At 69.0% G+C, this 57,101-nt stretch carries 49 protein-coding genes and 2 tRNA genes (1 of these 51 running past the window's edge); 14 read left to right on the top strand and 37 right to left on the bottom strand.

What is annotated here, in order from left to right; genetic code table 11:
- On the bottom strand, positions 1-584 hold the start of the coding sequence (locus DFR41_RS06605; protein ID WP_114802096.1) for a response regulator. Its footprint begins 1,111 nt before the window's first position; 584 of the gene's 1,695 nt are visible here — the first part of the coding sequence; it begins with the start codon at positions 582-584; its stop codon lies beyond the left edge, outside the window.
- 203 nt (positions 585-787) lie between these two features.
- On the opposite strand from DFR41_RS06605, the gene DFR41_RS06600 reads away from it, so the two are divergent.
- Positions 788-1,408 (top strand): YbhB/YbcL family Raf kinase inhibitor-like protein, encoded by a 621-nt coding sequence (locus DFR41_RS06600; protein ID WP_114802095.1) that lies wholly within the window; start codon positions 788-790, stop codon positions 1,406-1,408.
- An 81-nt stretch (positions 1,409-1,489) separates the two neighbouring features.
- Here the strand turns inward: DFR41_RS06600 and DFR41_RS06595 are convergent, their stop codons facing one another.
- Together DFR41_RS06595 and DFR41_RS06590 are read right to left on the bottom strand one after the other, a co-directional pair.
- Positions 1,490-2,326 (bottom strand): creatininase family protein, encoded by an 837-nt coding sequence (locus DFR41_RS06595; RefSeq protein WP_114802094.1) that lies wholly within the window; start codon positions 2,324-2,326, stop codon positions 1,490-1,492.
- Positions 2,323-3,309 (bottom strand): LysR family transcriptional regulator, encoded by a 987-nt coding sequence (locus DFR41_RS06590; protein WP_114802093.1) that lies wholly within the window; start codon positions 3,307-3,309, stop codon positions 2,323-2,325. Before DFR41_RS06590 ends, DFR41_RS06595 begins: the two co-directional genes overlap by 4 nt.
- Before the next feature lie 92 nt (positions 3,310-3,401).
- On the opposite strand from DFR41_RS06590, the gene DFR41_RS06585 reads away from it, so the two are divergent.
- Positions 3,402-4,412, top strand: coding sequence for a zinc-binding alcohol dehydrogenase family protein (locus tag DFR41_RS06585; RefSeq protein WP_017761242.1), 1,011 nt, complete (start codon positions 3,402-3,404; stop codon positions 4,410-4,412).
- 57 nt (positions 4,413-4,469) lie between these two features.
- On the opposite strand, the gene DFR41_RS06580 is transcribed toward DFR41_RS06585, so the two are convergent.
- The 8 genes from DFR41_RS06580 to DFR41_RS06545 form a co-directional block, all read right to left on the bottom strand.
- Positions 4,470-5,345, bottom strand: coding sequence for an isocitrate lyase/PEP mutase family protein (locus DFR41_RS06580; protein ID WP_114802092.1), 876 nt, complete (start codon positions 5,343-5,345; stop codon positions 4,470-4,472).
- A 210-nt stretch (positions 5,346-5,555) separates the two neighbouring features.
- A complete protein-coding gene (locus tag DFR41_RS06575) occupies positions 5,556-6,764 on the bottom strand; it encodes an ABC transporter substrate-binding protein (protein WP_114802091.1) in 1,209 nt (402 codons plus the stop codon).
- A gap of 58 nt (positions 6,765-6,822) precedes the next feature.
- Positions 6,823-7,566, bottom strand: a complete 744-nt coding sequence (locus tag DFR41_RS06570; RefSeq protein ID WP_114802090.1) for an ABC transporter ATP-binding protein — start codon at positions 7,564-7,566, stop codon at positions 6,823-6,825.
- Positions 7,550-8,407 (bottom strand): ABC transporter ATP-binding protein, encoded by an 858-nt coding sequence (locus DFR41_RS06565; RefSeq protein ID WP_017759435.1) that lies wholly within the window; start codon positions 8,405-8,407, stop codon positions 7,550-7,552. Before DFR41_RS06565 ends, DFR41_RS06570 begins: the two co-directional genes overlap by 17 nt.
- Positions 8,404-9,372 carry a branched-chain amino acid ABC transporter permease gene (locus DFR41_RS06560; RefSeq protein WP_114802089.1) on the bottom strand — a complete coding sequence of 323 codons (969 nt, stop codon included), beginning with the start codon at positions 9,370-9,372 and terminating at the stop codon, positions 8,404-8,406. The genes DFR41_RS06565 and DFR41_RS06560 overlap by 4 nt, the downstream gene beginning before the upstream one ends.
- A gap of 16 nt (positions 9,373-9,388) precedes the next feature.
- On the bottom strand, positions 9,389-10,252 hold the full coding sequence (locus tag DFR41_RS06555) for a branched-chain amino acid ABC transporter permease (protein WP_017762000.1): 864 nt from the start codon (positions 10,250-10,252) through the stop codon (positions 9,389-9,391).
- Between the two features lie 11 nt (positions 10,253-10,263).
- The gene (locus tag DFR41_RS06550) at positions 10,264-10,836 is read right to left on the bottom strand and encodes a 3-isopropylmalate dehydratase small subunit (RefSeq protein ID WP_114802088.1); all 573 of its coding nucleotides are present in this window, start codon (positions 10,834-10,836) and stop codon (positions 10,264-10,266) included.
- Positions 10,833-12,119 (bottom strand): 3-isopropylmalate dehydratase large subunit, encoded by a 1,287-nt coding sequence (locus tag DFR41_RS06545; protein WP_114802087.1) that lies wholly within the window; start codon positions 12,117-12,119, stop codon positions 10,833-10,835. The genes DFR41_RS06550 and DFR41_RS06545 overlap by 4 nt, the downstream gene beginning before the upstream one ends.
- Positions 12,120-12,254: 135 nt before the next feature.
- Here DFR41_RS06545 and DFR41_RS06540 point away from each other — a divergent pair, with 135 nt between their 5' ends.
- The gene (locus DFR41_RS06540; RefSeq protein WP_043115066.1) at positions 12,255-13,100 is read left to right on the top strand and encodes an IclR family transcriptional regulator; all 846 of its coding nucleotides are present in this window, start codon (positions 12,255-12,257) and stop codon (positions 13,098-13,100) included.
- 28 nt (positions 13,101-13,128) lie between these two features.
- Here DFR41_RS06540 and DFR41_RS06535 read toward each other — a convergent pair whose 3' ends face one another.
- Positions 13,129-14,457 carry a PQQ-dependent sugar dehydrogenase gene (locus tag DFR41_RS06535; RefSeq protein ID WP_114802086.1) on the bottom strand — a complete coding sequence of 443 codons (1,329 nt, stop codon included), beginning with the start codon at positions 14,455-14,457 and terminating at the stop codon, positions 13,129-13,131.
- A 119-nt stretch (positions 14,458-14,576) separates the two neighbouring features.
- Between DFR41_RS06535 and DFR41_RS06530 the strand changes: the two genes are divergently transcribed.
- From DFR41_RS06530 to priA, 5 genes are all read left to right on the top strand, one after another.
- Positions 14,577-15,395 carry an alanyl-tRNA editing protein gene (locus DFR41_RS06530; protein WP_114802085.1) on the top strand — a complete coding sequence of 273 codons (819 nt, stop codon included), beginning with the start codon at positions 14,577-14,579 and terminating at the stop codon, positions 15,393-15,395.
- 122 nt (positions 15,396-15,517) lie between these two features.
- Positions 15,518-17,782 carry a protein-disulfide reductase DsbD family protein gene (locus DFR41_RS06525; protein ID WP_114802084.1) on the top strand — a complete coding sequence of 755 codons (2,265 nt, stop codon included), beginning with the start codon at positions 15,518-15,520 and terminating at the stop codon, positions 17,780-17,782.
- 250 nt (positions 17,783-18,032) lie between these two features.
- A complete protein-coding gene (locus tag DFR41_RS06520) occupies positions 18,033-18,743 on the top strand; it encodes a thioredoxin family protein (protein ID WP_114802083.1) in 711 nt (236 codons plus the stop codon).
- A gap of 82 nt (positions 18,744-18,825) precedes the next feature.
- On the top strand, positions 18,826-19,935 hold the full coding sequence (gene hemE, locus DFR41_RS06515) for a uroporphyrinogen decarboxylase (RefSeq protein ID WP_114802082.1): 1,110 nt from the start codon (positions 18,826-18,828) through the stop codon (positions 19,933-19,935).
- Between the two features lie 360 nt (positions 19,936-20,295).
- The gene (priA, locus tag DFR41_RS06510; protein ID WP_211322553.1) at positions 20,296-22,422 is read left to right on the top strand and encodes a replication restart helicase PriA; all 2,127 of its coding nucleotides are present in this window, start codon (positions 20,296-20,298) and stop codon (positions 22,420-22,422) included.
- Positions 22,423-22,495: 73 nt separating this feature from the next.
- On the opposite strand, the gene DFR41_RS06505 is transcribed toward priA, so the two are convergent.
- Positions 22,496-22,723 (bottom strand): hypothetical protein, encoded by a 228-nt coding sequence (locus DFR41_RS06505; RefSeq protein WP_017760245.1) that lies wholly within the window; start codon positions 22,721-22,723, stop codon positions 22,496-22,498.
- Positions 22,724-22,839: 116 nt separating this feature from the next.
- Positions 22,840-23,814, bottom strand: a complete 975-nt coding sequence (locus tag DFR41_RS06500) for an AEC family transporter (RefSeq protein WP_114802080.1) — start codon at positions 23,812-23,814, stop codon at positions 22,840-22,842.
- A 101-nt stretch (positions 23,815-23,915) separates the two neighbouring features.
- Between DFR41_RS06500 and DFR41_RS06495 the strand changes: the two genes are divergently transcribed.
- The 4 genes from DFR41_RS06495 (at position 23,916) to DFR41_RS06480 (ending at position 28,705) form a co-directional block, all read left to right on the top strand.
- Positions 23,916-25,985 (top strand): ATP-dependent helicase, encoded by a 2,070-nt coding sequence (locus DFR41_RS06495; protein ID WP_114802079.1) that lies wholly within the window; start codon positions 23,916-23,918, stop codon positions 25,983-25,985.
- Between the two features lie 20 nt (positions 25,986-26,005).
- Entirely contained in the window at positions 26,006-26,431 is a 426-nt protein-coding gene (locus DFR41_RS06490) for a hypothetical protein (RefSeq protein WP_114802078.1), read from the top strand.
- Entirely contained in the window at positions 26,368-27,615 is a 1,248-nt protein-coding gene (locus DFR41_RS06485) for a phospholipase A (RefSeq protein WP_170159320.1), read from the top strand. The genes DFR41_RS06490 and DFR41_RS06485 overlap by 64 nt, the downstream gene beginning before the upstream one ends.
- 145 nt (positions 27,616-27,760) lie before the next feature.
- On the top strand, positions 27,761-28,705 hold the full coding sequence (locus DFR41_RS06480; RefSeq protein ID WP_114802077.1) for a patatin-like phospholipase family protein: 945 nt from the start codon (positions 27,761-27,763) through the stop codon (positions 28,703-28,705).
- Between the two features lie 108 nt (positions 28,706-28,813).
- Here DFR41_RS06480 and DFR41_RS06475 read toward each other — a convergent pair whose 3' ends face one another.
- Genes DFR41_RS06475 through DFR41_RS06465 form a run of 3 tightly spaced genes read right to left on the bottom strand, consistent with a single transcriptional unit; the run spans position 28,814 to position 33,531 of the window.
- On the bottom strand, positions 28,814-30,841 hold the full coding sequence (locus DFR41_RS06475) for a hybrid sensor histidine kinase/response regulator (RefSeq protein WP_114802076.1): 2,028 nt from the start codon (positions 30,839-30,841) through the stop codon (positions 28,814-28,816).
- Positions 30,834-31,292, bottom strand: a complete 459-nt coding sequence (locus tag DFR41_RS06470; RefSeq protein ID WP_017758603.1) for a response regulator — start codon at positions 31,290-31,292, stop codon at positions 30,834-30,836. Before DFR41_RS06470 ends, DFR41_RS06475 begins: the two co-directional genes overlap by 8 nt.
- On the bottom strand, positions 31,285-33,531 hold the full coding sequence (locus tag DFR41_RS06465) for an ATP-binding protein (protein ID WP_114802075.1): 2,247 nt from the start codon (positions 33,529-33,531) through the stop codon (positions 31,285-31,287). The genes DFR41_RS06470 and DFR41_RS06465 overlap by 8 nt, the downstream gene beginning before the upstream one ends.
- Positions 33,532-33,839: 308 nt before the next feature.
- Between DFR41_RS06465 and DFR41_RS06460 the strand changes: the two genes are divergently transcribed.
- Positions 33,840-34,969 (top strand): IS3 family transposase gene (locus tag DFR41_RS06460; RefSeq protein WP_114802074.1). Its coding sequence is split into 2 segments (ribosomal slippage): positions 33,840-34,101 and positions 34,101-34,969, totalling 1,131 coding nucleotides; the frame shifts between segments, so codons are not numbered across the junction.
- A gap of 57 nt (positions 34,970-35,026) precedes the next feature.
- A complete protein-coding gene (locus tag DFR41_RS06455) occupies positions 35,027-35,482 on the top strand; it encodes a HipA domain-containing protein (RefSeq protein WP_017759301.1) in 456 nt (151 codons plus the stop codon).
- Here the strand turns inward: DFR41_RS06455 and DFR41_RS06450 are convergent.
- From DFR41_RS06450 to DFR41_RS06355, 20 genes are all read right to left on the bottom strand, one after another.
- Positions 35,464-35,601, bottom strand: coding sequence for an XRE family transcriptional regulator (locus DFR41_RS06450; protein WP_081682469.1), 138 nt, complete (start codon positions 35,599-35,601; stop codon positions 35,464-35,466). The genes DFR41_RS06455 and DFR41_RS06450 overlap by 19 nt on opposite strands.
- The gene (locus DFR41_RS06445; protein WP_017759300.1) at positions 35,592-36,494 is read right to left on the bottom strand and encodes a nucleotidyl transferase AbiEii/AbiGii toxin family protein; all 903 of its coding nucleotides are present in this window, start codon (positions 36,492-36,494) and stop codon (positions 35,592-35,594) included. Before DFR41_RS06445 ends, DFR41_RS06450 begins: the two co-directional genes overlap by 10 nt.
- Positions 36,491-37,090 carry a type IV toxin-antitoxin system AbiEi family antitoxin domain-containing protein gene (locus DFR41_RS06440; RefSeq protein WP_017759299.1) on the bottom strand — a complete coding sequence of 200 codons (600 nt, stop codon included), beginning with the start codon at positions 37,088-37,090 and terminating at the stop codon, positions 36,491-36,493. The genes DFR41_RS06445 and DFR41_RS06440 overlap by 4 nt, the downstream gene beginning before the upstream one ends.
- A gap of 126 nt (positions 37,091-37,216) precedes the next feature.
- On the bottom strand, positions 37,217-38,524 hold the full coding sequence (locus DFR41_RS06435; RefSeq protein WP_114802073.1) for a tyrosine-type recombinase/integrase: 1,308 nt from the start codon (positions 38,522-38,524) through the stop codon (positions 37,217-37,219).
- A 178-nt stretch (positions 38,525-38,702) separates the two neighbouring features.
- Positions 38,703-38,778, bottom strand: a tRNA-Phe gene (locus DFR41_RS06430).
- Between the two features lie 41 nt (positions 38,779-38,819).
- Positions 38,820-39,518, bottom strand: a complete 699-nt coding sequence (locus DFR41_RS06425; RefSeq protein WP_017759297.1) for a response regulator — start codon at positions 39,516-39,518, stop codon at positions 38,820-38,822.
- Positions 39,519-39,558: 40 nt separating this feature from the next.
- A complete protein-coding gene (locus DFR41_RS06420) occupies positions 39,559-41,871 on the bottom strand; it encodes a sensor histidine kinase (protein ID WP_114802072.1) in 2,313 nt (770 codons plus the stop codon).
- Positions 41,868-42,413, bottom strand: a complete 546-nt coding sequence (locus DFR41_RS06415; RefSeq protein ID WP_231394429.1) for a DUF4390 domain-containing protein — start codon at positions 42,411-42,413, stop codon at positions 41,868-41,870. Before DFR41_RS06415 ends, DFR41_RS06420 begins: the two co-directional genes overlap by 4 nt.
- Before the next feature lie 55 nt (positions 42,414-42,468).
- Entirely contained in the window at positions 42,469-43,827 is a 1,359-nt protein-coding gene (gene rsmB / locus DFR41_RS06410) for a 16S rRNA (cytosine(967)-C(5))-methyltransferase RsmB (RefSeq protein WP_114802070.1), read from the bottom strand.
- 97 nt (positions 43,828-43,924) lie between these two features.
- Positions 43,925-44,479 (bottom strand): LemA family protein, encoded by a 555-nt coding sequence (locus DFR41_RS06405; RefSeq protein ID WP_114802069.1) that lies wholly within the window; start codon positions 44,477-44,479, stop codon positions 43,925-43,927.
- 140 nt (positions 44,480-44,619) lie between these two features.
- Complete coding sequence (gene rpoC / locus DFR41_RS06400; protein WP_017761621.1) at positions 44,620-48,855, bottom strand: DNA-directed RNA polymerase subunit beta'; 4,236 nt, start codon at positions 48,853-48,855, stop codon at positions 44,620-44,622.
- A gap of 19 nt (positions 48,856-48,874) precedes the next feature.
- Entirely contained in the window at positions 48,875-52,999 is a 4,125-nt protein-coding gene (gene rpoB, locus DFR41_RS06395; RefSeq protein WP_114802068.1) for a DNA-directed RNA polymerase subunit beta, read from the bottom strand.
- Between the two features lie 252 nt (positions 53,000-53,251).
- Positions 53,252-53,626, bottom strand: a complete 375-nt coding sequence (gene rplL / locus DFR41_RS06390) for a 50S ribosomal protein L7/L12 (RefSeq protein ID WP_017762045.1) — start codon at positions 53,624-53,626, stop codon at positions 53,252-53,254.
- 47 nt (positions 53,627-53,673) lie between these two features.
- The gene (gene rplJ, locus DFR41_RS06385; protein ID WP_043118149.1) at positions 53,674-54,201 is read right to left on the bottom strand and encodes a 50S ribosomal protein L10; all 528 of its coding nucleotides are present in this window, start codon (positions 54,199-54,201) and stop codon (positions 53,674-53,676) included.
- Positions 54,202-54,459: 258 nt separating this feature from the next.
- Positions 54,460-55,158, bottom strand: coding sequence for a 50S ribosomal protein L1 (gene rplA, locus DFR41_RS06380; RefSeq protein WP_017762043.1), 699 nt, complete (start codon positions 55,156-55,158; stop codon positions 54,460-54,462).
- 1 nt (position 55,159) lies between these two features.
- Positions 55,160-55,591 carry a 50S ribosomal protein L11 gene (gene rplK / locus DFR41_RS06375; RefSeq protein WP_017762042.1) on the bottom strand — a complete coding sequence of 144 codons (432 nt, stop codon included), beginning with the start codon at positions 55,589-55,591 and terminating at the stop codon, positions 55,160-55,162.
- A 146-nt stretch (positions 55,592-55,737) separates the two neighbouring features.
- Positions 55,738-56,322, bottom strand: coding sequence for a transcription termination/antitermination protein NusG (nusG, locus tag DFR41_RS06370; protein ID WP_017762041.1), 585 nt, complete (start codon positions 56,320-56,322; stop codon positions 55,738-55,740).
- Entirely contained in the window at positions 56,322-56,705 is a 384-nt protein-coding gene (gene secE, locus DFR41_RS06365) for a preprotein translocase subunit SecE (protein WP_017762040.1), read from the bottom strand. The genes nusG and secE overlap by 1 nt, the downstream gene beginning before the upstream one ends.
- Positions 56,706-56,864: 159 nt before the next feature.
- Positions 56,865-56,940 (bottom strand) — tRNA-Trp (locus DFR41_RS06360).
- Between the two features lie 63 nt (positions 56,941-57,003).
- Positions 57,004-57,101 (bottom strand): EF-Tu C-terminal domain-related protein (locus tag DFR41_RS06355; protein ID WP_078453405.1); only part of this gene is annotated, 98 nt, incomplete at its 5' end.

Genomic DNA, 57,101 nt, shown 5'->3' with positions numbered 1-57,101 from the left:
CGGCCGACGGCTTCCATCTTCTGCGCCTGCAGCAGCGCGGCCTGCGCGCGCTCCCGCTCGCCGATCTCGGCCGTCAGCCGGTCATTGGCGCCGGCCAGTTCGCGCGTGCGTTCGGCAATGCGCGCCTCCAGCCCCGTGTTCAGGCGCTGCACCTCGGCACGCGCCGCCTCCAGCTGTTCGATCTGCTGGCGCATCGTGTACTGGCGGTGGCGCTGGCGCACGGCGGCATGGATGGCACGGGTGAGCGTTTCTTCGCAGGCGGGATGATCGACCACCACCACATTGCCCAGCTCGCGCAGGCGCACCGTGGCCTGCGGCGCATGACTGGCCGGGTCCATCAGCACGACGAATGGGAAGTCCGACCAGGCCGGTTGTGCTGACAGCCAGGATCGAAGGTCCGCATCGGGCAGCAAGGCGAGCGATGGACCGGTAAGCAGTGCAGCGGCGGCGCCTTCCTGCATGTGCGCCAGGAGCACGGACATCGAAGAACAGGCCACGGCATTGAGGCCCAGTCCGCGCGCCGCACGGGACAGCGAATTGGCTTCCACAGGCTCCGGCGCATGGATGAGGACACGGCGCTCCATGGTTCAGCGCGTGGCCACCGCCACGGAATCGACAAAGCACACGGCGGGGCAGCAGGACATGAAGGCGGACGACGAAAAGAAACGATGCGGACGTCGGATCGCAGGGACAAGCGCAGACCCAGTCAATGTAGGGAGGGCGTCCGGCGCGGCGTGTCGCCGGAAGTCCTACATGCGTGTGGGTCAGTTGCGCCTACGTTCACACCATGCTCGAAAAACTTCCTGGGGCCATCGGCCAGGCGCTGGCCGGCGTACGCGCCGGCCTGGATGACATCGTCTTCAACACGGTGGGCCTGCGCGCGGGCCACGGCACGCTGCAGCTGACCAGCCTGGCCTTCGGCGACCATGCGCCGATTCCGCAGCGCTATACCGCCGATGGCGAGGGGCTCTCCCCGCCGCTGGCCTGGACCGGCGTGCCGGCCGGCGTCGCAGAGCTGGTGTTGATCGTGGAAGACGCCGATTCGCCCACGCCGCATCCGCTGGTGCATGCCATCGCGGTGGATCTGCCGCCCGAGGACGGCCACCTGGCCGAAGGCGCCTGGCCCAGCCCGGACCACGAGGGCGCGGGCCTGCATGCCGGCCGCAACTCCTACCTGCAGGCCGCCTGGTTGCCCCCCGATCCGCCGCCGGGCCATGGGCCGCACCGCTATGCCTTCCAGCTCTATGCCCTGGCCGAAGGCGAGGCGCTGGGCGAGACGCCGGGCCGCGACGCGCTGGTGGAGGCCATCCAGGCGCGCGCCGTCGCCAGCGGCCTGCTGATCGGCACCTACGCGCGGGGCGACGGCAGCATTCCGGTGGGGGACGCGCCGGCCGTGGCGGCGGGCTGAGAGTCCACCGGCCCGCCTCGGCGGCGCCCGCGCGCCACCGGCCACCGATCCTGGCGGCGCGACGCTGCCGCTGCGCCGGACTCAGCCGCGCGGATCGGCGCCCAGTGTCGACAGCGGCAGGCGCGACACCTCGGCCAGCGCCTGCGCGAGCCCCCGCGCCGCGGCGTCGAGCAGCGCGCGGCCCTGCGCCTCGGTGGCGGCCGCGGCATTTCCGGCCGCGCCTTCGGGGTGGTAGTCCTGCATGGCCCAACCCAGCTTGGCGCTGCGGCCATTGCCGAGGATGGCGTAGTCCCTCGCCCGCTCGCGCGAGGTGGACGGGAAGTCCTTCACCGCCTCGCGCCGCACCTGCTGCGGCGCCAGCGCCAGCATCAGCGCCGTCTCGAACTCGCCCGCATGCACATCGAAGCGGTCCGGCACCAGCGCCTGACCGGTGGCGGCGTCCGTCAGCGGCAGGTTGAACCAGCTGAGGCTGTAGACGATCAGGTCGTGCGCCTCGCGCAGCTCGCGCGCGGCAATGTCCATCGCGCCGGTGTGGCCGCCATGGGCATTGAAGAGCACCAGCTTGCGCACGCCGGCGCGGGCGACACCGGCACCGATCTCCTTCCACAGGCGCAGCACCGTCTCCGACGACAGGGTGAGCGTGCCGGCGAATCGGGCATGTTCGGGGCTCAGGCCCACGGGCAGCGTGGGCAGGAACAGCGCAGGCAGGTCGGCCGGCAACAGCGGCAGCGCGGCCTGCACGATGCCGTCGGCGATGACGGTGTCCACGCCCAGCGGCAGATGCGGGCCATGCTGCTCGGTGGCACCCAGCGGCAGCACCGCGACGGTGGCGGCCGGGTCCAGCGTGGCGAAGTCGCGGGTGCCGAGTTCGGCCCAGAAGCGGGGGAGCGTCGGCGGCATGGCGGGCTTGGCGGTCATCCGGCGATGTTAGGCCGGCCTGCCGCCCTGACGGCCCCCGCATCCGCACTGCCCCCGGCGGTGGCGATGCCGGCAGGATCGTCGGCCAGCCACTGCGCCAGCCAGTCGGCCAGAAAGTCCACCAGCGCCCGCACCCGCGCGGGCACGAAGCGGTTGCTGGGCAGCAGGGCATGCAGCGGATAGGCCTCCGTGTCCCAGTCGGGCAGCAGGCGCACCAGGGCGCCGCTGTCCAGATCAGCCCGCACGTCCAGGTAGGACTTGAAGGTGATGCCCACGCCGGCCAGCGTCCATTCGCGCGCCAGCGAGGCATCGTCGGCATGGCGGTCGCCGTCGATGCGCACCGCCACCCATTGGCCGCCCTGACCGAAGCGCCACTCGCGCTGGCGTCGGCCGGCGCGGTGGAAGCTCAGGCAGTTGTGTTGCACCAGGTCCTGCGGCAGGCGCGGTGTGCCGCGCCGGTGCAGGTAGGCGGGCGCGGCGCAGAGCACGGGCCGGGTCTGCGCCAGCGGGCGCGCCACCAGTCGCGAATCGGCCAGCGGACCGTAGCGCAGGGCCAGGTCCACCTCGTCGCGCATCACGTCCAGCGGCCGGTCACCCACCGACAGCGCCAGTTGCACGCCGGGATGCCGGGCCAGGAATTCGTCGAAGGCGGGCAGCAGCACGCGGCGCGTGAGGTCCGAAGGCGCCGCCACCCGCAGCGTGCCGACCAGCTCGCCGCGGCCTGCGGCCACCTGCGCCTCGGCCTCGGCCAGCAGCTCGAAGGCGCGACCGGCGTAGTCCAGCAGCGTCTGGCCCTCGGCGGTGAGCCGCAGGGCTCGCGTCGAGCGCTCGAAGAGCCGCGCGCCCAGCTGCGACTCGACCCGTTTGAGCGCCGCGCTGGCCGCGGCGGGCGTGAGATCCAGCGTACGGCCGGCGGCGCTCAGCGAGCCGCTGCGTGCCGCTTCCTGCACCAGCCGCAGGTCGGCGAGATTTTCAATTCCCATTTGAAGATGATGCCAGTGACAGGCGGCTTATCAATCCCGAACGCAGAACCTAGAGTCACGCCATCGCAATATCCCCTCTTCCGAGAGCGCCCATGAAAGCCATCGGCTACCGCCAGAACCTGCCCATCGAACAACCGGAATCGCTGATCGACCTCGACCTTCCCGAACCGCAGCCCGGCCCGCGCGACCTGCGCGTGCGGGTGGCCGCCATCTCGGTGAACCCCGTCGACACCAAGGTGCGCCGCCTTGCCGCGCCCGAGGCCGGCCAGGCCCGCGTGCTCGGCTGGGACGCAGTGGGCACCGTCGATGCGGTCGGCAGCGCCGTCACCGGCTTTGCCCCGGGCGACCGCGTGTACTACGCCGGTTCCATCGTGCGGCCGGGTGCCAACAGCGAACTGCACTTGGTGGACGAGCGCATCGCCGCCCGGGCCCCCGCCACGCTGGGCGATGCCGAGGCCGCGGCCCTGCCGCTCACGGCCATCACTGCCTGGGAACTGCTCTTCGACCGCCTGCAGGTGCCACGCGGCGGCGGCGCGGGCCAGACGCTGCTGGTCACCGGAGGTGCCGGTGGCGTGGGCTCGATCCTGATCCAGCTCGCGCGACAGCTGACGCAGCTGCGGGTGGTGGCCACCGCCTCGCGGCCGCAGACCCGCCAGTGGTGCCTGGACCTGGGCGCCCACGTCGTGGTCGACCACAGCCGCCCGCTCGCCGCCGAGCTGAAGGCCGCCGGCATCGAGGCCGTGGACCTGGCCGCCAGCCTCACGCAGACCGCGCAGCACTACATGCAACTGATCGAAGCGCTCAAGCCCCAGGGCCGCCTGGGCGTGATCGACGACATGCCGCAGCTCGACGCCATGCCGCTGAAGACCAAGGCCATCTCGCTGCACTGGGAGATGATGTTCACCCGCTCGCGCTTCGAGACGCCCGACATGGCCGAGCAGGGCGCATTGCTGGCCGAGGTGGCCCAGCTGGTCGACACAGGCCGCCTGCGCACCACGTTGGGCGAACACTACGGCCGCATCGACGCGACCAACCTGCGCCGGGCGCATGCCTTCGTCGAAAGCGGCCAGGCGCGGGGCAAGGTCGTGCTGGAAGGCTTCTGAGCCGCCGGCCCGTGCGCGGCGGCATGCGCGCCACGCCGGCCGGGCGCTTTGCCCGGCTCAGTCCTGCTGCTCGTAGTGCGCCTGCCGCGCCTCCATCGCCTCCCAGCCGATCACGCGCTTGAATTCGGCCATGGGCACCTGGCCGGCCGGCAGGCCATCCACCTCGCCGCTGCGGCGGGCGGCCAGCGTGGCCAGGTTGGCCTGCAGCGCATGCACCGTGCTCATCAGCGTGACGATCGGATAGGTGGCGAAGGCCGCCACCGACTCCACCTGCTCGCGCGAGAGCTTCTCCATCCACAGGCCCTGCATCAGCTGCAGCGACAGGCGGCGGCCCGACACCTCGCGCAGCTTCACCAGGTCCTCGTAGCTCTTGAAGGTGCGCGAGATCGGCTGGATGAGGTCGGCGCCCGCCTCGGCGTAGCGTGCGGCGCGGTCCATGGCCTCGGCCGGGTCGAGCACATCGGTGCGCGCGACGATCAGGAAGTCCGGGTCCTGCCGCGCGTCGACCGCGGCGCGGATGCGCGCCACCGCATCCTTGACCGGCACCACCGGCATCACCGAGGCGGCGGCCGGGCAGCGCTTGGGGCTGATCTGGTCCTCGATGGAGATGGCCGCCACGCCTGCCTTCTCGAACTCGCGCACGGTGCGGGCCACGTTGATCACGTTGCCGTAGCCGGTGTCGGCGTCCGCGAAGATGGGCTTCTTCACGACGTTGGCGATGCGGTTGACCACCGCCACGTTCTCGGTGAGGGTGTAGACCTCCATGTCCGGCTGGCCCAGCAGCGAGGCCGAGATGCCGAAGCCGGTGGTGAAGATGCCGTCGAAGTCCGACTGGTCCACGAGTAGGGCCGACAGGGCGTCCTGCACGCCGGCCATCCAGAAGGTGGGGCCGTCGGTGATGCGTTGGCGAAGGGTCTGGCGCAGTGTGGGCATGAAGCAGGTTCCTTGTCGAGCGGGATGTCAGATGTCCATGGCATCGCACCACGGAACGAAAGTGCAGCGAATCGCGTGCTGCTCAAGTGGCCGCGGAGCAGGCCATGCCAGGGCACCCGAGGAACTGGCTTTGCCAGGCCTCCAGGTGCGCCCCCCTCCAAGCCGAAGGCGCCAGAGAGGGGGGGAGCCGCGAAGCGGCATGGGGGGTGCTTATCTCTTCACCGGATCGATGTAGCCGCCGAGCGGCGCGAACTTGTCACCTTTCAACTCCATCAGCGCCACACCGGTCTGGCCGCGGCGCGAATAGGGGCCGGCGTTGAGCGGCTGGAAGGTGATCTTGGGGCCGATCTTCTGGTCGAAGTCCTTCAGGCCGTCCAGCGCCGCCACCACCTTGGCGCGCGAGGGCTCGTTGCCCGCGCGCTGCAGCGCCTCCACGGCGACGGCCGCGGCCGAGTAGCCCATCAGCGCATTCGACGACGGCGCCGACTTGGGATAGGTTTTGGTGTAGCGCGCGAAGAAGGACTGGATCGCCGGGTTGTCGCCCTCGATGGCGTCGTAGTAGGAGGCCACGTAGAGCTTGGACTGCGTCTTGCCCAGCAGCTCCACGAACTTGGGATCGTTCAGGCCGCCGGCACCGAAGACGGTCGGCTTCCAGCCCAGCTTTTCGGCGCTGCGGAAGAACTGCACCGCCTCCTGGCCCAGTGCATAGACCACGACCACGTCCGGCTCGGCCTGCTTGAGCTTGAAGACCTGCGAGGTGAGGTCGGTGGCGAAGCGCTCGAAGCTCTGCGCCTCGACCAGCTTCATGCCGTGCTTCTCCAGCTGCTTGACGGCGATGTCGTAGGCCGGCTTTCCCCAGCCGTCGTTCTGGTAGAGCATGGCCACCTTCTTGGCCTTGAGCGTGCCCACGGCATAGTCGATGTAGGCGGCCGTCTCGGTGGACTGCGGCGAGGGCAGCACATAGAGCAGCTCGCGCGGCGGCGTGCTGGTCAGGTCCGAGATGGACAGCGCGCCGATGGTCGGCACCTTCTTGGTCGAGCTGTATTCGTAGGCGCTCACGTTGGTGGCATGGCCGATGTTGCCCACCATGGCCAGCACGTTGTCGCGCTCGATCAGCAGCTTGGCATTGGCCACCGACTTGGCGGGCTTGAGCTCGTCGTCGTAGGTGATCAGCTTGATCTTGCGGCCGTTCACGCCGCCCTTCTCGTTGACCATGTCGAAGTAGGTGCGCATGCCCTCGTCCACCGCCTTGCCCATGTAGGCCAGCGTGCCGGACAGCGGCTGCGAGGAGCCCAGCACGATCTCCTTCTCCAGCACGCCTTCGTCCTTGTTCTCGAAGGCGGCGGCCGGCAGCGCGCCGGCGGCCAGCGCACAGGCGGCCGCAGCGATCAGGGTGCGGCGGGAATGCAGCGTCATCATGGTTGTGTCTCCTTGGGGTGGGTTTGTCGCGGAAGAAAGAAGCGCAAGGGAAGCGGCATCAGCCGCCGAGGTAGGCGCGGCGGACGTCCTCGTTGCCGGCCAGTTCGGCCGCGCTGGCCTGCATGACAACGCGGCCGGTCTCGATCACATAGCCCTCGTCCGAGATGTCCAGGGCGATGTCGGCGTCCTGCTCCACCACCAGCAGCGTCAGGCGCTCGCGGTCGCGGATGTCGCGCAGGGTGGAGAAGATGGCGTCTTTGAGGATGGGCGCCACGCCCATCGAGGGCTCGTCCAGCATCAGCAGCCGCGGCCGCGCCAGCAGGCCGCGGGCGATGGCCAGCATCTGCTGCTCGCCGCCCGAGAGGGTGCCGGCGCGCGAGCCGATGCGCTCCTTGAGCCGCGGAAAGTAGTCCAGCACATGCGTGATGTGGTCGCGCACCTCGCCGGCGGGGCGGGTGTAGCCGCCGAGCATCAGGTTCTCGCGCACGCTCAGCTGCGCGAACACCATGCGGCCCTGCGGCACATGCACGATGCCGCGGCGCACCAGCGTCTCGGCCGGCACGTTGGCGATGGCCTGGCCGTCGAACTGCACCGTGCCGTCCATGACCGGCAGCAGGCCCGACAGCACCCGCATCAGCGTGGTCTTGCCGGCGCCGTTGGCACCCAGGACGCAGACGATGCGGGCCTCGTGCACCGTGAGGCCGATGCCGTGCAGCGCGCGGATCTTGCCGTAGCCGGCCGCGAGCCGCTCCACCTGCAGCAGCGGGCGCCCGGCGCCCGTGGGTTCAGCGACGTTGGCCACTCTTGCCTCCTCCCAGGTAGGCCTCGATCACGGCCGGATGCGATTCGATCTCCCGCGGCGTGCCCTGCGCCAGGAAGGCGCCGTTGTGCATCACGGTGATGGTGTCGGAGATGGACATGACCAGCGGCATGCTGTGCTCGATGAGCAGCAGCGTGGCGCCGGTGCGTGCCTGCAGCGTGCGCAGCGTGTCGCCCAGGGCGTCGATCTCGCGGTTGTTCATGCCGGCCGCGGGCTCGTCCAGCAGCATCAGCACGGGTTCCAACGCCATGGCGCGGGCCAGCTCGACCAGCTTCTGCGTGCCGTAGGGCAGGTCGCGCACCAGCGTGTGGGCATGGGGCGCGAGGCGCAGCTCTTCCAGCAGGGCCTGCACGCGCTCGCGCTCGGCGCGCTCCTCGCGCCGCTGGCGCGGCAGGTTGAACAGGGCCTCGGCCAGCGTGGCGCGCATGGCCTGCGAGCGGGCGATGAGCACGTTGTCGAACACCGTCAGCTCGGCGAAGAGCTCCAGGTTCTGGAAGGTGCGGGCGATGCCCAGGCGCGAGATCTGGTGCGCCTTCAGGCGCAGCAGGTCGTGCTCGCCCTGCGCCGTGCGCAGCACCATGCGGCCCTGCTGCGGCGTGTAGAAGCGGCTGATGCAGTTGAGCATCGTGGTCTTGCCCGCACCGTTGGGGCCGATGAGCGCATGCACGGTGCCGGGCATGACGTCGAAGCCCACGTCCTGCACGGCCACGATGCCGCCGAAGCTCATGCGCACACCGGCCAGCGACAGCAGCGGCGCAGGCGCACCGGCCGGCCGCGCCGCACCCCGGGCGGGCGTGGCCTGGGCGTCGATCGCGCGCATCATGCGCCCTCCTTGCCGGGTGCGTCGGCGCCGGGCAGGCGGCGCGTCTTGACCAGGCTGGCCAGCCCGTCGGGCAGGAACATCAGCGCCAGGATCATGGCCACGCCATACAGCGCACGCTGGAACTGGTCGAAGCCGAAGTAGGTGAGCAGCTGCGGTGCGCCGATGACGAAGATGGCGCCCAGCACCGAGCCCAGGATGGAGCCGAGACCACCCACGATCACCATCGACACGAAGCTGATCGAGACCATGATGTTGAACAGCGACGGGTCGATGAAGCGCACCAGCGGCGCATAGAGCGCTCCCGACAGGCCCGTGTAGAAGGCGCAGACGCCGAAGGCCACCAGCTTGAGGCCCGTGGTGTTGAGGCCCAGCGCGCGGGCCGCCGTCTCGCTGCCCTTGATGGCCAGGAAGCCGCGGCCGAAGCGGCTGCGCGCCAGATTGCGCGCCAGCCAGAGGGCGGCGCCCAGCACGCAGGCGGCCAGCAGGTGGTAGGCGCGCTCGTCCAGCGCCAGGCCGAAGAGCGTGGGGCCGGGCGCGCCCATGCCGTTCTCGCCGCCGGTCAGGTCGCCGCCGGACTTGGCGATCTCCACCGAGATCATCACGAAGCCCAGCGTGGCGATGGCGAGGAACACCTCCTCCAGCCGCAGCACCGGCAGCGCCAGCACCAGGCCGACCACGGTGGCAATGGCCGCGGCGATGAGCATGGCCAGCAGCATCGGCACGCCGAACTGCTGCGTCAGGATGGCGGTGCCATAGGCGCCGATGCCGAAGAACACCGCGCCCGCCATCGAGATGAGGTTGGTGTAGCCGGTGAGGATGTTGGTGCCGAAGGAAGCCAGCGTGTAGATCAGCACCAGCGTGGCGATGTAGAGCACGTAGCCGCCCGGCACCAGCGGCGCCAGCACCAGCAGGGCCACGAACAGGGCGGGGGCCAGCCAGGGGCGGCCGTCGAGCAGATGGGTCATGCGCGTCGTCGCCTCCTCAGACCTTCTTGACCTGCCGGCGCGCCAGCAGCCCGTGCGGGCGCAGCACCAGGATGGCCAGCATCACGATGAAGGGGACGGCGTCCTTCCAGGCCGAGGACACATAGGCGCCGGTGAGGTTGCTGCTCACGCCGATGATCACGCCACCCAGCAGCGCGCCCGGCATGCTGCCAATGCCGCCCAGCACCGCCGCCGCGAAGGCGAAGTGCAGGGCGTGCTGCATCATCGAGAAGTGCACGAATGTCAGCGGCGCGATCAGCAGCCCCGCCGCCGCCGCGATGACGTGCGACAGCGCCCAGGCCAGCGCATAGATGCGCTTGATGGGAATGCCCATCAGCCGGGCCGCCACCGGGTTCTCCATGGTGGCCTGCATGGCGATGCCCAGCCGCGTGAAGCGGAAGAAGGCGAACAGCGCCGCGGCCAGCGTGGCGCACACGGCCACGATGCCCAGGTCGATGCCCGACACCACGGCATCGCCCACCTGCAGCGGCGTGCTCGGGAAGATGCTCGGCAGCTCCTGCGTGTCCTTGCCCCAGATCCAGATGGCCATGTCGCCGAACAGCAGGAACAGCCCCAGCGTGCAGATGGCCGAGGACAGCAGGGCCTTGCCGATGAAGCGCCGGATGATGAAGCGCTCGATCAGCATGCCCAGCGCCGCGCCGAACAGCAGCGTGAGCGGCACCACCGCCCACATCGGCAGGCCCAGGCGCACCAGCGTGCAGGCGGTGAAAGCCGACAGCATGGCGGCCTCGCCATGCGCGAAGTTGAGGATGCCCGTGGCCTTGAACACCATCACGATGCCCAGGGCGATGAGCCCGTAGATGGCGCCCAGGGCGACGCCGCTGACGATCATCTGCAGCATGCGCGGCGCCCTCAGCCTGCGGCGGCGCCGGTGGTGGCGGCGTCTGCGGCGGCGGCCTTCTGCGCCGCCTCGCGCGCCAGCCGCGCCTTCAGGTAGGGCACGAAGCCGCCGGCCGCCAGCGTGCCGCGCTCCACCGACGACAACGGCTCGAAGGGCAGTTCGGCACCGGTGTCGATGTTGATCACGCGGCCAAGCGCCCAGTCCACGCGCAGCCGCTGCCAGCGCTCGGTGGCGGCGCGGATGCCCGGGCAGGTGACGAGCGGAAAGCCCATGCTGATCTCGCCGCGGAAGAAGCCGGGCGAGAAGGATTCGGCGATCACGCCCGCCACGCCCAGGTGGCGCATGGCACGCATGGCCGGATAGTGCGGGTGGCCGTAGCCGAAGTTGTGGCCGCCCACCAGCAGGTCGCCCTTTTGCACGCTGGCGGCGAACTGCGGGTCGTAGCTGGTCATGGTGACCGCGGCCAGCTCGTGGATGTCGGTGATCTTGATGTTCTTGATGCCGACGATGAGGTCGATGTCGTAGTCGTCCTCGGTGAAGATCCAGGCCGCGCGGCCTTCGAGGTTGGGCAGTTGGACGCTCATGCCGCGCTCCCTTCGGCGGCGGCGGCCGCCAGGTAGGGCCGCGGGTCGGCGATGCGCCCTTCCAGCGCCGAGGCGGCGACCACCGCCGCGTTGCACAGGAAGATCTCCGTGTCCGAGCTGCCCATGCGGCCGGGGGTGTTGAGCGTGCCCGTGGACACCGCGCGCTGGCCGTCGGCCATGGTGGCGATCCGACCGTAGCAGTAGTCGCAGCTCGACGAGCTGATGAAGGCGCCGGCATCGACCAACGTGGCGATCAGGCCTTCGCGCGCGGCCTGCGACATGATGGCCTGCGAGGTCGGCACCACATGCAGCTGGAAGCCCGGCTTGATGCGCTTGCCGCGCAGCACGTCGGCGGCGGCGCGCAGGTCCTCCAGCCGGCCGCTGGCGCAGGAGCCCAGGTAGCCGGTATGCACCTCCAGGCCGGCATAGTCGGCCAGGTCGCGCGTGTTGGCGGGGCTGGGCGGCGCCACGACGATGGGCTCCAGCGCCGAGACGTCGATCTGCACCACACGCTCGTACACGGCGTCGGCATCGGGATACACCGGGTCGAGCGCGATCTTGGCCCGCTCGCGGGTGTACGCCAGCGTCTTGGCGTCGGGCGCGATCAGCATAGTGGTGGCGCCCAGGAACATGGCCTGGCCGCAGATGGTCTGACGGCCTTCGATGCTCATGGCGTCGATCACCGGGCCGCTGAGCTCCACCACCTTGAAGCGGCAGGAGGACGGGCCCATCACCCGCACCATGTGGTGGAACACGTCGCGCGCCATCACGCCCGGCTGCAGCGTGCCCGTGAGCTCGACCTTGACGGTGGCGGGCACCGTGAGCGCCATCTTCTCGCTCACGAAGGTCTCGAGCACGCTCTTGCGGGCGCCGAAGGCCAGGGTGCCGAAGGCGCCCAGCTGACTCACATGGCCGTCGAAATGCACCGCGAAGGCGCCTGGCGTGGCATAGCCCAGTTCGGCCGACACCTGGTGGCCGATGCCCTCGCGCTCATGCACCGGCACGCCCTGCTCCGCGCCCCAGGCGCGGGTGACGCGGTGCAGCTCTTCTTCCTTGGGCGCGGCGGCCGGGACCATGTGGTCGATGAAGAGCACGAAGCGCTCGGGGCTCGTGACCTTCTCGACGCCGAACTCCTCGCGGGCCTCCTTGAAGAACACGTCGGTGTAGCCGGGGAAGTCGTAGGCGATCACGAAATCCGGCCGGGCCAGGATCTCGTCACCGGCCTTCACGGCAGGCAGCCCGGCCACGCGGGCCAGGATCTTCTCGGTCATCGTCTGGGGCATGGCGCCTCGTCTCCTTATCCACAATGTGGCGCCTTGTTCGGCGCCCATGGATGAATTACAGAGCGTGCACCCGGTTCACCCTGATGCGGTTAACCCTAGATTGCCCACAATGTGGATGCAAACTACAAAGCCTACATGAGTGAAGAGAACGAGGAAGCAGCCGAAGGCGCAGACGGACCGCCACAAGGTGGACAGTCGCGCACCGGGACGCAGAGCATCGAGCGGGTGGTCAACATGCTCCGCGTTGTGGCGTCCCGCGGTCGCAACGGCATGCGCATCGGTGAGGTGGCGGCCACCAGCGGGCTGCCGCAGAGCACCTGCTTCCGCATGCTCGCGCGGCTGGAGCTGGAAGGCCTGGTCGACCGCGATGCGCGCACCCGCAAGTACTACCTGGGGCCTTTGCTGCACGAGCTGGGTCTGCTGGCACGTCCGCGTTACCGGCTCAGCGAGATGTGCGACGCGGCCCTGCACCGGCTGGCCGAGACCACGCAGGACACGCTCTACCTGAGCGAGCGCAGCGGCCTGGAGGCGGTGTGCACCAACCGTGCGCTGGGCGACTACCCGATCAAGGCCTTGCCGCTGGACATCGGCATCCGCCGGCCGCTGGGCGTGGGCGCGGGCGGCCTGGCCATGCTGTGCGCCATGCCGGCCTCAGAGGCGGAGTCGATCATCCAGGCCAACGGCCACCGCTACGAGAAGTACGCCTCCTTCTCGGCCGACTTCCTGCGCGAGGTCGTCGCCCAGGGGCGGCAGCAGGGCTACTCGTTTCTGGACAGCGTGGTGACGCCGGGCACGGCGGCCATCGGCGTGGCCTTTCCGCCGGACAACCCGGTGGCGGCCATCAGCGTGGCCGCGATCTCGGGGCGGCTGACGGCCGAGCGGCGCGAGGAGATCGCCCGCGAGGTGCAGCGGCAGGTGCGGCTGATCTGCGCCGACATGACGGCGCACGCGCTGCTGCCGCCCGAGGCGGGCGGCAGCTAGCCGGGCACGACAGGCGAGCCGGCCGGGATCAACGGGCCCGCGACACGCGCCACACCGCGCCGCCCACGTCGTCGGCCACCAGCAGGGCGCCCGACTTGTCCAGGGCCACGCCCACCGGCCGGCCCAGCGCCTTGCCGTCCGCCGAGAGGAAGCCGGTGAGGAACTCGCGCGGCGCGCCGCTGGGCTTGCCGCCGATGAAGGGCACGAAGCTCACGCGGTAGCCCGAGGGCGGATTGCGGTTCCACGAGCCGTGCTCGCCGATGAAGGCGCCGTTGGCGAATTCCTCCGGCATGCCCCGCGCGCTGGAGAAGGCCAGGCCCAGCGGCGCGACATGGTTGCCCAGCGCATAGTCCGGACGGATGGCGGTCGCCACCTTCTCGGGCTGCTGCGGCTGCACGCGGGTGTCGACCACGCCGCCCCAGTAGCTCCAGGGCCAGCCGTAGAAGCCGCCGTCGCGCACCGAGGTCAGGTAGTCGGGCACCAGGTCGCTGCCGATCTCGTCGCGCTCGTTGACCACCGTCCACAGCACATTCGTGTCGGGCTCCCAGGCCATGCCGTTGGGGTTCCGCAGGCCGCTGGCCATGAGGCGCTTGGCGCCGGTGGCGCGGTCCACCTCCCAGATGGCGGCGCGGCCTTCTTCGTGCTGCATGCCGTAGTCGGCGATGTTGCTGTTGCTGCCCACGGTGACGTAGAGCTTGGCGCCGTCGCGGCTGGCGAGAACGTTCTTGGTCCAGTGGTGGTTGAAGCTGGCGGGCAGGTCCGTCACCTTCACGGCCGGGCCGCCGGCCTGCGTCTGGCCTTCGGTGTAGGGCAGCTTGACCAGTGCATCGGCATTGGCCACGAACAGCTCGTTGCCCACCAGCGCCATGCCGAAGGGCGAGGTCAGGCCGCTCGCGAAGACCGTGCGCGTCTCGGCCACGCCGTCGCCATCGGCGTCGCGCAGCAGGGTGATGCGGTCGGCGCTAGGCGTGCCGGAGCCTGCGCGCTTCATCACCAGGCCGGTGACCTTCTCCTTGATCTTGTCGAAGAAGCCGCCCGGTTTGGGCTCTGCATTGCGAGGCCGGTCGCTTTCGGCCACCAGCACATCGCCGTTGGACAACGTGTAGACCCAGCGCGGATGGTCCAGGCCGCGTGCCAGGGCCGTCACCTTGAAGCCGGGCAGCGGCGTGGGCGCGGCGGTGTCCTGCCAGCCGGTGGCGGGCGCCACCTTCATGGTGGGCAACAGCGTCTTGTTGGGTGCGGGCAGCTGCGGGTTGGGGCCGGTGCCGGCCTCGAAGGGCAGCTTGGCGGTGTCGCCGCAGCCGGCCAGGGCCAGCACCGCGGCAGCGGCAAGGGTGAGGGTGGCGGTGCGCATCATGGGCGCGAATGATCGTGGCGACCTCAGGCGGCGCATGTAGTCGCAGGCCGCGCCTCACCGGAAGCCGGACACTGCCCGCGTCCGCCTGCCTGCCCGGGCCCCAGGGCTACCATCGACGAATGACCGCCGACGCCATCGCGGCCGCGCCCTCGCCGGCCGCGCCTGCCACCCCGCCCACCCCCACCGACGACCTGTTCCGCGCCGACGCCTACCTGCGCGAATGCCCCGCCCGCGTGCGGCGGGTGGACGCCGCGGCCGGCACCGTGGTGCTGGACCGCACCGTGTTCTATCCGCTGGGCGGTGGCCAGGCCGGCGACAGCGGCGTGCTGCGGCTGGCTGATGGCACCGAGCTGGCCATCGCCGACACGCGCAAGGGCAAGGACGCGGAAGGCCGGCCCACGGCCGAGATCTGGCACCTGGCCGCGCCGGGGCAGGACGCCCTTCTTGCGCGGATCGCGCCCGGCGACACCGTCACGGCCGCCATCGATTGGGAGCGTCGCCACCGCATGATGCGGCTGCATACCGCCAGCCATCTGCTCTGCCACCTGGTGGCTCAGCCGGTCAACGGCTGTTCCATCACGCCCGAGGCGGTGCGCGTGGACTTCCACATGAGCGAGGCGCTGGACGCCGCCGCGCTGGCCGAGGGCCTGGCCGCGCTGGTGGCCCAGGCCCTGCCGGTGACCGTGGGCCGCGTCGCCGATGCCGAGCTGGACGCCAACCCCGGCCTGGTCAAGAGTATGAGCGTGCAGCCGCCGCGCGGCAGCGGCACGGTGCGCACCATCCGCGTCGGCAGCGCCGAGGCGCCCATCGACCTGCAGCCCTGCGGCGGCACGCATGTGGCCAACATCGGCGAGATCGGCGCGCTGCGCGTGGCCAAGGTCGAGAAGAAGGGCGCGCAGGCCCGGCGCGTGGTGTTGGCCTTCGCCGAGGGGGCGTGATGGCGGTCTGGCGGCACGCGGCGGCCTACGCCGTGGACGAATGCACCGCGGCTGGCGGCAAGAACAGATCGACAACCCTGGCGGCCGGAACTTCAGGCCCGGGCCCCGCTCCGACCCCGCGCATGCGCACCGCCCACTCCCTTCTCCCTGCCCGCTGGCTGCTGCCGTTCTTCGCGGCCTTCCTGCTGGCCGCGGGCCTGCTGCCCCGCGCCTCCGCCCAGCTCACGCCCGGCAGCAACGGCGGCGGCAGCGCCGTCGTCACCACGCCGCATGTGCGCGCCGAGCTGGTGGCCCAGGCGCCACAGGGCGTAGGCCCCGGCGCCACCGTCTGGCTGGGCCTGAAGATCAGCCACCAGCCCGAGTGGCACACCTACTGGAAGAACGCCGGCGACTCCGGCCTGCCCACCGAGCTGCGCTGGCAACTGCCCCCGGGCCTGGATGCCGGCGAGGTCGACTGGCCGGTGCCGCACAAGCTCTTCATCGGCAGCCTGGCCAACTACGGCTACGAGAACGAGGTGCTGCTGCCGGTGCCCGTGGCGGTGGCACCGGACTTCCGCCCACCCACCACGCTCACCGGCACCGCCACGCTGCCGATCCGGCTGTCGGCCACCTGGCTGGTGTGCCGCAAGGAATGCATTCCCGAGGACGGCGAATTCCGGCTGGATCTGCCGGTGCGCAGTTCCACCGCCGGCCATGGGGCCGAGTTCGATGCCGCCTGGGCCGCACGGCCGGTGGCCGTCGAATCGCCCGCCACGGCCAAGCTCGCCGCCGACGCCCGCAGCCTGGCGCTGCGCGTCGAGGGCCTGCCCGCCGCCGCCCGGGGCCGCACGCTGGATCTGATGCCCGAGACCGCCGAGGTGTTGCGCAACGGCGCCGTCACCGGCACCGACTGGCAGCAACGCTGGGAGGGCGGCGTGTGGACGGCGCAGTTCCCGGTGGCCGACCAGCGCTCGGCCAGCCCGGCACGCATGCCGCTGGTGCTGGCCCTCACCGGCGAGGACCGCAAAAAGGCCGAGGCCGCTGGCCAGCCGGTGGGCTGGCGGGTGGACGCCGCGGTCGATGGCCGCTGGCCCGCCGTGGGCGCACCCGCCACCGTATCGCCCGCGCTGCAGGCGGCGCTCGACGCCAATGCCCGCCCGGCCGCGACCGTGGCGCCGACGCCGGTCGCACCGGCCGGCCTGCTGCTGGCCCTGCTGGGCGCCTTCGCCGGCGGCCTGCTGCTGAACCTGATGCCCTGCGTCTTCCCGGTCTTGGCAATCAAGGTGCTGGGCTTCACCCGCCATGCCGACGACCGGCGCGGCCATCGGCGTGCCGCCCTGGCCTACAGCGCCGGCGTGGTGCTCAGCCTGCTGGCCCTGGGCGGGCTGCTGATCGCGCTGCGCGCGGCGGGCGCCCAACTGGGCTGGGGCTTCCAGCTGCAGTCGCCCGGCATGGTGGCGGCGCTGGCCGGGCTGTTCACGCTGCTGGGGCTCAACCTGGCGGGCGTCTTCGAGGTGGGCATGCTCGCGCCAGCGCGGCTGGCGGGTGCGCAGGTCCGCCATCCGGTGCTGAACGACTTCCTCTCCGGCGTGCTGGCGGTGCTGGTCGCCTCGCCCTGCACGGCGCCGTTCATGGGGGCCTCGCTGGGCCTGGCCATCGGCCTGCCGGCGCCGCAGGCGCTGCTGCTCTTCGCCGCACTGGGGCTGGGCCTGGCCCTGCCCTACCTGCTGGCCGGCTTCGTGCCGGCGGTGGCAAGGCTGCTGCCGAAGCCCGGCCCATGGATGGACACGCTGCGCCGGCTGCTGGCCTTCCCGATGTTCGCCACCGTCGCCTGGCTGGTGTGGGTGCTGGGCCAGCAGGCCGGCATCGATGGCGCCGGCGCGCTGCTGGCCCTGCTGGTGGCCGGCAGCGCGGTGGTCTGGGCACTGGGCACCCTGGCCGGCCGCACCCGGCTGCTGCTGGGCGGGGCGCTGGCGCTGGGCTTCGCGGCGCTGGCCGCCAGCTTCGGGCCGCTGCTGCTGCAGATGGCACCCGCGCCACAAGCCACGGCGGGCGGCGCGTCGTCCGAGGCGCGTTGGCAGCCCTGGTCGGCCGAGCGCGTGGCGCAGCTGCAGGCCGAGGGCAAGCCGGTGTTCATCGACTTCACCGCCGCCTGGTGCGTCACCTGCCAGGTCAACAAGAAGACCACGCTGGGCAATGCCGAGTTGCTGGCCGACTTCGACGCGCGCGGCGTGCAGCTGCTGCGCGCCGACTGGACCCGGCGCGATCCGGCCATCGCGGCCGCGCTGAATGCGCTGGGGCGCAATGGCGTGCCGGTGTACGTGCTGCAGGCGCCGGGGCAGGCGCCGGTGGTGCTGAGCGAGCTGCTCTCACCCGCCGAGGTGCGCGAGGCGCTGCGCACGCTGTAGTCCCGCGCCGCCGGGTGTTTTGCGTCAACAGGCCATGGACGGCGGGGGTCGGTCCCGAACAATGCAGCGACCGAACGGCGTGCAAGGTTCGACGCAAGCGGCAAGACGATTTCCCCCGCCCCGTACAGGTTGTCGCGCCGGCTTCAAGAAAGCGGTCTAAGCTCCCGTTGCGCTTCATCATTCAACCCGGCCGCCACGGCGCCCGACGCCCGTGCAACGGCCCCTTCCGTCGTGAGGAGCTGATCCACCCATGTCGACCTCGCCGTCGCCATCCAACCTATCGCGCACCGAGCGCGCCGCGCGCAATGTCCGTGCGGCCCGTGCCGCCCTCTCCCGTGCCTCGCGCCGCGCCGTGATGACGGCCGCCATGGCCCTGGGCGCCAGCCTGCTGATCAATGCCCAGGCGCATGCCGCCCCGACCGTGGGCCAGAAGGCGCCCGACTTTGTTGCCGTGGACACCAACGGCCAGCGCCACCAGCTGTCCGACTTTGCCGGCAAGTACGTGGTGCTCGAATGGACCAACCCCGGCTGCCCGTTCGTGCGCAAGCACTACGGCAGCGGGAACATGCCCGCCACGCAGAAGGCCGCCACCGCGCGGGGCGCGGTATGGCTGGCCATCAACTCCACCGAGCGCGCCGCCAGCGACTACCTGCCGCCGGCCGAACTGGCCGCCTGGATGAAGGCCCAGTCGGGCGCCCCCACCGCCGTGCTCATGGACGAGGACGGCATCGTGGGCCAGGCCTACGGCGCGCGCACCACGCCGCACATCTTCATCATCGACCCCCAGGGCGTGCTGGTGTACGCCGGCGGCATCGACAGCATCGCCTCGGCGCGACCCGACGACATCAGGACCGCGACCAACTACGTGAACCAGGCGTTGGCCGATGCCTTCGGCGGCCGCCCGATCTCGGTGGCGAGCACCAAGCCCTACGGCTGCTCGATCAAGTACCGCACGGGTTGAGCGAGGCCGGCGGCGGCGGGGCGCCAGCCACGGCCGCCGCCAAGTCCGTCACGCTCCGGGGCACCGCTGCGACAATCCGACGATGCCCTTCGCCCCCCTCCAGAACGACAGCTTCCTGCGCGCCTGCTGGCGTCAGGCCACCGACCACACGCCCATCTGGCTGATGCGCCAGGCCGGCCGCTACCTGCCGGAGTACGTCGCCACCCGCGCCCGGGCCGGCAGCTTCATGGGTCTGGCCACCAACGTCGACTACGCGACCGAGGTCACGCTGCAACCGCTGGACCGCTTCCCGCTGGACGCGGCGATCCTGTTTTCCGACATCCTCACCGTGCCCGACGCCATGGGGCTGGGGCTGTCCTTCGAGGCCGGCGAAGGCCCGCGCTTCGCGCGCACCGTGCGCGACGAGGCGGCGGTCGACGCCCTGCAGGTGCCCGACCTGGAGCGGCTGCGCTATGTGTTCGATGCCGTGGCCTCCATCCGCCGCGCGCTGGCCGGCCGCGTGCCGCTGATCGGCTTCTCGGGCAGCCCGTGGACGCTGGCCTGCTACATGGTCGAAGGCAGCGGCTCCAGTGACTGGCGGCATGCCAAGGCGCTGATGTACGGCCGCCCGGACCTGATGCACCGCATGCTGGCCGTCAATGCCGACGCCGTGGCCGCCTACCTCAACGCCCAGATCGACGCCGGCGCGCAGGCGGTGATGGTGTTCGACAGCTGGGGAGGGGCCCTGGCCGACGGGGCCTTCCACGAATTCAGCCTGGCCTACACCGCGCGCGTGCTGTCGCAGCTCAAGCGCGAGGGCGCGGACGGCCAGCGCGTGCCGCGCATCGTGTTCACCAAGGGCGGCGGCCTGTGGCTGGAGGCCATGGCCTCCACGCTCGACTGCGAGGTGCTCGGCCTGGACTGGACGGTCGACCTGGCCGTGGCCCGCGCCCGCGTGGGCGAGGGCCCGAATGGCAAGGCGCTGCAGGGCAACCTCGACCCCAATGTGCTGTTCGCGCCGCCCGGCCGGGTGGCGGCCGAGGCCGTGCGCCTGCTCGACCGTTTCGGTGCGCCGCACCGCGATCCGGCCACCACCGGCCCGACCCACATCTTCAACCTGGGCCACGGCATCAGCCAGTTCACGCCGCCCGAGCATGTCGCGGCGCTGGTGGAGGCCGTTCATCGGCATTCGCGCGCCCAGCGGACTGCATGACGGCCGGCCGCCGCTGCATGCATTGAGGGAGCAGCCAGCCCGCATGGGACGGGCACCGGCAGGGTTTTTGGCGCTTTGTCAAGCCTCCGTGCCATTACTTATGCACAAAGTTCGTGCTGCGGTGCGCCATAACACCGGGACACTGCCATGGCGGAGCCCCTGCCGTCCAGCACTGCTAAGTGATTGATTCGTATGGATTCGTCACCCTGCCCTTTTTACGGGCAATCTGGCCAAGGCCTTGATTTGACGGGCTTTGGCGGCCTTCGCAGCCGCCTATCAACAAAGTTATCCACAGGAACTCTGGATGACTGCCAAACTCCCGAAAAATCAAACACTTAGATGTTGCTTGTCGAAACAAGCATGAACGAAGCGTCCCAAACCGGGGTTCGCGTGCGGGTGGCGGTGCAGACGCCGGCCCACAGCGGCATCTCCGAACCTTTGACCTACATCACGCCAAGCCCGGTGCCGGCAGGGGCGCTGGTGCGCGTGCCGCTGGGCCAGCGCGAGGTGTTGGGCGTGGTGTGGGGCGAGGCCGGGGAGGAGCCCGCAGGCACCACCCTGCGCGCCGTGGCCGCCGTGCTGGAGGGCCTGCCGCCCCTGTCGGCCGGCTGGCGCGACCTGGTGGAATTCGCGGCCCGCTATTACCAGCGCGCCATCGGCGAAGTGGCGCTGGCCGGCCTGCCGCCCCAGTTGCGGGAGCTGGGTGCCGACCAGCTCGCGCGGCGGCTGGCCCGCCAGCCCAAGGCTGCGGCGGCGCCCGTGGAAGGCGACGCGCCCCGCCCGCCCACCGCCGAGCAGGCGGCCGTGCTGGCCGAACTGCGCGCGGGCGATGCGGGCGTCTTCCTGCTGCACGGCAGCACCGGCAGCGGCAAGACCGAGGTCTACCTGCAGGCCGTGGCCGAGCTGCTGGAGGCCGACCCCGAGGCGCAGGCCCTGGTGATGGTGCCGGAGATCAACCTCACGCCCCAGCTGGAGGCCCGCTTCGTCGCCCGCTTCGCGCCGGTCTACGGCCCGGGCGCGGTGGTGTCGATGCACAGCGGCATGACGAATCCCCAGCGCCTGGCCAGCTGGCTGGCGGCACACCTGGGCCGCGCCCGCATCGTGCTGGGCACGCGCATGGCCATCTTCGCCAGCCTGCCCCGGCTGGCGCTGCTCGTCGTCGATGAGGAACACGACCCCAGCTACAAGCAGCAGGAAGGCGCCCGCTATTCCGCCCGCGACCTCGCCGTGTGGCGGGGGCGGCGCGAAGGCGCCCGGGTGCTGCTGGGCTCGGCCACGCCGTCGCTGGAAAGCTGGTGGGGCAGCCGCCCGCCGTCGGACGGCGATGCCGGGGGCCGCTACCGGCGCCTGTCCATGCCCAGCCGCGTCGGGGCCGGCGACCTGCCCACCGTCCGGCTGGTGGACATGAACCTGCAGCCGCCGCGCACCCGGCTGTCGGCGGCGCTGGTGGACGCCATCGCCCAGCGCGTGGCCCGCGGCGAGCAGAGCATGCTGCTGCTCAACCGCCGAGGCTATGCCCCCGTGCTGGCCTGCGGCGACTGCGGCTGGAAGAGCGAATGCCCGCACTGCAGCGCCTACCGCGTCTTCCACAAGATCGACCGGAGCCTGCGCTGCCACCACTGCGGCTTTGCCGAACGCGTGCCCCGCGCCTGCCCGGCCTGCGGCAACCTGGACATCGCCCCCGTGGGCCGCGGCACCGAACGGCTGGAGGAGGAACTGGCCGAATTGCTGGCGGGCGTGCAGCGGCCCGAGGGCGAGGGCGGCGGGCCGGTGCGCATCGCCCGCATCGATGCCGACAGCACCCGGCACGAGGGCGCCCTGGCCCAGCAGCTGGCGCAGGTGCACGACGGCGCCGTGGACGTGCTGGTGGGCACGCAGATGATCGCCAAGGGGCATGACTTCCGGCGCATCACGCTGGTGGCGGCCATCAACCCTGACGGCGCTCTGTTCTCCAGCGACTTCCGGGCGCCGGAGCGGCTGTTCTCGCTGCTCATGCAGTCGGGCGGCCGCGCGGGCCGCGACAGCGCCTGGCTGGCGGCACAGGGCAGCCGGGCGGAGATGTGGATCCAGAGCTTCCATCCGCAGCATCCGCTCTTCGCGGCGCTGCGGCGGCATGACTACGCGGCCTTTGCCGAACAGCAGCTGGAAGAGCGGCGCGCCGCCAGCCTGCCGCCCTTCGCCTTCCAGGCGCTGCTGCGTGCGGATGCGCGGACGCAGGAGGCCGCCCAGGCCTTCCTGACGGCGGCCAGCGCGGCGGTGGACGATCTGCCCGAGGCCGCCGCCGTGCAGCGCTATCCGGCGGTGCCGCTGGCGATCCAGCGCGTGGCCAATGTGGAACGGGCGCAGATGCTGGTGGAAAGCGAATCGCGGGTGGCGCTGCAGCGCCTGCTGACGCACTGGCATCCGCGGCTGCATGCGCTGCGGCGCGGTCCGGAGGGGCAGGGGATCATCCGGTGGCTGATCGACGTGGATCCTCAGGCGATCTGAGGCGCGCTCCGGCGCCGTCTTGGCCTTTCACCGCGAGACGGTCACCCCAGCCCGCGCGGTGTGCCGGCGTCCCTCAGGCCTGACGGTGCTCGATGTGCCCGAGCGGCGGCTTGATGACCTGCACGTAGGAGAGCACCCGCCGGCGCGTCGAGCGCAGGCGGACGGCCCACGCGCCGATCGCGAGCAGGACGGCGCTAGCCGCCAGGAGGGCGGCGGCCCATCGCACCTGGCCGTGCGCGGCCATTGCACCCACCGCGGCCAGTGCCGCCACGGCGACCATCACGCGAACCCATGTCTGCATGATCAGAACCTCTGAAACATGCGCTCACATTAGGCCGGACGGCGACTGTGCGGCGTAGGAATACCTCGCATGCCGAGGGTGACGAAAGGCCTATGGCGCTCGGCCGCGGCCGCCGCTCAGCGCAGGAGGGCCATCGCGAGCGGAAAGCTCAGGAAGGCGCCGACCGTCGTCCACAGGATGATCCGCGCCACCCGGCCGGTGTCCGCGCCATAGCGCTCGGCCAGCATCGAGACATTGCTGGCACTGGGCAGCGCCGCCGTGAGCACCAGCGCCACGCCGGCCAGCGGCGACAGCCCGGTGCCTGCAGCCGCCAGCGCCGTCACCAGGCCAAGCACCAGCAGCGGATGCACCAGCAGCTTGAAGCCCACCACCGGCAGCAGGTCGCGCAGCGCGGCGCGCCACGGCGGCTGCGCGCCGCCCTCGCGCGCCCGCAGGGCCGAGCGCGCCAGCACCGCGCCGATGGTGAACAGCGCCGCCGGCGACGCCGCGTCCGCCAGCATGCCCACCGTGCGGTCGACCGGTGCCGGCAGCCGCCATTGCAGCGCGGAGGCCAGCGCGCCCAGCACCATCGACCAGGGCATCGGGTTGCGCACGATGCCGCCCAGCGCGCGCCGCACGGCCTGCGCCGCGGCGCCGCCCTCGTGCGTGTCCAGCCGCGACAGGGCGATGCACAGCGAGGAGGTCAGCACCATGTCGAAGGCGATGGTGACGATCACCGGCCCCGCGACTGCCGGCCCCAGCAGCGCGGCCAAGAGCGGCACCCCCATGAAGCCGGTGTTGGGAAAGGCGGCCACCAGCGCGCCGAAGGCGGCGTCGTTCCAGGGGTGTCCGGCGCGCCGCGCGGCGGCGGTGGCCAGCGCCACCATCGCCAGTGCGGCCACGCCCCACACCAGCGCCACCCGTGCATCGAGCAGTTGCGCCAGCGGCGTGCCGGCCGCGAAGCGGAACAGCATGCAAGGTAGCGCGAAGTACAGGACGAAGACGTTGAGGCCCGGAATCGCCTCGACGGGCATCAGGCCGCGCCGGGCGGCCAGGTAGCCGAGGGCAATCAGCGCGAAGAAGGGGAAGGTGGCGGCAAAGACGGCAAGCACGGCGGCGCATTCTCGTCGCCAGCCCCCCGCCAGTATCATTGCGCGCTTTTGCGTCCGGCCGATCCAGCGCCGCGGCGCCTGCAGCCCTCCCCCCTCTTGCCATGTCCTCCGGCCTCAATCTCGCCCAGCAGGAAGCGGTCAACTACCTCCACGGGCCCTGCCTGGTGCTCGCCGGCGCGGGTTCGGGCAAGACGCGGGTGATCACCCACAAGATCGCGCGCCTGATCCAGGCCGGGCTGGAGCCCAAGCGCATCGCGGCCATCACCTTCACCAACAAGGCGGCGGCCGAGATGCGCGAGCGGGCCAAGGGCCTGATCGGCCGCGACGCCAAGCACGTGGTGGTGTGCACCTTCCACGCGCTGGGCGTGCGCATGATGCGCGAGGACGGCGGCGTGCTGGGCCTCAAGCCGCAGTTCAGCATCCTGGACGCGGACGACGTCACCAAGATCCTCAAGGATGCCGGCGGCACCACCGACACGGCCACCGCCCGCACCTGGCAGTGGACGATCAGCAAGTGGAAGAACATGGGCCTCAATTCGGCCGAGGCCGAGGCCCAGGCGCTGGACGACAACGAGCGCATCACCGCCAGGATCATGGCCCGCTACGAGGAGCGCCTGACGGCCTACCAGAGCGTGGACTTCGACGACCTGATCGGCATGCCGCTGCAGCTGCTGCACAAGCACGAGGCCGTGCGCGACAAGTGGCAGAAGCTGCTGGGCCACATCCTGGTCGACGAATACCAGGACACCAACGCCACGCAGTACGAGGTGCTCAAGCTGCTGGCCGGCGAGCGGGGCCGCTTCACCGCCGTGGGCGACGACGACCAGTCCATCTACGGCTGGCGCGGCGCCACGCTGGACAACCTCAAGAAGCTGCCGATCGACTATCCGCAGCTCAAGGTCATCAAGCTGGAGCAGAACTACCGCTCCACCAGCGCCATCCTGCGCGCGGCCAACAACGTGATCGGGCCCAATCCCAAGCTCTTTCCCAAGACGCTGTTCAGCGAGCTGGGCGAGGGCGAGCCGGTGCGCGTGGTGGACTGCGACAACGAGCAGCACGAGGCCGAGCGCACCGTGGCCCGCATCCAGGGCCTGCGCGAAAGCTCCACGCACAAGGAATGGCGCGACTTCGCCATCCTCTACCGCGCCAACCACCAGGCGCGCATCTTCGAGCAGGCGCTGCGCCGCGCCAACATTCCCTACAAGGTGTCGGGCGGCCAGAGCTTCTTCGACCGCGCCGAGATCAAGGACCTGTGCGGCTGGTTCCGGCTGTGGGTCAACAACGACGACGACCCGGCCTTCCTGCGCGCGGTGACCACGCCCAAGCGCGGCATCGGCCACACCACGCTGCAGCAGCTGGGCGTGTTCGCCAGCCAATACAAGATCAGCCTGTTCGAGGCGCTGTTCTCGCCCTCGCTGCCCAGCGCCGTGCCCAAGCGCGGCATCGAGGGGCTGCACGAATTCGGCCGCTACATCAACGACCTCGAATACCGCGCCCGCCACACCGTGGGCGCCGAGGGCGCGCGGGCCTTCCTGATGGACTGGCTCAAGGACATCGAGTACGAGAAGCACCTCTACGACGGCGAGGACAGCGAGCAGGCTGCGGCCAGCCGCTGGACCAACGTGCTGGAGTTCTGCGACTGGATGTCGCAGCGCTGCGGCGGCCAGGTGGAGGACGCCTCGGGCGCCACCAGCGGCCCCGAGGCCAAGAGCCTGCTGGAGGTGGCGCAGACCATCTCGCTGCTGTCCACCATCAGCGAGCGCGAGCAGGACCAGAACGTGCTCACCCTCTCCACGCTGCATGCCTCCAAGGGCCTGGAATGGCCGCATGTGATGCTGGTCGGCGTGAACGAAGGCCTGCTGCCCTTCAAGCTCGAGGACGACGAAGGCCGCCAGGAGAAGGTGTCCGAGAACATCGCCGAGCGCCTGCAGGAAGAGCGCCGCCTGATGTACGTGGGCATCACCCGCGCCCAGCGCACGCTGGCCGTGAGCTGGATGAAGCGCCGCAAGAAGGGCCGCGAGATGGTGCAGGCCGCGCCCAGCCGCTTCATCGCCGAGATGGCGCTGGACAAGACCACGGCTAAGGAAGACCCGCGAGAAAAGCTCAAGGCCCTGCGCGCCGAATTTGCCCGCCGGGCCGCTGCGGCCTCGGCGGCCGAGCCGTCGAACTGACACATCCCGAGGACCCGCCGATGCGCCTTCTGCCCCCTTTGCTGATCGCGCTGGCGGTCACCGGCTGCATGAGCACCCGGGTTCCGCCCGGCTGTCCCGCCACGGCCAGCGACATGAAGCCCTCGGACCTCTATGGCTGGTGGGATGCGCGCTTCGGCCAGAACGGCGCCCTGGCCGACGTCGAATTGCGCCCGCATCCGGAATATGCCGGCAGCGTGCGTGGCACCATCGCCAGGGCCGGCTCCCCGCTGGCCCAGCTGGCGGGCGACGTCAATCCTGACGGTCAGCTCAGCCTCGACGAATCCCGGGACGGCCGCACGATCAGCGCGGTCTGGACCACAGACCTGCAGCCCGCCTCGTGCGGCAAGGAGTTCACTGGAACATGGCGCAACACCGCCACCGAGCAGAGCGTGCCCGTCGTTCTGCGCAAACGCCCCTCACCCTGAGCTTCCTGGCACTGACGGCGCTGGCCCTGCCCTGGACCGCCCAGGCCCAGATGCCCGCCCCGGCCCAGGCCGCCCCCGCGCCCGGCCTTCCCCCCAGCCCGCTCGCGGACGCCCAGCTCACCTGGCAGCAATGTGCGCGGCTGTCCACCGACAACGCCGCGCGGCTGGCCTGCTTCGACCGCTGGGCCCTGCAGCAGCAGGCGCCGGCCGCCACGCTGCCACCGGCCCCGCCCGCACTGGCCACGGCCCAGCCGCCGGATGCGCCCGCGGTGGACAAGCCCGTGGACGTGGCCCAACCCGCCACGCGCGTGATCGCCTTCGCCCAGACCGAGGGCTGCCGCGACCGCCAGTACTCGGTCCTCTCGCGCTTCTGGGAGCTCGAAGAAGGCAGCAGCTGCGGCACCTTCACCTTCCGCGGCTATCGGCCGCTGAACGTGTCGATCTCCACCGCCGATGGCCGGCCGCAGACGCCTACCTCGCCCGCCGAAGGCCATACCGGCACGGCCACCGCCTACCAGCCGAGCGAAATGCGCATCGGGCTTTCGGTGCGCACCAAGCTGGCCGAAGGCCTGCTCACCCGCAGCGACCCGCTGCGCCGCGACTCGCTCTGGTTCGGCTACACGCAGCAGTCGACGTGGCAGGTGTTCAATTCGGACCTGTCGCGGCCCTTCCGCACCACGGACCATGAGCCCGAGCTCATGTACGCCTACCCCATCGACCTGAACCTGCCCGGCGGCTGGCGCTGGCGCTATGCGGGTCTGGGGCTGGTGCACCAGTCCAACGGCCAGAGCCTGCCGCTGTCGCGCAGCTGGAACCGCGTCTACCTGATGGGCGGTGTGGAGCTGGACAACCGCTTCGCCATCACCGCCCGTGTGTGGCATCGCATTCACGAAAGCGAAGCCGACGACGACAACCCGGACATCACCAAGTACCTCGGCCACAGCGAGATCATCGGCACCTGGAACATGGACCCGGTCAACACGCTGCGCGGCACGGTGCGCGGCATGGTCGGCGGCAGCGGCAAGGGCTCGGTGCGCCTCGAATGGCTGCGCGCCATCGGCGACCCGGCCAAGAGCGACCTGCGCTTCCATGTGCAGCTGTTCCACGGCTACGGCGACACGCTGGTCGACTACAACCGCAAGCGCACCGTCCTTTCGGTCGGCGTCAGCCTCGTGGATTTTTGATGCCCACCCCCGTTGCTTGCTCACTGCGTGTAGCCGCCTCCCCCCTCCAGGGGGCGCACCCAGCAGCCCGGCGAAGCCGGTTCCGCAGGTGCCCTGACGTGGCCTGCTCCGCGGCCGCTCGAAATATCGACAAGCTCATCTGATCATGGCAAGACGTCCCCGCATCGGCCTGGCGCTGGGCAGCGGCTCGGCGCGGGGCTGGTCGCACATCGGGGTGATCCGCACCCTGGAGCAGGCGGGCTATGCGCCCGACGTGGTCTGCGGCACCTCCATCGGCGCGCTGGTCGGCGCCATCTATGCGGCGGGCCGGCTCGACTGGCTGGAAGACTGGGTGCGCAAGCTCACCTGGTCGGGCACGGTGGCCATGCTGGACCTCAAGATGGGCGGCGGGCTGATCGAAGGCGGCAAGCTGCTGAAATTCTTCCGCGAGCATTCGCAGGACCCGGATTTCGCCGACCTGCCCAAGGCCTTCGGCTGCGTGGCGACCGAGCTGGCGACAGGCCGCGAGGTGTGGCTGCGCGAAGGGCCGGTGATCGACGCCGTGCGCGCCTCCATGGCCTTGCCCGGCCTGTTTACGCCGACGCAGCAGGAGGACCGGCTGCTGGTGGACGGCGGGCTGGTCAACCCGATCCCGGTGTCGCTGTGTCGCGCCATGGGCGCCGACCTGGTGATCGCCGTGGACCTCAACTGGGACCTGATCGGCCGGCGCAACCGCACCGCCTCCACCGATGGCACGTCCGTGGCCGAGCTGCCCAAGGCCGGGGTGCTGGCCACGGTGCTCGGCAAGCTGCGGCCGGCGCCCCGTGCACCCGCCGGCAGCGGCACGGAGATGCCCTCGCTGCTGGACGTGCTGGGCACCAGCCTCAACATCATGCAGGTGCGCATCACCCAGAGCCGCATGGCCGGCGAACCCGCGGACGTGATGGTGCGTCCGCGCCTGTCGGACATCGCCGCGATGGACTTCCACCGCGCCGCCGCGGCCATCGCCGAGGGCGAGCGCGCTGCGCAGCAGGTGCTGCCGCTGCTGGCCGACCTGGCGGTGCCGCTCAGGGATGGCGGCAGCCTGCCGCCGGTGACCGTCCAGGGCTGACGAACACTCTGGCATGACGAGGCTGACGGCCGGATGAGGCCGGCCGGCCCGCGCGCAGGTCGCCCGTGCGCCGCAGGCCCGTCCAGGCCTGACGCGGCCCAGCGTCGCTCAGGCCGCGCTGCGCAAGGCCGCCTGCAGCGTCTCGTGCACCGCCTCCGGGTCCGCCGGCTTGATCAGGTGCGCGGCAAAGCCGGCGGCCTGGGTGCGCTGGCGGTCGATGGGACTGCCGTAGCCGCTCAGCGCCACCACGGGCAGCCGGGCACCGAGGGCGCGGCCGATCTCCACGCCGCTGCCGTCGGGCAGGCCCAGGTCGGTGAGGACGATGTCGAACTCCTTCTGCGCGGCGCAGGCCAGCCCCTCGGCCACCGAGGCGGCATGCGTGATGACATAGCCGTAGTCCTGCAGGAAGAGCATCAGCAGCTCGGCCGCCTGGACGTTGTCCTCCACCATGAGCACCCGGGCGCCCTGGGCAGCGGCGGGGGCCGGCGGCAGGGTGGGCGCGACGCGCAGGGGCTGGGTCTCCTCGCGGTCGGCCAGCGGCAGGCGCATCTCGAAGGTGGCGCCCTGGCCGGGCCCCGCACTGGTAGCGGTGAGCATGCCGCCATGCTCGATGACCAGGTGCCGCGCGATGGCCAGGCCCAGGCCCAACCCGCCGAACTGGCGCGCCACCTCGCGGTCGGCCTGCTCGAAGGCCTTGAAGATGCGCTCCAGCGCGTCGGGCGCGATGCCGATGCCGTGGTCGACCACGCGCACGACGAAATGCCCGTCATTCACCTCGGATTCGAGCCGGATGGTGGCGCCGGCCGGACTGAACTTGATGGCGTTGCGCAGCAGATTGGCGATCACCTGCTTGATGCGCGCCGCATCGGCCCGCACCCACGCCCCCTCGGCCACGCCCCGCACGCTGAGCTTGAGCTTCTTGTCGGCCAGCGCGCCGCGCATCATCTCGCCCACCTCGGCGGGCAGCGAGGCCGCGTCCAGCCTGTCGGCCCGCAGGCTCAGCTTGCCGCTGGTGATGGTGGAGACGTCCAGCAGGTCGTCGATGAGGCGCGCCTCCAGCTCGACGTTGCGACGGATGCCGGGGATCAGGTCCTTGTGGCGCTCGGGCACGGTGGCCAGGCGCTGCAGCAGCTGGGCGGCGAAGGAGACCGCCGCCAGCGGATTGCGCAGCTCGTGCGACACGATGGCCAGGAAGCGGTCCTTGGCCTCGTTGGCGCGGGCCATTTCTTCCTGCGCCGCTTCGGCCCGGGCGACGGCGGCACGCAGGGCTTCGGCATTGCGGTGCTCGGCGGTGCGGTCGCGGATGATCAGGCAATAGCGCACGCGGCTGGTGGCCACGGGCGGCGCGGCGGCCGAGGTTTCGGCGTCCAGGCAGGCCACGACCACGTCGGCCCAGCAGGGCTCGCCGTGCAGGGGCTGCAGCCACAGCTGCGCGTTGAAGCTGCCGCCCGCGCAGCTGGCGTGCAGCCACTCCATGGGCTGCGGCCCTTCGCGACTCGTGAGGAATTCATGCAGGCCGCGGCCCAGGGCCTCCGACTCGACCGAGCCGAAGATCTGGCGCGCACCCAGGTTCCAGCGCAGCACGCGCGCCTGGGCATCCAGCAGCACCACCGCATAGTCCGCCAGCGAATCGACCAGGCGGCCGAAGAGCAGGTCGTTGTCCTGCAGGGCGCGCTCGGCGCGCACCCGCCCGTCGCGCACCGCCACCTCGCGCAGCGCGCGGTCCACCACCATGGGCAGACGCGACAGGCGGCCCTTGCTCACATAGTCGGTGGCGCCCTGGCGCAGCAGCTCGACGGCGTTGTCCTCGCCGATGACGCCCGAGACGAAGACGAAGGGCACCTGCGGCGCCAGGCTGCGCGCCAGCTCCAGCGCCTGCTGGCCGGAGTAGCCGGGCAGCTCGAAGTCCGACAGGATGAGCTCGAAGCGCTCCTGCCGCAGGGCCTCGGCATAGCCGGCTTCGTCGCGCACCGTGTTGACCTTCGCATGCGGATACGCACGCAACAGTGCCTCCATCAGCAACTCGGCATCGAAGACCGAGTCTTCCAGCATCAGCACCCGCAAGGGCGCCAGTGCGCCCCCCGCCGCAGCGGGCCGGGCGGCAGAGCCCGCGCCGGCGGCCGCCCGTTCACTCATAGCGGCGCGAGGTCTTGACCGAGCCGGGCGGCGGCTCGTTGAGCACCGCCCAGAACACGCCCAGGTCGGCGATGGCCGAGACGAACTGCTTGAAGTCCACCGGCTTGACCACGTAGGCATTGACGCCCAGCTCGTAGCTGCGCAGCACGTCGGATTCCTGCTGCGAGGAGGTGAGCATCACCACCGGCACGCTGCGCAGGCTGGGATTGGCGCGCACCTGCTCCAGCACCTCCAGACCGTCGACCTTGGGCAGCTTGAGGTCCAGCAGGATGACCGCCGGATTGCCCGTGCCGCGGTCGGCGAACTCGCCTTCCTGGTTGAGGTAGGCCAGCGCCTGCGCGCCGTCGCGCACGGTGATGACCTCGTTGGCCAGCTGGCTGCGTTCGAGCGCCATGAGGGTGAGTTCGAGGTCCCGCTTGTCGTCCTCGACCAGCAAGATGGGCTTAAGCATGAAGTTCTCCGGGCGCATCCTGCGCGGGACCTGGGGGATGGGGGGGCAGCACGAAGCCGAAGCGGGCACCGCGACCGGGTTCGCCATGCGCCCAGACCCGGCCGCCATGACGCTCCACGATGCGCTTGACGTTGGCCAGGCCGATGCCGGTGCCCTCGAACTCTTCCGCGGAATGCAGCCGCTGGAACACGCCGAAGAGCTTGCCCACGTACTTCATTTCGAAGCCGACGCCATTGTCCTCGACCTCGATGCCGCTGCCGTCCGCCTCGCGGATGGCTCGCACCCGGATCACGGCCGGGCTGGCGCCGCGGGTGTACTTGAGCGCATTGGCCAGCAGGTTGCGGGTGGCCACCTGCAGCAGCAGTGGGTCGGCCTCCAGCACGGGCAAGGGGGCGTCCACCGTCCACTGCACGCCGCGGGCGGCATCGCCGCGCGAGAGCTCATGGATCAGCCCCTCGATCAGGTCCGCCATCTTGACCGGCCGCAGCTTGAGCGCCGTGCGGCCCATGCGCGAGAAGTCGAGCAACGCGTCGACCAGCTCGCCGGCGAAGGCCGCCGCGTCCTTGACGTTGGAGAGGTAGCGCAGCGCCCGCTCGGACAGCTGGCGTCCTTCCATGTCGACCACCAGGTCCACGAAGCCGGCGATGTGGCGCATGGGCGCGCGCAGGTCGTGCGAGACGGTGTACGAGAAGGCCTCCAGCTCGCGGTTGACGCGGCTGAGTTCCGTGGCCACCGCGGCCATCTCCTCGGCACGCCGCAGCACGATGCCGATGAGGGCCTGGCGCAGTTCGTCGGCCGCGGCGCGCTCCTCGGCAGTCCAGGGCAGGCTGCGGCCGCGGATCTTCTGCGCCCAGCTGGAGAAGCTGCGCCGCGGATGGATTCGGCCGTCTTCCGGCCGCACTTCCTTGCGGGGGTCGCCCGCCCAGGTGATGGTGCGCACATGCTCCGGCCGGAACCACAGCACCAGATGCCGGTGCACCTGCGAGATCGACACCGCCAGGCAGCCGGCGATCTCCTGGCCTGCCGACCATGCCGGCACGGTGTGCGGGCTCACGGCGTCGTTGGCGTAGACCGGCTCTTCCAGGCCGGCGATCCAGCTGGCCAGGGCCAGCACCTCGGACTTGGGCGGGGTCTCGCCCGTGGTCCAGACCTCGTCGTCGAGCACCACGGCCGCGCCGGCGGCGCGCGCCAGCCGCAGCAGGGGTGCCGGCTCGGCGAGCAGGCGCTGCAGGCTGGCATCGCTGTCGGACAGGTGGGAGACGATCTCCAGGATCAGCTTGCGCAGTTCCAGCCGCTGGGCCGCCGAGGCATTGCTTTCCTTGGCCTGGATCTGCAGCGACACCAGCCGTCCGAGGTGCTCGCAGGCCAGGCGCGTGGTGGGCGCCAGGTGGCGCGGCTGATGGTTGTGGCAGGAGATCAGGCCCCACAGGCGCCCCTGCACCACCAGCGACACCGACATCGACGCCAGCGTGCCCATGTTGCGCATGTACTCGAGGTGCACCGGCGAGACGCTGCGCAGGCCCGACTGCGACAGGTCCACCGGCCGCTCGTCGCCCGGCCCGATCAGCGGCACCGGCGTGTAGTTGGCGTCGGGGATGATGCGGAAGTGGTTGAGCGTGTACAGGTCACGCGCCTGCGCCGGGATGTCGGAGGCGGGGAAATGGTGGCCCGTGTAGCGCTCGTAGCCGTCGTCGGCCACCTCGGCCAGCACGCGGCCGTCGTTGTTCTCGTCGAAGCGGTAGAGCAGGCAGCGGCCGAAGCCGCTGAGCTGCTTCATCTCGGCGACGGCCAGCACAGCCAGTTCCTCGATGTCGTCCACGGCCTGCAGCCGCGGCATGAAGGCGCGTGCCACCGTGTAGATGGAGGTGCTTCCGTGGGCGGGCTCTTCCTGCGGCGGCTCGAACTCCACGATGAGCCGGCCATCGCGGGCATGGGCCGAGGCGTGCATGTGGCCGCCCTCGCCCACCGCGAAGCTGCCCAGCGGCACGGGGAAGGCCTGCTCCGGGAGCGCCTGCAGCCCGCGGGCCAGCAGCTCGGCCACGGCCGCGTGGCGCTCATGCTCCGGCCAATTGGCGCTCCATGCGGACTGCCGGCCGGTGGCAATGTCGATCACCAGCAACCGGCCATGCGGCTGAATGGCGCCGGGAATGCGGATCGGCTCGTCCTCGCAGCGCGCCAGGTCGGCGGACTCCGGGCCCGGGGTTGGCGTGAGCGCGGGAGAGGCAGGGGGCGAAGTCATGCGGATGGATGGGCGCGCTCACGGCGAAGGTGGCAGACCGGGGAATCGGGGGCGGACAAAAGGTGGTGGAGCTTCTCAGCTTTTGCGGGGCGGCCTTGTAGGCACAGGCCGACACGCGACAGCGATTCCTGGAACACCACGCCCGACGGACGATGCCAAGCGGGTCGAGCGCCCATCGATGACAGCCGCCGGAAGGCCAGCCATTCATCACGCAGAGGCAAGGCGCGGGTAGCGGTCCGGGCTGACCTGCAACCCGTCGCCCGTACCACGGCAATAGAGAAGAATCCGCGCAACCGAGAGGACGCGCGATGCGCAAAAGCAGATTCACAGACGAGCAAGTCATCGGGTTCATCAAGCAGGCTGACGCCGGCATGAGCGTGGCGGACCTGTGCCGCCGAGAGGGGTTCAGCTCGGCCACGTTCTACAAGTGGCGGGCCAAGTTCGGCGGCATGGAGGCCAGCGATGCCAAGCGGCTGCGCGAGCTGGAAGCCGAGAACAACCGGCTCAAGAAGCTGCTGGCCGAGGCGGTGCTGGACAACGAGGCGCTGAAGGTGGCCTTTGGCGTAAAGCGCTGAGCCCACCGGCGAAGCGACGCGCGGTGGGCACGATGCTGGAAGCGAGCTCGATCAGTGAACGGCGCGCCTGCGCCTTGGTGGGACTGTCGCGCGACAGCTGGCGGCATCCGCCCCAGCGTGCGCAGCACGACCTGGCGATGAGCCAGCGCATCGTCGAGTTGGCGCACGAGCGGCGGCGCTTCGGCTACCGGCGCATCGGCGATCTGCTACGGGCCGCAGGCACCAAGATCAACGACAAGCGCGTGTACCGGCTCTACAAGCTGGCCGACCTGTCGGTGCGCAAGCGCCGCGGCAGGCAGCGTCTGAAGCTCGAACGCGTGCCGCTGCATGAGTGCCGCAGCGTCAACGAGGTGTGGAGCATGGACTTCGTCAGCGACAGCTTGGCCAGCGGACGGCGCATCAAATGCCTGACCGTCACCGACGACTTCAGCCACGAGTGCGTGGACCTCGCGGTGGACCACGGCATCGGCGGCCAGTACGTTGTGCGCGTACTCGATCAGGTGGCGCGGTTCCGGGGCTACCCGCAGGCCGTCAGAACCGACCAGGGGCCGGAGTTCACGAGTCGGGCCTTCATGGCCTGGGCGCAGGCCAAGGGCGTGCGCCACATCCTTAACCAGCCGGGCAAGCCCACGCAGAACGCCTACATCGAGAGCTTCAACGGCAAGTTCCGCGACGAGTGCCTGAACGAGCATTGGTTCCAAAGCCTGAAGCAGGCGCGCGACGAGATTGCACGCTGGCGGACCGACTACAACGAGGTGCGCCCGCACAGCAGTTGCGGGCGGATGCCGCCTGCGAAGTTCGCGGCCCAGCATCGCAAAACAGCCGGCGGCGCCGTGCCGGCGCCGCAGCAAAACCAGGAGTAATCTCCTTCAACCCAGCGGATTCCTCAAATCGACTGGTACGGGTTCTGGGGGCAGGTCATGCGTCAGTCTGCTCTTCTGTCGTGCTTGGCGCACCAGGATTTGCTCGGGCGTGGTCACCCGTCCCACGCCCTCCTTGGCTTCTTCCAACGCCTGGCGCAGATCGGGCAGCACCTCGTCCGCCTCCCACAGAAGGACTTGTGCCAGGCCACCGGCACACCTCCCGATGCAAAATACGAAGCCGATGGTGGCCCGCCGGGTATCGACCGCATCCTGGGCGTGGGCTCGATGGAGCGGGGGCGGCAGGACCGCCGCACCTTCTTCCAGCCATGGGCGCTATTCTGGATGTCGTGTGCCACGGATGGCCACGCCAAGAACTTCAGCCTATTCCTGCGGCAGGGTGGGCGCTACCAGCTCACGCCGTTCTACGACGTGCTGTCGACCTGGCCAGGCATGGGTGAGCACCAGATGCCCGGCATGTGCTTCGAAGCATGGACTCAGATTTCGATGTCATAGCCCGGTCGGTTCAGGCAATCCATCAGCTTGCGCACGGAAAAACTCGAAAACTCGTCACGCTGCAATGCAGAAACCGTGGGCTGAATCGCACTGCCGTACGGGACTGACTTCAGACCCATCCTGCGCTTGCGTACCACTGTCGGTCGAAGCTCTCGCTCGCCGCAAGCGCCGTCAGCACCGGCAGCAGGAATTCGCGCAGCGCCGCAATCACCGTGGTCAGCGCCGTCGGCTCCAAGGTGTTCTTGCGTTGGAACGCCTGCCACTGCTTTGTCTTCTGCTCGTCCTGGCCGAATTCATCGGTGAGGCCAAACGGCAGGCCCGACGGGATGCCCGTGCCCCTTCGCTCGAAGGTGGCACGGATCGCCTGCGCGAGCACGGCGCCATCGAAGTTGGAATGCCGGGACAAAATCCATAGGTCGAAATAGTCCTTCATCCGGCTGTTGAGGATGCCGAGCTTGACCATCGCTTCGAGCTTTTCGGCGACCACGGTGTAGCGGGGATAGACCCGCAGTTGCGGCTGCGGCATGCCGTCGAGGATGACCGGGTATTGCACGTTTTCTGGTGCAGGCGTGACGGCATCGCCGAAGCCGATGTCGATCTGCACCGGACAGCGCGCGTTGTCCAGCAGGCCCAGCAGCGTGACGCGGACGCCCGCGTAGTTGGCCTCCTTGCGGATTGCAGCGGCCTTCACGCTGTCGGCCTGAAACACGATGCCGTCGTCGCTGGCGATCTGGCTGATTTCGCGGAACAGCTTTTCCAGATGGGGAATATCGGCGGAACCGAAGCCCAGCAGGTCGGCATCGTGCGTCGGGCGATGCGGCACGTCGAACCAGAGATCGAACAGCAGTGCGCCTTTCAACAGGAACTGCCCGCGCTGCTCCGAGACACTCAGGCGGTACAGCATCCGCTCCAGCGCATAGCGGATCAGCAGCAAATTGAAGTCGATTTTTTCGGCACGAGCCTTGTTGAGCAGCCGGGCACGAACCGATGCGGCGATGTTGCGCTGGTTCATGCCAGGCTCTCCAGATAGGGGCGCATCACGTTGGCCACGCGGTCGATCTTGGCGTAGTGCCAGATTTCGTCGCTGGCCATGCGCTTGGCGTTCCATGCCTCGCGCAGCGCTTCCAGCGCCACGTCGAGACCGATCTTGTTGCGGTACTTGAAGCAGTCGGCGACCGTTTTGGCAACGCCGGTGACGCGGACGGTGACGCCATCGACGACGTGCTCCTCGACGCCTTCGGTCAGCGCCGCGCCGGAGAAGCGCACGAGGCGCAGCGGTGGGTAGTCCAGCTTCGGCGTCGCCGCCTTGTTGTCGATGGCCAGCCACACCTCGAACGGGGCCTGCGTGGTCAGGTCGTGGAAACGCAGCGCCGACAGCAGGCATACCACGCCCTTAGGTACGCGCCGCGCGACCTCGGCCAGCGTGCCGTGGGCCGACACCGGGCGCGACGTAAGGCCGTACAGCCCGCGCCCGACGCGTTCCAGTTGCCCGCGCCGCACCGCCCGCGTCAGAGCCACCCGTGGGATGCCCAGCGGGGCCAGATCGTGCGGGCGCAGCAGTCCCTGCGTGTGCACCAGTGCCAGCAGCTTGTCGACGGTTGTGTCCATGATCCAGCATATTGTTCCATAATATAGGTAAATATTAATAAAAACCGATGAATGGGAACGTACGCCACTGGGTGCATATCTGGATGACGAGAGCGCTCTCACTGATGGATCTCGGCCCAAAGATCATCAGGCACGCTGCGCGTGACGAGCTCGCGGTCGAATGAACTGCATCACGTTCTCCTCTTGCGCAGGCATCTTTCCCACCTGCAAATCGTCAAGGAAGTCCGCCCACTGCTGCACCATTGTCTTGCGCTGCGCCAGGAAGATCGTGCGGTCGTAGCTGCCGCCCAGTTCCTCGTCCGACACGTGCGCCAGGTGGCGCTCGATGACGTCCGGGTCCCAGCCCAGGTACTCCCGGATCATGGTCCGGGCGGTGGCGCGGAAGCCGTGGCCAGTGATCTGCTCCTTCGTGTCGTAGCCCATCGTGCGCAAGGCCGCGTTGATGGTGTTGTCGCTGATGTAGCGGCTCTTCTCCGAACGGCGCGACATGCTGCGGAAGATCGGCCCCACCGGACCGGTCAACGGATGCAGGTCCCGAAGGATTTCCATTGCCTGCCGCGGCAACGGCACCAGGTGCGCCGGTGTGCGGCTGTCGCGCTTCTGCCATTCGCGCAGCTTCATCTTCTCGGGCGGGCAACGCCACAGCTCATCATCGAGATGGATGTCCTCCCATTCTGCGAGTCGCAACTGGCCAGGGCGCTGGAAGATCATCGGTGCCAGCCGCAGCGCGCAGCGCGTGATGAAGGCGCCGTTGTAGTCCCGGATGTCGCGCAGCAACTGACCGAGTTGCGCGGGGTCGGTGATGGCGGCGTAGTGCCGGCTGCGCGGCGCCGGCAGGCCGCCGGTGTTCTTGTTGACGAAGTTCCTGGCCGGCTCCAGGGCACCAACGTCCACCGCGTACTGGTACACGTGCTGCACCGCCTCGCGCACGCGCTGGGCCGTCTCCAGGTTGCCGCGGTCCTTGATTCGGTGCAGGCATCGCACGATCTCTGTTGGGGCAATCTTCTCGATGGGCCGGTCGCCGACCCAGGGGAAGGCGTGAATCTCCAGATGCCGGATGACCTTGTCGGCATAGCCGCTCGACCATTGCCTGTCCTTCCTGGCGCTCGCGACCCATGCGCGCGCCAGCAGTTCGAAGGTGTTCAGCGCCGCAACACGCTCCTGCTCCTCGCGCTGCCGACGCACTTCCTTGAGGTCCTGTCCACCCGCGCGCAGGTTGCTGGCCTCATAGGCCTTGGAGCGCGCCTGCGCCAGCGTCACTGCCGGGTACGGCCCCAGCCCGAGCTTGACGGTCTTCCCGTCCTTGTCGTAGCGGTAGATCCAAGCCTTCCCGCTGCTGCGCACGCGCAAGAACAGGTTGTCGCCATCATTGAGGAAGAACTCCTTCGGCCCAGGCTTGGTCGCCTTGATTTGTGTCTCGCTCAGCAGCCCCATCTCGTACCCCGTACCCCCGGAACGTGTTTTTCACGAGATCACTCTAGGGTACGGCTTGGGGTACGGGCAAACGCGGGATGTAACGGGACGACTTGAAACATTGTGGGCGACATTTCGGAGCCAAGTCCTTGTCGCACAAACAAAAACGCCTAGTCTGGAGGGACTAGGCGTAGGTGTTTGGTGGCCTGGGGCGGAATCGAACCACCGACACGCGGATTTTCAATCCGCTGCTCTACCAACTGAGCTACCGGGCCTTGAGGCTTGCCTGTGCGTTGAACATCAGGCGAGCCTCAGATTATAGCGCAGGTTTTTTCCCCTTGGACAAGTCCACGCCCAATTGTTTGAGTTTTCTGTAGAGATGGGTCCGCTCCAGCCCTGTCTTCTCGGCAACGCGGGTCATCGAGCCGCTCTCCATCGCAAGGTGGAACTCGAAGTAGGCCTTCTCGAAGGCATCGCGCACTTCCCGCAGCGGGCGGTCCAGGTCGAAGGTCTGCCGGGCTTGGGGCCCCGGATCGGGTGCCGCGGGATGAAGCACCGCCAGGATGGGGGGGACGGCGGCCGCCACGGGGTTGCTGGCCGGCACGGCGCTCACCGGCTGCTGCACTGGCGAGGCGACGGCGCGACGCCCCTCGTCGCGCATGAGGCCCTTCTCGACCTCCTTGAGCAGCTTCTGCAGCGTGATGGGCTTTTCGAGGAAGGCGGCGGCGCCGATGCGCGTGGCCTCGACGGCGGTGTCGATGGTGGCGTGGCCGCTCATCATGATCACTGGCATGTTCAGCAGGCCTGCCGCCGACCATTCCTTGAGCAGCGTGACACCGTCGGTGTCGGGCATCCAGATGTCGAGCAGCACCAGGTCGGGACGCTCGCGCTGCCGCGCTGCGCGGGCGGCGGAGGCGTTTTCGGCCAGTTCGACGTTATGCCCTTCGTCGTTGAGGATCTCGGACAGCAGGTCGCGAATGCCCAGTTCGTCGTCGACCACCAGGATGTTTGCCATGAATGCGAAGGGTTCTCTTGCTTGCTGCGGCCTGCGGCGCTCAGGCAGGCGATGAGGCCGCGGAGGCCGTGTTGCCGCCCGAGGGTGCGACAGCGATGGCAAATGATAGCGACACTTGTGCACCGGCCACTGTGCCATCGACCATGCGATTGGACAGGTCGACGCGTGCACCATGTTCGTCGGCAATCTTCTTGACCACGGCCAGGCCCAGGCCCGTGCCCTTGCTCTTGGTCGTCACGTAGGGCTCGAAGGCACGCTGGAGGATGTTCTCCGCGAAGCCGTGGCCACCGTCCTGCACCACGAGGCGCACCCGCTGGCCCGAATCGGCGAGCCGCGTGCGGATGAGCACAGGCGACTCGCCCTGCGCCGCCTCGGTGGCATCCTGCGCGTTCTGGAGCAGGTTGTGGATCACCTGCCGCAACTGCTGCGCATCGCCGCGGATGGGCGGACAGCGGGGATCCAGCTCCGTCTGCACCGGCACGCCGGCATGTTCGGCGGCGTACAGGTGCAGCACGTCGGTCACCAGGGCATTGAGGTCCAGCGGCTTGAGTTCGGCGGCGGGCAGCCGCGCATAGTCGCGGAATTCGTTCACCAGCCGCTTCATCGCGTCGACCTGCTCGACGATGGTCCTCACGGACTTGTGCAGCACCGCCGCTTCGGGGGGCGCGACCTTGCCGGTGAGCTTGAGTTCGAGCCGCTCGGCCGACAGCTGGATGGGCGTGAGCGGGTTCTTGATCTCGTGCGCCAGCCGGCGTGCCACCTCGCCCCAGGCCTGGCTGCGCTGCGCCGAGACGATCTCGGAGATGTCGTCGAACACCAGCAGGCGGGCCGCTCCCGGCAGCTGTGCGCCGCGGGCCACGATGTTGACGGCATTGCGCTCCACACCCGTGCCCATGGCGTGCAGCTCGTAGGCATGCTGCCAGTGGTCGAGGCCATGCTGGCGCGCATCGGCTTCGAGCTCATCGAACTGGCGCTGCACGGCCAGCCCGAATTCGGCCAGGCCCGGCACCTCCGCCAGCGGGCGCCCTTCGTACGCCGCGAGCGGCGCCCGCAGCACGCGGGTGGCGCCCGGGTTGGTCGACAGCACCGTGCCGGCCACGTCCAGCACGATGACGCCCGACGTGAGGTTGTCGAGGATGGTCTGCAGATTGGCACGGGCCGCGTCGAGCTGCTTCATGCTCTGCTCGACGGCCGCGCGCGCCTCGGCCAGCTGCTGCGTCATCTCGGCGAAGGAGCGGGTGAGGCCGCCCAGCTCGTCGCGTGCACGCGAGACCTGGGTCGGCCGCAGGTCGCCGGCGGCCACCTGGCGCACGCCCTCGGCCAGCACCAGCAACGGCCGGGCCAGCTGGTTGCCGAAGAGCACCGCGAGCAGCACGGCCCCGAAGACGGCCAGGAACAGGCACAGCGTGAGGGTGCCGATGTACATGCGGCGCAGGCCGTCGCGGGCCAGGGCGCGCTCCTGGTACTCGCGGTTGGCCTCCTGCACCGCCAGAGCGTTGGCGACGATGGCCGGCGGCAGCGGCTGGACGATCTGCAGAAAGCGCGGCTCGTTCAGCTCGAAGCCGGGTCGTGGCACCAGGGCCATGGCCTTGACCACCGCCCGCGAGGATGCCGCCGATGCCGTCGCAGCCGCCTCGGCGGTCTCGTCGAGCCCTTCGATGCGCGCCGTGGCGCGGTCGGCGCGCACCTGCCGCAACTGCTGCGGGCTGGGCCGCTCGGGACTCAGTTCGAAGCGCAGCGACCCCGCGCTGGCCACCAGTTGACCGGTGGAGGACCACACCTGCACGCTGTTGGCGCCCAGTTGCTCGCGCAGCCGGTCCAGCGCAACGGGCAATGCCGTCTCGGGCGTGTTGGCCAGCTGGTTGCCCGCGGTACGGGCCTTGGCCGCCAGGTCGTCCGACAGGGAATCGAGCGTAGCCCGGCCGAGGTTGAGGCCTGCATCGAGTGCGCCCTCGACCTTCACGTCGAACCAGCTCTCGATGGAGCGGGCGACGAACTGGTAGGAGACGGCATACACCAGGATGCCGGGCACCACCCCGACGAGCGCGAAGATCGCCGCGAGCTTGATCAGCAGGCGGCTGCCGAACTTGCCCTGACGGAGCCGGCGCGTCAGGCGGAAGCCCACCCACACCAGCACCAGCATGAGCAGCGAGGCCACGACCACGTTGACGGCAAAGAGCCGCGCATAGTTCTGCTCGTAGAGGGCACGGTTGTTGGTGGACTGGGCCAACAGGAACATCAGCACCAGGCCCAGCGCCGTGATGGCGGCCGCTCCCACCCCCACGCCCCATCGTCGCGCGCGCGAGCGCCGGCGCGGTGGATTGCCCAGGCCGCCAGGCTGCGTCTGCGTCATCGCGCCGGCTCCAGCGGCAGCCGCGTGCTGCGCTCCACCGACACGTTCCACTCGGACTGGCCCACCAGCCCGATCTGGAAGGGCCGGGGCAGTTGGGAGGTGTCGAGCCGGAAGCGGAACACCACCGGGTGCGAGCCCCCCTCGCCGATCTCGCCGGCATCCGCCAGACGCAGGCGGCCGATGCGGCGCACCGCGTCCAGGGCTTCGTCCAGGGTGTCGAAATGCTGTCCGAGCACGACGCTCGACGCGAGCGGCGTGATGGGCGTGGGCGACACATTGAGGCGCCAGCGGCGCATCAGCGGCTGATACGCGAGCCGCATGTAGCGGGTGGCCTGCCCGATGCGCTGGTCGGTCCAGTACCAGCGTTCGCGGAAGAGCTCGGCCTCGGCCACGAAATGCAGGGCGATGCCCTTGTCCAGCACGTCGGACACCGCCGCCGGCAATTCGAAGCGCACCGCGGCGCTCAGGTAGATGCCGTCGTCGGTCGCCTCGAGACGCAGTTGCGTGAGCTCGGCGCGCGTCTGCTGGGCGAAGGCAGGCATGACGGCGAGCATGCCCGCCCCGAGCACGCCCGCCAGGAGCTGCCGCCGCCCCGGCTCAGGAGGCGTGCTTTTCAAGCAGGGCGTAGAAGAATCCGTCGTGCTCACCCAATGCATTGTCCGGGAGGCCACGGGGGCCGGCACCACCTTGGGGCAGCAAATGGCCGGGGGACGGCAGCAGGCGGGCGTTGGTGTTGTGTGCAAGAAACGCGTCGATCTGGCGCGAGCCTTCCTCACGGAACACCGAACAGGTGCAATACAGCAGCCGGCCGCCGCCACGCACCAGCGGCCACAGCGCCGCCAGCAACATCGCCTGCTGCAGTGCCAATTGCTCCACGTCGCTCTCGCGCCGCAGCCAGCGCACATCGGGATGGCGGCGCACGATGCCCGAGGCCGTGCAGGGGGCATCGAGCAGGATGCCGTCGTAGGGTTGTCCGTCCCACCAGCTTTCGGGACGGGCCGCATCGGCCACCCGGACATCGGCCTGCAGGCCCAGGCGGGCCAGGTTCTCGTCGATGCGCCGGGCGCGTTGCGGATCGATCTCCAGCGCCGTGACCTGGACCGGCACGGCGGCGGCACGTTCGAGCAGATGCGCCGTCTTGCCTCCGGGCGCGGCGCAGGCATCGAGCACCTGCAGCGCCGGACCGGCCGGTTTGAGGCCTTCGAGCAGCAGCGGCGCGGCCAGTTGGGCCGCCGCGTCCTGCACCGAGAACTCGCCGGCCTCGAAGCCGGGCAGTTGCTGGACGGGGCGCGCCTCGCGCAGCTCCAGCCCCTGCTCCGCGACCTTGCGGGCCGGCAGTTGCAGGGCCGCCAAAGCGGGCAGGTAGCGGGCGACCGAGGTCCTGCGTGCATTGATGCGCAGCGTCAGGGGCGCCGGGCCGTTGTCGGCCATGAGCACGCGCTGCCAGGCCTGGGGATGGTCGCGGCGCAGCCGCTCGATCCACCAACGGGGATGGTTCCACTGGGCCACGGGCTCCCGCTCGGTGGCGGCGACCAGTTCGTCCCGCTCGCGCAGGAAGCGGCGAAGGCAGGCATTGATGAAGCTGGCCTGCGCGCGGGTGTGAGGCTGGCGCTTGGCGGCTTCGACGGTCTGGTCGACCAGCGTGAAAGGCTCGTAAGGCGCACGCTCCGGGTCCCACGCCAGGGCCAGCGCCGTGCACAGCAGGGCGTCCGCGGCCGGCGGCGGGGTGCGCTTGGCCAAGTGGCGCCGCAGCGCCTCGCCACGGCCCAGCCAGCGCATGGTCTGGAAGGCGATCGCCTGCACGCCGGGGCGCAGGCCAAGCTCGACCTCGTCGAGCGCAGCCGTGCCGGACGTGCCGCCACGGACGGCCGCGAGTACGCCGGCCACCAGCTGGAGCTGGCGCCACAGCGGAGGCCCGAGAGGGGCGGAAGGGGAAATGGGATCTCCGACGGACATCGGTGTGGGACAGGAAGACGGCGATGGTAATGGGTGCCCGTGCACCGCCCCGGCAGCGCTACGGCGAAAGACGGCGGCGGCCTGCGCCCGAGACGGATCAGGCCAGCGGTGCCGCCACCTTGAAGCGGGCCAGCCAGGCCACCAGGATGGCGGGGAACTGGCGGACCGCCGCGTTGTACTGCGTCACCGCGGCATTGAACTGGGTCTGCGCCACTTCGACATGGGTGGGCGGCAGCGGCCATGCCGTGCCGGCAAGCAAATCGCCGGCCAGCAGGGCCGGCAGGGCCTGACCCGCGGCCTGGGCATGCTGGTGCCAGGCCGCCGCCCAGGCCCGCACGGCAGTCGCCAGCGCGGCCATGGTGGGGGCATGCAGCGGCCGGAGCCGGGCCGCACCCAGCGAGGTCGCCAGCTGTCCGCAGGCGCCACGCAGCGTGGCGTCCAGGCCCCGCTGGATTTCGTCGGCAGACACCGGCGCCTGGGCGAGGAGTGCCTGCACATGCTGCACCTGCGCCGTCAGCGCGGCATCGAGCTGCGCATAGGCCTGAACGACCGTCGAACGCAGGCGCACGAGCCGGTTGTGGGCACCGACGTACCAGAACACGCCGATGGCGATCACGCTCCAACTGGTCAGCGAACTGGCCCAGCCGTTCATGGCGAACCCCCGGCGGTCGGTGAATGAAGAAACGCCCTCGCGCCGATGAGGGCGGGAGGGCGTCGGGACGCGATCATGGAAGCGATGCGGTCGTCTTGCGCGGCAGGCGCATGGCCCTGCAGGGCCATGCGCGTCACGGCTTATTCGCCAGCCGGGGCTTCGCCCGCGTCGGCCGTGGCGTCGGCCGATTCGTCCGAAGTGGACGCGGCCAGTTCGGCGGCTTCCGCATCGGCGATGGCGCGGCGCTCGGCCTCGTCCATGGCTTCCTTGGCCTTGCGGGCCTGGTGGTACGCCAGGCCGGTGCCTGCGGGGATCAGGCGGCCGACGATGACGTTTTCCTTCAGACCACGCAGCTCGTCGCGCTTGCCCATGATGGCCGCTTCGGTCAGCACGCGCGTCGTTTCCTGGAAGGAGGCCGCGGAGATGAACGAGTCGGTGGACAGCGAGGCCTTGGTGATGCCCAGCAGCAGGTTGCTGTAGACCGCCGGGATCTTGCCTTCGCGCTGGAGACGCTCGTTGGTGTTGAGGATCTCCGAACGCTCGACCTGCTCGCCCTGGATGTAGCCGGACTCGCCGGCGTTCTCGACCACGACGCGGCGCAGCATCTGGCGAACGATCACCTCGATGTGCTTGTCGTTGATCTTTACGCCCTGCAGGCGGTACACGTCCTGGACCTCGTCCACGATGTAGCGGGCCAGCTCTTCGGAACCCAGCAGGCGCAGGATGTCCTGCGGATCGGCAGGGCCGTCGACCACGACTTCGCCCTTGTTCACCACCTGGCCTTCGTGCACCAGGATGTTCTTCTCCTTGGGCACGAGCTCTTCCCAGACCTTGCCTTCGGGATCGGTGATCTGCAGGCGGATCTTGCCCTTGGTCTCCTTGCCGAAGGAAATGGTGCCGGTCATCTCGGCCAGCAGGCCCTTGTCCTTGGGCGAGCGGGCTTCGAACAGCTCGGCCACGCGGGGCAGACCACCCGTGATGTCACGGGTCTTCTGGCCTTCGACCGGGATGCGGGCCAGCACTTCGCCGGGGCCCACGTCCTGGCCGTCGCGCACCTGGATCAGCGCGCCCACCTGGAAGCCGATGGCCACCGAGTGGTCGGTGCCCGGGATCTTGACTTCCTGGCCCTGCGCGTCGAGCAGCTTGACCAGCGGACGCACCACCTTGGCGGCGCCGCGGCGCTTCGGATCGATCACCACCAGCGTGGACAGGCCGGTCACTTCGTCGACCTGCTTGGCCACGGTGACGCCCTCTTCCACGTTCTCGAACTTCGTCTGGCCGGCGAATTCCGTGATGATGGGTCGGGTCAGCGGATCCCAGTTGGCCAGGATCGTGCCGGCCTTGATCTGCTGGTCGGCCTTGATCGTCAGCGTCGCGCCATACGGCACCTTGTGGCGCTCGCGCTCGCGGCCGTGCTCGTCCTGGATGATGATCTCGCCCGAACGGGCAATCACCACCAGCTCGCCCTTGGAGTTGGTCACGTAGCGCATCGTGGCGTTGAAGCCGATGATGCCGTTCGACTTGGCTTCCACGCTCGAGGCGATGGCGGCGCGCGAGGCGGCACCGCCGATGTGGAAGGTCCGCATCGTCAGCTGCGTGCCGGGCTCGCCGATCGACTGGGCGGCGATCACGCCGACCGCTTCGCCGATGTTCACCAGACCACCGCGGCCCAGGTCGCGGCCGTAGCACTTGGCGCACAGGCCGTAGCGGGTGGCGCAGGTCAGCGCGGTGCGCACCTTCACCTCGTCCACGCCGGCGGCTTCGAGCACCTCGATGACGTCCTCGTCCAGCATCTCGCCGGCCTTGACCAGCACGCTGCGGTTTTCGGGATGCAGCACGTCGTCGGCCGTGGTGCGGCCGAGGATTCGGTCGCGCAGCGACTCGATCACTTCGCCGCCTTCCACGATGGCGCGCATCGCGGTGCCGTCGCTGGTGCCGCAATCCGGATCGGTCACGACCAGATCCTGCGTCACGTCCACCAGACGGCGGGTCAGGTAACCCGAGTTGGCCGTCTTCAGGGCCGTATCGGCCAGACCCTTACGGGCACCGTGCGTGGAGATGAAGTACTCCAGCACGTTCAGGCCTTCGCGGAAGTTGGCCGTGATGGGCGTCTCGATGATCGAGCCGTCCGGCTTGGCCATCAGGCCCCGCATGCCGGCCACCTGGCGGATCTGGGCGGCGGAACCCCGCGCGCCCGAATCGGCCATCATGTAGATGGAGTTGAAGGACTCCTGGTCCACTTCCTTGCCGTGGCGGTCGGTGACCTTCTGCTTGGACAGCTGGGCCATCATCACCTTGGATACGGCGTCACCCGCGCGGCCCCAGATGTCCACGACCTTGTTGTAGCGCTCGCCGGCCGTGACCAGACCCGAGACGTACTGCTGCTCGATCTCCTTCACCTCGCGCGAAGCGTCGTCGATGATTTTTTCCTTCTCCGGCGGCACCAGCATGTCGTCGATGGCGATCGAGATGCCGGCCTTCGTCGCGAGGCGGAAGCCGTTCTGCAGCAGCTTGTCGGCGAAGACCACCGTCTCCTTCAGGCCGCAGCGGCGGAAGGAGGCGTTGATCAGCTTGGAGATCTCCTTCTTCTTCAGCGCCTTGTTGATGTTGCTGAAGGGCAGGCCCTTGGGCAGGATCTCCGACAGCAGCGCGCGGCCGACGGTCGTGTCCACCAGGGAGGTCGAGGGCTCGAACTCGTTGGTGTCCTTGTTCTTGTTCCACTCGGTGATGCGCACCGCCACCTTGGCGGTGAGCTCGACCTGGCCGGCGTCCAGCGCGCGCTGCACTTCACCGATGTCGGAGAAGATCAGGCCCTCGCCCTTGCCGTTGATGCGGTCGCGGGTGGTGTAGTACAGGCCCAGCACCACGTCCTGCGACGGCACGATGGAGGGCTCGCCCGAGGCCGGGAACAGCACGTTGTTGGAGGCCAGCATCAGCGTGCGCGCTTCCACCTGCGCCTCGACCGACAGCGGCACGTGGACGGCCATCTGGTCGCCGTCGAAGTCGGCGTTGAAGGCGGCGCAGACCAGCGGGTGCAGCTGGATGGCCTTGCCTTCGATCAGGATCGGCTCGAAGGCCTGGATGCCCAGGCGGTGCAGCGTGGGGGCGCGGTTCAGCAGGACAGGGTGCTCCTTGATCACCTCTTCCAGGATGTCCCACACCACCGGCGTGCCGGCTTCGACTTCCTTCTTGGCCGCCTTGATCGTCGTCGCGATGCCCATGGCTTCGAGGCGCGAGAAGATGAAGGGCTTGAAGAGTTCGAGCGCCATCAGCTTCGGCAGGCCGCACTGGTGCAGCTTGAGCGTCGGGCCCACCACGATGACCGAACGGCCCGAGTAGTCGACGCGCTTGCCCAGCAGGTTCTGGCGGAAGCGGCCGCTCTTGCCCTTGATCATGTCGGCCAGCGACTTCAGGGCGCGCTTGTTCGCGCCCGTCATGGCCTTGCCGCGGCGGCCGTTGTCCAGCAGGCTGTCCACAGCCTCCTGCAGCATCCGCTTCTCGTTGCGCGCGATGATTTCCGGCGCCTTGAGCTCCAGCAGGCGGCGCAGGCGCGAGTTGCGGTTGATGACGCGGCGGTACAGATCGTTCAGGTCCGACGTGGCGAAGCGGCCACCGTCCAGCGGCACCAGCGGACGCAGGTCCGGCGGCAGCACGGGCAGCACGTCCAGCACCATCCACTCGGGCTTGATGCCCGACTTGCGGAAGGCCTCAAGCACCTTCAGGCGCTTGGAGTTCTTCTTGACCTTGACTTCGGAGCCGGTCAGGTCGCCGCGCAGGCGTTCGATCTCGGTGTCGAGCTCGATGGACTGCAGCAGGTCCTTGATGCCTTCGGCGCCCATCTTGGCGATGAACTCGTCACCGTATTCGGTGCGCTTCGCCTCGTAGTCGTCCTCGGTCATGATGCCGAACTTCTTCAGCGGGGTCATGCCGGGGTCGACGATCACATAGGCTTCGAAGTACAACACGCGCTCGATGTCGCGCAGCGTCATGTCGAGCACCAGGCCCAGACGCGACGGCAGCGACTTCAGGAACCAGATGTGCGCGCAGGGCGCTGCCAGGTCGATGTGGCCCATGCGCTCGCGGCGCACCTTGGTCTGCGTGACTTCGACGCCGCACTTCTCGCAGATGACGCCGCGGTGCTTCAGGCGCTTGTACTTGCCGCACAGGCACTCGTAGTCCTTGATGGGCCCGAAGATCTTGGCGCAGAACAGGCCGTCGCGCTCGGGCTTGAAGGTGCGGTAGTTGATGGTCTCGGGCTTCTTCACCTCACCGAAGGACCACGAACGGATCTTCTCGGGCGAAGCCATGCCGATCTTGATGGCATCGAAATGCTCATCCGGCGTGAACTGCTTGAACAGGTCGAGTAGCGATTTCATGTGACTCTTTCCCTTTCAATTACGAGCGCTCGAGCTCGATGTCGAGACCCAGCGAGCGGATTTCCTTGACCAGCACGTTGAACGATTCCGGCATGCCGGCCTCGATGGCGTGTTCGCCCTTGACGATGTTCTCGTAGACCTTGGTACGGCCCTGGACGTCGTCGGACTTGACGGTGAGCATTTCCTGCAGCACGTAGGAGGCGCCATAGGCTTCCAGCGCCCACACTTCCATTTCACCGAAGCGCTGGCCGCCGAACTGGGCCTTGCCGCCCAGCGGCTGCTGCGTGACGAGCGAGTACGGACCCGTGGAGCGGGCGTGCATCTTGTCGTCGACCAAGTGGTGCAGCTTCAGGAAGTGCATGTAGCCGACGGTCACGGGGCGGTCGAAGCGATCGCCGGTGCGGCCGTCGTAGAGGTAGGCCTGGGTACGGCTGTCGGTCAGGCCCTTGAGCTTGGCGATGTCGTCCGGGAAGGCCAGCTTCAGCATCGCGCGGATGTCCTCTTCGGTCGCGCCGTCGAACACCGGGGTGGCGAAGGACACACCGTTTTGCAGGTTGTGCGCCATCTCCACGATGTCGGTGTCGCTCAGGGCGTCCAGGTTCTCCTTGCGGCCGGTGCTGTTGTAGAACTGCTCCAGGAACTGGCGCAGTTCGGCCACCTTGGCCTGCGTCTGCAGCAGGTCGCCGATACGCTGGCCGATACCCTTGCCGGCCCAGCCCAGGTGCACTTCCAGCACCTGACCCACGTTCATCCGCGAGGGCACGCCAAGCGGGTTCAGGCAGATGTCGCACGGCGTGCCGTCGGCCATGTGAGGCATGTCCTCGACCGGGACGATCTTCGACACCACACCCTTGTTGCCGTGGCGGCCGGCCATCTTGTCGCCAGGCTGCAGGCGGCGCTTGACGGCCAGGTACACCTTGACCATCTTGAGCACGCCCGCGGGCAGCTCGTCGCCCTGCGTGAGCTTCTTGCGCTTCTCTTCGAAGGCCAGGTCGAAGCTGTGGCGGGTCTGCTCCAGCGAGTTCTTGATCGACTCCAGCTGCATGGCGACCTCGTCCTCGGCGGGACGGATGTCGAACCAGTGGAACTTCTCGACCGACGACAGGTAGGCCTTGTCCAGCTTGGTGCCCTTGGCCAGCTTGTTCGGGCCGCCGTTGGCGACACGGCCGGTCAGCAGCTTCTCGATCCGGTCGAAGGCATCGGCCTCGACGATGCGCAGCTGGTCGTTCAGGTCCAGGCGGAAGCGCTTGAGTTCGTCGTCGATGATCTGCTGGGCGCGCTTGTCGCGCTGGATGCCTTCACGGGTGAAGACCTGCACGTCGATGACGGTGCCCGAGGAGCCCTGGTCCACGCGCAGCGAGGTGTCCTTCACGTCGGAGGCCTTCTCGCCGAAGATGGCACGCAGGAGCTTCTCTTCCGGCGTCAGCGTGGTCTCGCCCTTGGGCGTGACCTTGCCCACCAGCACGTCGCCGGGGGTGACTTCGGCACCCACATAGATGATGCCGGACTCGTCCAGGCGGTTGAGCTGCTGCTCGGCCAGGTTCGGGATGTCGCGGGTGATTTCCTCGGCGCCCAGCTTGGTGTCGCGGGCCATGACCACCAGTTCCTCGATGTGGATCGAGGTGTAGCGGTCGTCGGCGACCACGCGTTCGGAGATCAGGATCGAGTCTTCGAAGTTGTAGCCGTTCCACGGCATGAAGCCGATCAGCATGTTCTGGCCCAGGGCCAGTTCACCCAGGTCGGTGGAGGCACCGTCGGCCACCACGTCGCCCTTGGCCAGCTTGTCGCCGCGCTTGACGATGGGACGCTGGTGGATGTTGGTGTTCTGGTTGGAACGCTGGTACTTGATGAGGTTGTAGATGTCCACACCCACCTCGCCGGCCTGCGCTTCGTCGTCGTTGACGCGCACCACGATGCGGGTCGCGTCCACGTAATCGACGATGCCGCCGCGCGTAGCCGTCACCACGGTGCCCGAGTCCACGGCCGAGACGCGCTCGATGCCGGTGCCCACGAAGGGCTTCTCGGGACGCAGCACGGGCACGGCCTGGCGCTGCATGTTGGCGCCCATCAGTGCGCGGTTCGCGTCATCGTGCTCCAGGAAGGGCACCAGCGAGGCGGCCACCGACACGATCTGCGCCGGCGACACGTCCATGTACTGGATGCGGTCGGCGCCGACCAGGATCGACTCGCCCTTCTCGCGGGCCGACACCAAGTCGCCGGTCAGGCGGCCTTCGTCGTCCAGCGCGGCATTGGCCTGGGCGATGACGTACTTGCCTTCCTCGATGGCCGACAGGTAGTCGATGTCCATCGTGACCTTGCCGTCCACCACGCGGCGGTACGGCGTCTCGATGAAGCCGTACTCGTTCAGGCGGGCGTACAGGGCCAGCGAGTTGATCAGTCCGATGTTCGGGCCTTCCGGCGTCTCGATCGGGCACACGCGGCCGTAGTGCGTGACGTGCACGTCGCGCACTTCGAAGCCGGCGCGCTCGCGCGTCAGACCACCCGGGCCCAGGGCCGAGACGCGGCGCTTGTGCGTGATCTCGGACAGCGGGTTGGTCTGGTCCATGAACTGCGACAGCTGCGAGGCGCCGAAGAATTCCTTCAGGGCGGCCGAGATCGGCTTGCTGTTGATCAGGTCATGCGGCATGAGCGGCTCTTGCTCGGCCTGGCCCAGACGCTCCTTGACGGCCTTCTCGATGCGGGCGAGACCGGTGCGGTACTGGTTCTCGGCCAGTTCGCCCACGCAACGCACGCGACGATTGCCCAGGTGGTCGATGTCGTCGACTTCGCCGCGGCCGTTGCGCAGGTCGACCAGGATCTTGACCACGGCCAGGATGTCCTCGTTGGTCAGGACCATCGGGCCCGTGGACTCGTCGCGGCCGATCTTGGCATTGAACTTCATCCGGCCCACGCGCGACAGGTCGTAGGTGTCCGGGTTGTAGAACAGGCGCTGGAACAGGGCCTGCACGGCGTCTTCCGTCGGCGGCTCGCCGGGGCGCATCATGCGGTAGATCGCGACGCGGGCGGCGAACTCGTCGGCCGTCTCGTCGATGCGCAGGGTCTGGCTGATGTAGGCGCCCTGGTCCAGCTCATTCGTGTAGATGCACTGGATCTCCTGCACACCGGCGGTGCGCAGCTTCTTGAGCACGGTCTCGGTCAGCTCGTCGTTGGCCTTGGCCAGCACCTCGCCCGTGTCGGGGTCGATGATGTTGCGGGCCAGCACGCGGCCGACCAGGAAGTCTTCCGGCACGCTGATGTGCGTGGTGCCCGATTGCTCCAGCTCGCGGGTGTGGCGGGCCGTGACGCGCTTGTCCTTGGCCACGACCACCTTGCCGGCCTTGTCGGTGATGTCGAAGCGTGCGACTTCGCCGCGCAGCCGCTCGGAGACGAACTCCATCTGGCCGCCGCTGTCCATCAGGCGGAAGTTGTCGTTGACGAAGAAGTTCGCCAGGATCGATTCCGGGTTCAGGCCGATGGCCTTCAGCAGGATCGTGACCGGCATCTTGCGGCGGCGGTCGACGCGGAAGTACAGGATGTCCTTCGGGTCGAACTCGAAGTCCAGCCAGGAGCCGCGGTAGGGGATCACGCGGGCCGAGAACAGCAGCTTGCCCGAGCTGTGCGTCTTGCCCTTGTCATGCTCGAAGAACACACCGGGGGAGCGGTGCAGCTGCGACACGATCACGCGTTCGGTGCCGTTGATGATGAAGGAGCCCTTGTCGGTCATCAGGGGCACTTCGCCCATGTAGACCTCTTGTTCCTTCACTTCCTTGACGACCTTGGACTGCGAGGTCGAGGACTCGCGGTCGTAGATGATCAGCTGCACCTTGGCGCGCACGGCCGAGGCGAAGGTCAAACCCCGGGTCTGGCACTCGCGCACGTCGAAGGCGGGCTTCGCCAAGTTGTACTCCAGGAACTTCATCTCCACAAAACCGTTGTGGGAGACGATCGGGAAGGCGGCGTTGAAGGCGGCTTGCAGGCCTTCGTCGCTGCGTTTCTGGGGCGCCGAGGCGGCTTGCAGGAAGGCGGTGTAGGCGTCCTTCTGCATCTGCAGAAGGTAGGGAATCTGGACGACGCTGTCGCGGTTGCCGAAGCTTTTGCGGATTCGCTTGCGTTCGGTATAACTGTAGGTCGATGCTTGGGCCATGAGAGCTCCGGGGCTTGAGATCATCAGCGACTAGGGTCAGCAACGCGCGGGCGTTCCTGCTTGGCGGCTGGCCACTACCAGCCGATGGCGGACGGCGATGCGTTGCACATCGCCCGAACCAAGAGTCCTTCTGCAGTCGGGGTCAGAAGACACTCGAAAGCCACCGCATCGATGCGGCTTTCGGGTGCGCTCTGAAAGCGGCAAAGGCTGGAAGGCCCGCGAGGGCACTTCCAGCCTCCAGAGGGGCCTGAATTACTTCAGTTCCACCTTGGCGCCGGCTTCTTCCAGCTTCTTCTTGGCGGCTTCGGCGTCGGCCTTGGCCAGGCCTTCCTTCACGGCCTTGGGAGCGGCTTCCACCAGGTCCTTGGCTTCCTTCAGGCCCAGGCCGGTGATTTCGCGCACGGCCTTGATGACCGACACCTTGTTCGCGCCGGCTTCGGTCAGCACGACGTTGAACTCGGTCTTCTCTTCGGCGGCCGGAGCGGCAGCGGCGCCACCAGCAGCCGGAGCGGCCATTGCAGCGGCGCTCACGCCGAACTTCTCTTCGATGGCCTTGACCAGGTCGTTGAGCTCGAGGACCGTCATGCTGTCCAGAGCGGTCAGGAATGCGTCTTTATCGAATGCCATGTTGATTTCCTAAAACAGATTGGGTTGATTGCCGCGCGATCAATGGATCAGGCCGCGGCGGCCTCGGCTGCAGGCTCTTCTGCAGCGCCTTCGCCACGCTTGGCCGCCAGGGCACCCAGCACCACGGCGGTGCGGGAGATCGGCGACATCAGCAAGCCGCACAGCTGGGCCAGCAGCACTTCCTTGGTAGGAATGTTGGCCAGTTGCTTCACGCCTTCCACATCCAGGGCCTTGCCCCCGAAAGCGCCACCGCGAATCACCAACTTGTCGTTGGTCTTCGCGAAGTCGGCCACCACCTTGGCGGCAGCGACGGCGTCTTCGGAGAAGCCATAGATCAGCGGACCGGTCATCTGGTCGCCGACGACTTCGAATGCGCTGCCAGCCACGGCACGGCGGGCCAGCGTGTTCTTCAGAACACTCAGGCTCACACCCTTGTCGCGGGCTGCGTTGCGCAGACGGGTCATGTCGGCCACCGTGATGCCACGGTACTCCGCCAGGACGAGCGTTTGAGCTTTAGCGGCGAGGCCGGTCACTTCAGCAATGACCGCTTCTTTCTCACTGCGATTCAGACTCAAGGTCTACTCCTTTTCAATGTCGCCCGGTTGCCCGGACGACGCCTTCATGCAGCGACCAACTGTTTCGGAACCGGAATTCCTTGCAGTGGGATCGCCATCTGCGCTGGCCGACCTTCGGTCGATTAAGGCGGCGGGGTTCGCACCCCGACCGCCGCCAGCGGTCTTGGATGGCCCGGAGCCCCTTCCTATGGGAAGAAGGCCCCGGCCCACCACATCCGCCGAGCCGTCCGAAGACGGCCCGGCAAATCACGTTCAGGCTCAGGCCTGGGCGATGGACTGCGTGTCCACGCGCACGCCCACACCCATGGTGGACGAGACGGCGACCTTGCGCAGGTACACGCCCTTGCTGGTGGCCGGCTTGGCCTTGTTCAGCGCGTCGATCAGCGCCACCAGGTTGCCCTGAAGCTTGTCGCTGTCGAAGGAGCGGCGGCCGATGGTGCCGTGGATGATGCCGGCCTTGTCGACACGGAACTGCACCTGGCCGGCCTTGGCGTTCTTCACGGCCGTGGCGACATCAGGGGTCACGGTGCCGACCTTGGGGTTCGGCATCAGGCCGCGCGGGCCAAGGATCTGACCCAGCGTACCGACCACGCGCATCGCGTCGGGGGCGGCGATCACCACGTCGAAGGGCATGTCGCCCGCCTTCACCTGGGCAGCCAGGTCGTCCATGCCGACGATGTCGGCACCAGCGGCCTTGGCTTCCTCTGCCTTGGCGCCCTGGGCGAACACGGCCACGCGCTTGGTCTTGCCGGTGCCGTTGGGCATCACGACGGCACCACGCACCACCTGGTCCGACTTCTTGGCGTCGATGCCCAACTGCACGGCCACGTCGATGGACTCATCGAACTTGGCGGTGGCATGTTCCTTCACCAGCGCCAGCGCGTCGGCCAGCGGGTACAGCTTGGTGGTCTCGACCTTGCCCTGCAGGGCCTTTGCCTTCTTGGTCAGCTTGGCCATCTCACACGCCCTCCACGTTCACGCCCATCGAGCGGGCCGAGCCGGCGATGGTGCGCACGGCGGCGTCCAGATCGGCGGCGGTCAGATCCTTCATCTTGGCCTTGGCGATCTCCTCGAGCTGAGCGCGGGTGATCTTGCCGACCTTGTCGGTATGCGGCTTGGCCGAGCCCTTGTCCAGCTTGATCGCCTTCTTGATCAGCGTGGTCGCCGGGGGCGTCTTGATGATGAAGGTGAAGCTCTTGTCCGCGAAGGCGGTGATCACCACCGGCAGCGGCAGACCGGGCTCGACGCCCTGGGTCTGGGCGTTGAACGCCTTGCAGAACTCCATGATGTTCAGGCCACGCTGACCCAGCGCGGGACCGATCGGCGGCGAGGGGTTGGCCTTGCCTGCCGGCACTTGCAGCTTGATGAAGCCGACGATTTTCTTCGCCATGCTTGACTCCTTGCGGGTGATAACGCCACGGACATTTCCGCAGCTCCCCGGGGTTGCGACTCAGGAAAAAAGCGGCCCGCCGAGTCGAAAGGCGCGGACCACCCGAAGCCGCGACCGGCGCTGCCAGCCGCGTTCTTGTCTCTGTCTCAGGTCTTCTCGACCTCGGCGAAGCCCAGTTCCACCGGCGTTGCGCGGCCGAAGATCATCACGGACACGCGCAGCTTGTTCTTTTCGTAGTTGACTTCCTCGACAGTGCCGTTGAAGTCGGTGAACGGGCCTTCCTTGACACGCACCAGTTCGCCCACCATGAACTCCACCTTGTGGCGGGGCTTCTCGGTGCCTTGCTGCATCTGGTTGACGATCTCGTCCACCTCGCGCTGCGAGATCGGCGCAGGCCGGTTCTTGGCACCGCCCACGAAGCCCGTCACCTTGCTCGTGTGCTTGACCAAGTGCCAGGTGTCGTCATCCATCACCATCTCGACCAGCACATAGCCGGGGAAGAGGCGGCGCTCCATGGTGCGCTTCTGGCCGTTCTTGACGTCCACCACCTCTTCGCTGGGCACCAGGATGCGGCCGAACTTGCCTTGCATGCCCGCGCGGTTGATGCGCTCGGTGATATTGCGCTCGACGGCCTTCTCCATGCCCGAATAGGCATGGACGACATACCAACGCAGGTCCGGATTGGCCGGCTGCGCCGGGGCGGCGGTGTCGTTGTCGACGGTGTCGTTCATTACTTTTTCCAGCCCAGCAGCAGGTCGTAGAAGAACCACTCCAGGGTCTTGTCCGTCACCCACAGGAACAGCGCCATGATCACCGCAAAGGCGAAGACGTAGGCGGTCATCTGGATGGCTTCCTTGCGCGTCGGCCACACGACCTTGCGCACTTCGCGCCAGGCGTCACGACCAAAGCCGTAAAGACGCTTTCCGCTCTCGGACACGGCGAAGACGGCCACGGCCGCAGCCATGCCCACCAGCAGCACGCCCCATTGAACCCATGCCCCCTGCCGGGCCAGCATGTAGAACGCCACCAGCGAACCCAGCAGCAGCACCACGGCTGCCGCCAGCTTGGCCTTGTCGGCGCCCGTCTGGACCGTTTCGATTTGAGTTGTGGCCATCTCGGCAAATTCCTGGCCCTGCGGCCTGTATAGACGCCTGTTCGGAAGACGCCGAAGCCCGCCGGAGCGCGGCGGGCTTGAATCTGTTCGTTTTCGCCGAATCGGAGTCGGCTGGATCCGTGCTATGAGGTTCCGAACCCATCGCCACCCACTAGGAGGTGGCAGGGGCAGTAGGAATCGAACCTACAACCTTCGGTTTTGGAGACCGACGCTCTGCCAATTGAGCTATACCCCTAAGACCTGATCAACAGGCTTCGAGACGCCACCACGACGGTGAGCGTCCCGGAACACCGAATAATTACTCGATGATCTTGGCCACGACGCCGGCACCGACGGTACGGCCGCCTTCGCGGATGGCGAAGCGCAGACCTTCTTCCATGGCGATCGGAGCGATCA

This window comes from Pseudacidovorax intermedius (assembly GCF_003350475.1).
Classification (GTDB): domain Bacteria; phylum Pseudomonadota; class Gammaproteobacteria; order Burkholderiales; family Burkholderiaceae_C; genus Xenophilus; species Xenophilus intermedius.
This window is presented reverse-complemented; position numbering and strand designations above follow the sequence as displayed.

Coding starts and splice junctions, on each gene's coding strand:
- DFR41_RS06600 (WP_114802095.1), top strand. CDS start 788: ATGCTCGAAAAACTTCCTGGGGCCATCGGCCAGGCGCTGGCCGGCGTA.
- DFR41_RS06595 (WP_114802094.1), bottom strand. CDS start 2,326: ATGACCGCCAAGCCCGCCATGCCGCCGACGCTCCCCCGCTTCTGGGCC.
- DFR41_RS06590 (WP_114802093.1), bottom strand. CDS start 3,309: ATGGGAATTGAAAATCTCGCCGACCTGCGGCTGGTGCAGGAAGCGGCA.
- DFR41_RS06585 (WP_017761242.1), top strand. CDS start 3,402: ATGAAAGCCATCGGCTACCGCCAGAACCTGCCCATCGAACAACCGGAA.
- DFR41_RS06580 (WP_114802092.1), bottom strand. CDS start 5,345: ATGCCCACACTGCGCCAGACCCTTCGCCAACGCATCACCGACGGCCCC.
- DFR41_RS06575 (WP_114802091.1), bottom strand. CDS start 6,764: ATGATGACGCTGCATTCCCGCCGCACCCTGATCGCTGCGGCCGCCTGT.
- DFR41_RS06565 (WP_017759435.1), bottom strand. CDS start 8,407: ATGATGCGCGCGATCGACGCCCAGGCCACGCCCGCCCGGGGTGCGGCG.
- DFR41_RS06560 (WP_114802089.1), bottom strand. CDS start 9,372: ATGACCCATCTGCTCGACGGCCGCCCCTGGCTGGCCCCCGCCCTGTTC.
- DFR41_RS06555 (WP_017762000.1), bottom strand. CDS start 10,252: ATGCTGCAGATGATCGTCAGCGGCGTCGCCCTGGGCGCCATCTACGGG.
- DFR41_RS06550 (WP_114802088.1), bottom strand. CDS start 10,836: ATGAGCGTCCAACTGCCCAACCTCGAAGGCCGCGCGGCCTGGATCTTC.
- DFR41_RS06545 (WP_114802087.1), bottom strand. CDS start 12,119: ATGCCCCAGACGATGACCGAGAAGATCCTGGCCCGCGTGGCCGGGCTG.
- DFR41_RS06540 (WP_043115066.1), top strand. CDS start 12,255: ATGAGTGAAGAGAACGAGGAAGCAGCCGAAGGCGCAGACGGACCGCCA.
- DFR41_RS06535 (WP_114802086.1), bottom strand. CDS start 14,457: ATGATGCGCACCGCCACCCTCACCCTTGCCGCTGCCGCGGTGCTGGCC.
- DFR41_RS06530 (WP_114802085.1), top strand. CDS start 14,577: ATGACCGCCGACGCCATCGCGGCCGCGCCCTCGCCGGCCGCGCCTGCC.
- DFR41_RS06525 (WP_114802084.1), top strand. CDS start 15,518: ATGCGCACCGCCCACTCCCTTCTCCCTGCCCGCTGGCTGCTGCCGTTC.
- DFR41_RS06520 (WP_114802083.1), top strand. CDS start 18,033: ATGTCGACCTCGCCGTCGCCATCCAACCTATCGCGCACCGAGCGCGCC.
- hemE (WP_114802082.1), top strand. CDS start 18,826: ATGCCCTTCGCCCCCCTCCAGAACGACAGCTTCCTGCGCGCCTGCTGG.
- priA (WP_211322553.1), top strand. CDS start 20,296: ATGAACGAAGCGTCCCAAACCGGGGTTCGCGTGCGGGTGGCGGTGCAG.
- DFR41_RS06505 (WP_017760245.1), bottom strand. CDS start 22,723: ATGCAGACATGGGTTCGCGTGATGGTCGCCGTGGCGGCACTGGCCGCG.
- DFR41_RS06495 (WP_114802079.1), top strand. CDS start 23,916: ATGTCCTCCGGCCTCAATCTCGCCCAGCAGGAAGCGGTCAACTACCTC.
- DFR41_RS06490 (WP_114802078.1), top strand. CDS start 26,006: ATGCGCCTTCTGCCCCCTTTGCTGATCGCGCTGGCGGTCACCGGCTGC.
- DFR41_RS06485 (WP_170159320.1), top strand. CDS start 26,368: ATGGCGCAACACCGCCACCGAGCAGAGCGTGCCCGTCGTTCTGCGCAA.
- DFR41_RS06480 (WP_114802077.1), top strand. CDS start 27,761: ATGGCAAGACGTCCCCGCATCGGCCTGGCGCTGGGCAGCGGCTCGGCG.
- DFR41_RS06475 (WP_114802076.1), bottom strand. CDS start 30,841: ATGAGTGAACGGGCGGCCGCCGGCGCGGGCTCTGCCGCCCGGCCCGCT.
- DFR41_RS06470 (WP_017758603.1), bottom strand. CDS start 31,292: ATGCTTAAGCCCATCTTGCTGGTCGAGGACGACAAGCGGGACCTCGAA.
- DFR41_RS06465 (WP_114802075.1), bottom strand. CDS start 33,531: ATGACTTCGCCCCCTGCCTCTCCCGCGCTCACGCCAACCCCGGGCCCG.
- DFR41_RS06455 (WP_017759301.1), top strand. CDS start 35,027: ATGCGTCAGTCTGCTCTTCTGTCGTGCTTGGCGCACCAGGATTTGCTC.
- DFR41_RS06450 (WP_081682469.1), bottom strand. CDS start 35,601: ATGGGTCTGAAGTCAGTCCCGTACGGCAGTGCGATTCAGCCCACGGTT.
- DFR41_RS06445 (WP_017759300.1), bottom strand. CDS start 36,494: ATGAACCAGCGCAACATCGCCGCATCGGTTCGTGCCCGGCTGCTCAAC.
- DFR41_RS06440 (WP_017759299.1), bottom strand. CDS start 37,090: ATGGACACAACCGTCGACAAGCTGCTGGCACTGGTGCACACGCAGGGA.
- DFR41_RS06435 (WP_114802073.1), bottom strand. CDS start 38,524: ATGGGGCTGCTGAGCGAGACACAAATCAAGGCGACCAAGCCTGGGCCG.
- DFR41_RS06425 (WP_017759297.1), bottom strand. CDS start 39,518: ATGGCAAACATCCTGGTGGTCGACGACGAACTGGGCATTCGCGACCTG.
- DFR41_RS06420 (WP_114802072.1), bottom strand. CDS start 41,871: ATGACGCAGACGCAGCCTGGCGGCCTGGGCAATCCACCGCGCCGGCGC.
- DFR41_RS06415 (WP_231394429.1), bottom strand. CDS start 42,413: ATGCCTGCCTTCGCCCAGCAGACGCGCGCCGAGCTCACGCAACTGCGT.
- rsmB (WP_114802070.1), bottom strand. CDS start 43,827: ATGTCCGTCGGAGATCCCATTTCCCCTTCCGCCCCTCTCGGGCCTCCG.
- DFR41_RS06405 (WP_114802069.1), bottom strand. CDS start 44,479: ATGAACGGCTGGGCCAGTTCGCTGACCAGTTGGAGCGTGATCGCCATC.
- rpoC (WP_017761621.1), bottom strand. CDS start 48,855: ATGAAATCGCTACTCGACCTGTTCAAGCAGTTCACGCCGGATGAGCAT.
- rpoB (WP_114802068.1), bottom strand. CDS start 52,999: ATGGCCCAAGCATCGACCTACAGTTATACCGAACGCAAGCGAATCCGC.
- rplL (WP_017762045.1), bottom strand. CDS start 53,626: ATGGCATTCGATAAAGACGCATTCCTGACCGCTCTGGACAGCATGACG.
- rplA (WP_017762043.1), bottom strand. CDS start 55,158: ATGGCCAAGCTGACCAAGAAGGCAAAGGCCCTGCAGGGCAAGGTCGAG.
- rplK (WP_017762042.1), bottom strand. CDS start 55,591: ATGGCGAAGAAAATCGTCGGCTTCATCAAGCTGCAAGTGCCGGCAGGC.
- nusG (WP_017762041.1), bottom strand. CDS start 56,322: ATGAACGACACCGTCGACAACGACACCGCCGCCCCGGCGCAGCCGGCC.
- secE (WP_017762040.1), bottom strand. CDS start 56,705: ATGGCCACAACTCAAATCGAAACGGTCCAGACGGGCGCCGACAAGGCC.